General features: G+C 61.6%; 51 protein-coding genes and 2 pseudogenes (1 of these 53 running past the window's edge). 29 read left to right on the forward strand and 24 right to left on the reverse strand.

Translation table 11 applies throughout. From position 1 onward, the window contains the following. The 3 genes and pseudogenes from AC4PS7_RS28630 to AC4PS7_RS28640 all read right to left on the reverse strand — a co-directional run. Positions 1–1312, reverse strand: a pseudogene (locus AC4PS7_RS28630) (type IV secretion protein Rhs); the annotation flags it as partial. A gap of 134 nt (positions 1313–1446) precedes the next feature. Continuing rightward, the gene (locus AC4PS7_RS28635; protein WP_047543911.1) at positions 1447–4530 is read right to left on the reverse strand and encodes an efflux RND transporter permease subunit; all 3084 of its coding nucleotides are present in this window, start codon (positions 4528–4530) and stop codon (positions 1447–1449) included. 2 nt (positions 4531–4532) lie between these two features. After that, positions 4533–5639, reverse strand: coding sequence for an efflux RND transporter periplasmic adaptor subunit (locus tag AC4PS7_RS28640; protein WP_492179872.1), 1107 nt, complete (start codon positions 5637–5639; stop codon positions 4533–4535). A gap of 100 nt (positions 5640–5739) precedes the next feature. On the opposite strand from AC4PS7_RS28640, the gene AC4PS7_RS28645 reads away from it, so the two are divergent. The 3 genes from AC4PS7_RS28645 to AC4PS7_RS28655 all read left to right on the forward strand — a co-directional run bounded on the left by AC4PS7_RS28645 (position 5740) and on the right by AC4PS7_RS28655 (position 9511). After that, positions 5740–6945, forward strand: coding sequence for a multidrug effflux MFS transporter (locus AC4PS7_RS28645; protein WP_492179873.1), 1206 nt, complete (start codon positions 5740–5742; stop codon positions 6943–6945). A gap of 76 nt (positions 6946–7021) precedes the next feature. Continuing rightward, positions 7022–7888 (forward strand): pirin family protein, encoded by an 867-nt coding sequence (locus tag AC4PS7_RS28650; RefSeq protein WP_045791964.1) that lies wholly within the window; start codon positions 7022–7024, stop codon positions 7886–7888. Positions 7889–8065: 177 nt separating this feature from the next. Continuing rightward, a complete protein-coding gene (locus AC4PS7_RS28655; RefSeq protein ID WP_021492314.1) occupies positions 8066–9511 on the forward strand; it encodes a mechanosensitive ion channel family protein in 1446 nt (481 codons plus the stop codon). A gap of 4 nt (positions 9512–9515) precedes the next feature. Here AC4PS7_RS28655 and AC4PS7_RS28660 read toward each other — a convergent pair whose 3' ends face one another. Next, on the reverse strand, positions 9516–9953 hold the full coding sequence (locus AC4PS7_RS28660; RefSeq protein WP_029529115.1) for an Rrf2 family transcriptional regulator: 438 nt from the start codon (positions 9951–9953) through the stop codon (positions 9516–9518). 144 nt (positions 9954–10097) lie between these two features. On the opposite strand from AC4PS7_RS28660, the gene AC4PS7_RS28665 reads away from it, so the two are divergent. After that, complete coding sequence (locus tag AC4PS7_RS28665; protein WP_010209761.1) at positions 10098–10982, forward strand: NAD(P)/FAD-dependent oxidoreductase; 885 nt, start codon at positions 10098–10100, stop codon at positions 10980–10982. A 98-nt stretch (positions 10983–11080) separates the two neighbouring features. Here AC4PS7_RS28665 and AC4PS7_RS28670 read toward each other — a convergent pair whose 3' ends face one another. Then, positions 11081–11659: a TetR/AcrR family transcriptional regulator gene (locus AC4PS7_RS28670; protein WP_042572420.1), complete on the reverse strand. Its 579-nt coding sequence runs from the start codon at positions 11657–11659 to the stop codon at positions 11081–11083. A 54-nt stretch (positions 11660–11713) separates the two neighbouring features. Next, a pseudogene (locus tag AC4PS7_RS28675) lies at positions 11714–11854 on the reverse strand (alpha/beta fold hydrolase); the annotation flags it as partial. A gap of 202 nt (positions 11855–12056) precedes the next feature. On the opposite strand from AC4PS7_RS28675, the gene AC4PS7_RS28680 reads away from it, so the two are divergent. Further along, positions 12057–12644 carry a LysE family translocator gene (locus tag AC4PS7_RS28680; RefSeq protein WP_010209766.1) on the forward strand — a complete coding sequence of 196 codons (588 nt, stop codon included), beginning with the start codon at positions 12057–12059 and terminating at the stop codon, positions 12642–12644. Here AC4PS7_RS28680 and AC4PS7_RS28685 read toward each other — a convergent pair. The 7 genes from AC4PS7_RS28685 to AC4PS7_RS28715 form a co-directional block, all read right to left on the reverse strand. Next, positions 12586–13479 (reverse strand): AraC family transcriptional regulator, encoded by an 894-nt coding sequence (locus tag AC4PS7_RS28685; RefSeq protein ID WP_047543922.1) that lies wholly within the window; start codon positions 13477–13479, stop codon positions 12586–12588. The two genes, AC4PS7_RS28680 and AC4PS7_RS28685, sit on opposite strands and share 59 nt — an antisense overlap. Positions 13480–13542: 63 nt before the next feature. Next, on the reverse strand, positions 13543–16005 hold the full coding sequence (locus AC4PS7_RS28690; protein WP_492179874.1) for a TonB-dependent siderophore receptor: 2463 nt from the start codon (positions 16003–16005) through the stop codon (positions 13543–13545). Positions 16006–16103: 98 nt separating this feature from the next. Beyond that, positions 16104–17054, reverse strand: a complete 951-nt coding sequence (locus AC4PS7_RS28695) for a FecR domain-containing protein (RefSeq protein WP_021492310.1) — start codon at positions 17052–17054, stop codon at positions 16104–16106. After that, positions 17051–17563, reverse strand: a complete 513-nt coding sequence (locus AC4PS7_RS28700; protein ID WP_010209776.1) for a sigma-70 family RNA polymerase sigma factor — start codon at positions 17561–17563, stop codon at positions 17051–17053. Before AC4PS7_RS28700 ends, AC4PS7_RS28695 begins: the two co-directional genes overlap by 4 nt. 252 nt (positions 17564–17815) lie before the next feature. After that, the gene (locus AC4PS7_RS28705) at positions 17816–18241 is read right to left on the reverse strand and encodes a GNAT family N-acetyltransferase (protein WP_042572188.1); all 426 of its coding nucleotides are present in this window, start codon (positions 18239–18241) and stop codon (positions 17816–17818) included. Positions 18242–18243: 2 nt separating this feature from the next. Next, complete coding sequence (locus AC4PS7_RS28710) at positions 18244–18735, reverse strand: GNAT family N-acetyltransferase (protein WP_010209781.1); 492 nt, start codon at positions 18733–18735, stop codon at positions 18244–18246. A gap of 207 nt (positions 18736–18942) precedes the next feature. Next, entirely contained in the window at positions 18943–19545 is a 603-nt protein-coding gene (locus tag AC4PS7_RS28715) for a LuxR C-terminal-related transcriptional regulator (RefSeq protein WP_106120242.1), read from the reverse strand. 116 nt (positions 19546–19661) lie between these two features. Here AC4PS7_RS28715 and AC4PS7_RS28720 point away from each other — a divergent pair, with 116 nt between their 5' ends. Then, entirely contained in the window at positions 19662–21275 is a 1614-nt protein-coding gene (locus tag AC4PS7_RS28720; protein WP_045791967.1) for a hybrid sensor histidine kinase/response regulator, read from the forward strand. Here the strand turns inward: AC4PS7_RS28720 and AC4PS7_RS28725 are convergent. From AC4PS7_RS28725 to AC4PS7_RS28735, 3 genes are all read right to left on the reverse strand, one after another. Beyond that, positions 21265–21600, reverse strand: a complete 336-nt coding sequence (locus AC4PS7_RS28725; RefSeq protein ID WP_010209787.1) for a hypothetical protein — start codon at positions 21598–21600, stop codon at positions 21265–21267. The genes AC4PS7_RS28720 and AC4PS7_RS28725 overlap by 11 nt on opposite strands. Before the next feature lie 387 nt (positions 21601–21987). Further along, a complete protein-coding gene (gene chrA, locus AC4PS7_RS28730; protein WP_460114468.1) occupies positions 21988–23193 on the reverse strand; it encodes a chromate efflux transporter in 1206 nt (401 codons plus the stop codon). A 214-nt stretch (positions 23194–23407) separates the two neighbouring features. Continuing rightward, complete coding sequence (locus tag AC4PS7_RS28735; RefSeq protein WP_492179875.1) at positions 23408–24334, reverse strand: universal stress protein; 927 nt, start codon at positions 24332–24334, stop codon at positions 23408–23410. A gap of 259 nt (positions 24335–24593) precedes the next feature. Here AC4PS7_RS28735 and AC4PS7_RS28740 point away from each other — a divergent pair, with 259 nt between their 5' ends. Together AC4PS7_RS28740 and AC4PS7_RS28745 are read left to right on the forward strand one after the other, a co-directional pair. Then, positions 24594–25667: an NAD(P)-dependent alcohol dehydrogenase gene (locus AC4PS7_RS28740; protein WP_010209790.1), complete on the forward strand. Its 1074-nt coding sequence runs from the start codon at positions 24594–24596 to the stop codon at positions 25665–25667. A 76-nt stretch (positions 25668–25743) separates the two neighbouring features. Further along, positions 25744–26982 (forward strand): MgtC/SapB family protein, encoded by a 1239-nt coding sequence (locus AC4PS7_RS28745; protein WP_198832372.1) that lies wholly within the window; start codon positions 25744–25746, stop codon positions 26980–26982. On the opposite strand, the gene AC4PS7_RS28750 is transcribed toward AC4PS7_RS28745, so the two are convergent. Continuing rightward, positions 26924–27883, reverse strand: a complete 960-nt coding sequence (locus AC4PS7_RS28750) for a GGDEF domain-containing protein (RefSeq protein WP_010209792.1) — start codon at positions 27881–27883, stop codon at positions 26924–26926. The genes AC4PS7_RS28745 and AC4PS7_RS28750 overlap by 59 nt on opposite strands. A gap of 200 nt (positions 27884–28083) precedes the next feature. On the opposite strand from AC4PS7_RS28750, the gene AC4PS7_RS28755 reads away from it, so the two are divergent. Beyond that, positions 28084–28998, forward strand: coding sequence for a universal stress protein (locus AC4PS7_RS28755; RefSeq protein ID WP_045791972.1), 915 nt, complete (start codon positions 28084–28086; stop codon positions 28996–28998). 111 nt (positions 28999–29109) lie between these two features. Here the strand turns inward: AC4PS7_RS28755 and AC4PS7_RS28760 are convergent, their stop codons facing one another. Further along, positions 29110–29673 carry a GNAT family N-acetyltransferase gene (locus tag AC4PS7_RS28760; protein WP_021492304.1) on the reverse strand — a complete coding sequence of 188 codons (564 nt, stop codon included), beginning with the start codon at positions 29671–29673 and terminating at the stop codon, positions 29110–29112. 239 nt (positions 29674–29912) lie between these two features. Further along, complete coding sequence (gene fnr / locus AC4PS7_RS28765; RefSeq protein ID WP_021492303.1) at positions 29913–30659, reverse strand: fumarate/nitrate reduction transcriptional regulator Fnr; 747 nt, start codon at positions 30657–30659, stop codon at positions 29913–29915. Positions 30660–30978: 319 nt separating this feature from the next. On the opposite strand from fnr, the gene AC4PS7_RS28770 reads away from it, so the two are divergent. Then, positions 30979–31881, forward strand: coding sequence for a universal stress protein (locus tag AC4PS7_RS28770; RefSeq protein ID WP_021492302.1), 903 nt, complete (start codon positions 30979–30981; stop codon positions 31879–31881). A 36-nt stretch (positions 31882–31917) separates the two neighbouring features. Here AC4PS7_RS28770 and AC4PS7_RS28775 read toward each other — a convergent pair whose 3' ends face one another. Beyond that, on the reverse strand, positions 31918–32427 hold the full coding sequence (locus tag AC4PS7_RS28775) for an HIT family protein (protein ID WP_010209800.1): 510 nt from the start codon (positions 32425–32427) through the stop codon (positions 31918–31920). A gap of 125 nt (positions 32428–32552) precedes the next feature. Here AC4PS7_RS28775 and AC4PS7_RS28780 point away from each other — a divergent pair, with 125 nt between their 5' ends. Beyond that, positions 32553–32882 (forward strand): DHCW motif cupin fold protein, encoded by a 330-nt coding sequence (locus AC4PS7_RS28780; protein ID WP_021492301.1) that lies wholly within the window; start codon positions 32553–32555, stop codon positions 32880–32882. 71 nt (positions 32883–32953) lie between these two features. On the opposite strand, the gene AC4PS7_RS28785 is transcribed toward AC4PS7_RS28780, so the two are convergent. Both AC4PS7_RS28785 and AC4PS7_RS28790 read right to left on the reverse strand, forming a co-directional pair. After that, positions 32954–33421, reverse strand: a complete 468-nt coding sequence (locus tag AC4PS7_RS28785; protein ID WP_010209803.1) for a copper chaperone PCu(A)C — start codon at positions 33419–33421, stop codon at positions 32954–32956. After that, positions 33421–34029 (reverse strand): SCO family protein, encoded by a 609-nt coding sequence (locus AC4PS7_RS28790; RefSeq protein ID WP_010209804.1) that lies wholly within the window; start codon positions 34027–34029, stop codon positions 33421–33423. Before AC4PS7_RS28790 ends, AC4PS7_RS28785 begins: the two co-directional genes overlap by 1 nt. A 164-nt stretch (positions 34030–34193) precedes the next feature. Here AC4PS7_RS28790 and AC4PS7_RS28795 point away from each other — a divergent pair, with 164 nt between their 5' ends. From AC4PS7_RS28795 to ubiT, 11 genes are all read left to right on the forward strand, one after another. Further along, on the forward strand, positions 34194–34577 hold the full coding sequence (locus AC4PS7_RS28795) for a DUF2946 domain-containing protein (RefSeq protein WP_021492300.1): 384 nt from the start codon (positions 34194–34196) through the stop codon (positions 34575–34577). Positions 34578–34639: 62 nt separating this feature from the next. After that, complete coding sequence (locus AC4PS7_RS28800) at positions 34640–35185, forward strand: putative natural product biosynthesis protein (protein ID WP_021492299.1); 546 nt, start codon at positions 34640–34642, stop codon at positions 35183–35185. A 195-nt stretch (positions 35186–35380) separates the two neighbouring features. Next, the gene (locus AC4PS7_RS28805) at positions 35381–36697 is read left to right on the forward strand and encodes an OprD family porin (RefSeq protein WP_010209807.1); all 1317 of its coding nucleotides are present in this window, start codon (positions 35381–35383) and stop codon (positions 36695–36697) included. Positions 36698–36772: 75 nt separating this feature from the next. Beyond that, entirely contained in the window at positions 36773–37216 is a 444-nt protein-coding gene (locus AC4PS7_RS28810; RefSeq protein ID WP_010209808.1) for a membrane protein, read from the forward strand. Positions 37217–37259: 43 nt separating this feature from the next. Next, on the forward strand, positions 37260–38435 hold the full coding sequence (locus AC4PS7_RS28815) for an NnrS family protein (protein ID WP_492179876.1): 1176 nt from the start codon (positions 37260–37262) through the stop codon (positions 38433–38435). A 170-nt stretch (positions 38436–38605) separates the two neighbouring features. Continuing rightward, positions 38606–39253 (forward strand): pyridoxamine 5'-phosphate oxidase, encoded by a 648-nt coding sequence (pdxH, locus tag AC4PS7_RS28820; protein WP_010209810.1) that lies wholly within the window; start codon positions 38606–38608, stop codon positions 39251–39253. An 83-nt stretch (positions 39254–39336) separates the two neighbouring features. Next, positions 39337–39891, forward strand: coding sequence for a molybdenum cofactor biosynthesis protein B (moaB, locus tag AC4PS7_RS28825; protein WP_021492296.1), 555 nt, complete (start codon positions 39337–39339; stop codon positions 39889–39891). Continuing rightward, positions 39888–41114, forward strand: coding sequence for a molybdopterin molybdotransferase MoeA (locus AC4PS7_RS28830; protein ID WP_021492295.1), 1227 nt, complete (start codon positions 39888–39890; stop codon positions 41112–41114). The genes moaB and AC4PS7_RS28830 overlap by 4 nt, the downstream gene beginning before the upstream one ends. Before the next feature lie 9 nt (positions 41115–41123). Beyond that, positions 41124–42119: a ubiquinone anaerobic biosynthesis protein UbiU gene (ubiU, locus tag AC4PS7_RS28835; protein ID WP_021492294.1), complete on the forward strand. Its 996-nt coding sequence runs from the start codon at positions 41124–41126 to the stop codon at positions 42117–42119. Positions 42120–42129: 10 nt separating this feature from the next. Beyond that, positions 42130–43020, forward strand: a complete 891-nt coding sequence (locus AC4PS7_RS28840) for a U32 family peptidase (protein ID WP_010209815.1) — start codon at positions 42130–42132, stop codon at positions 43018–43020. Next, positions 43014–43475: a ubiquinone anaerobic biosynthesis accessory factor UbiT gene (gene ubiT / locus AC4PS7_RS28845; protein ID WP_010209816.1), complete on the forward strand. Its 462-nt coding sequence runs from the start codon at positions 43014–43016 to the stop codon at positions 43473–43475. Before AC4PS7_RS28840 ends, ubiT begins: the two co-directional genes overlap by 7 nt. A 73-nt stretch (positions 43476–43548) precedes the next feature. Here ubiT and narL read toward each other — a convergent pair whose 3' ends face one another. Both narL and AC4PS7_RS28855 read right to left on the reverse strand, forming a co-directional pair. Then, positions 43549–44196, reverse strand: a complete 648-nt coding sequence (gene narL, locus AC4PS7_RS28850) for a two-component system response regulator NarL (protein WP_010209820.1) — start codon at positions 44194–44196, stop codon at positions 43549–43551. Further along, positions 44193–45995 carry a HAMP domain-containing protein gene (locus AC4PS7_RS28855; RefSeq protein WP_021492292.1) on the reverse strand — a complete coding sequence of 601 codons (1803 nt, stop codon included), beginning with the start codon at positions 45993–45995 and terminating at the stop codon, positions 44193–44195. The genes narL and AC4PS7_RS28855 overlap by 4 nt, the downstream gene beginning before the upstream one ends. A 308-nt stretch (positions 45996–46303) precedes the next feature. On the opposite strand from AC4PS7_RS28855, the gene AC4PS7_RS28860 reads away from it, so the two are divergent. The 7 genes in view from AC4PS7_RS28860 to AC4PS7_RS28890 are tightly spaced (at most 57 nt apart) and all read left to right on the forward strand, a layout consistent with a single transcriptional unit that may run on beyond the window. Further along, positions 46304–47554: an MFS transporter gene (locus tag AC4PS7_RS28860; protein ID WP_492179877.1), complete on the forward strand. Its 1251-nt coding sequence runs from the start codon at positions 46304–46306 to the stop codon at positions 47552–47554. Positions 47555–47556: 2 nt separating this feature from the next. Then, entirely contained in the window at positions 47557–48954 is a 1398-nt protein-coding gene (locus tag AC4PS7_RS28865; protein WP_029529119.1) for a NarK family nitrate/nitrite MFS transporter, read from the forward strand. A 57-nt stretch (positions 48955–49011) separates the two neighbouring features. Then, a complete protein-coding gene (locus AC4PS7_RS28870; protein ID WP_044287319.1) occupies positions 49012–52785 on the forward strand; it encodes a nitrate reductase subunit alpha in 3774 nt (1257 codons plus the stop codon). A gap of 1 nt (position 52786) precedes the next feature. Continuing rightward, positions 52787–54325 carry a nitrate reductase subunit beta gene (gene narH, locus AC4PS7_RS28875; protein ID WP_010209830.1) on the forward strand — a complete coding sequence of 513 codons (1539 nt, stop codon included), beginning with the start codon at positions 52787–52789 and terminating at the stop codon, positions 54323–54325. Between the two features lie 3 nt (positions 54326–54328). Next, entirely contained in the window at positions 54329–55084 is a 756-nt protein-coding gene (gene narJ, locus AC4PS7_RS28880; RefSeq protein ID WP_010209831.1) for a nitrate reductase molybdenum cofactor assembly chaperone, read from the forward strand. Further along, on the forward strand, positions 55077–55757 hold the full coding sequence (gene narI, locus AC4PS7_RS28885; protein ID WP_010209832.1) for a respiratory nitrate reductase subunit gamma: 681 nt from the start codon (positions 55077–55079) through the stop codon (positions 55755–55757). The genes narJ and narI overlap by 8 nt, the downstream gene beginning before the upstream one ends. Before the next feature lie 10 nt (positions 55758–55767). Beyond that, positions 55768–56504, forward strand: the 5' portion of a protein-coding gene (locus AC4PS7_RS28890; RefSeq protein WP_010209833.1) for a peptidylprolyl isomerase. It continues 79 nt past the right edge of the window; only the first 737 of its 816 coding nucleotides appear in the window; the start codon lies at positions 55768–55770; the stop codon falls past the right edge of the window.

A 56504-nucleotide genomic window follows, 5' to 3' on the forward strand; every position in this document is an offset into this window, starting at 1 on the left:
AGAGCCCGTCCAGCGTTCCATCGGTGAGGGTCAGCAGTTCCTCGCCCGTGACCATGGACACCGGGCAACCGTTGGTAGCGGTCTTGTCCGAAGACGCAGCGGCATTCCCAGCCGGGTTTCGAGCGGAAGCAGGCACATCGTCGACAGGCTCCTGCCGCACCAACACCGTCCGTTGCGTGGCCTTGTCCCGAACCAGCGGTACCGGGTTGGCAACCACCTGATCCCCAACCTTCAATGGCACATCCGGAATTACCCTGATCGGCGTCGCCGCGCTGCCCAGCAACAACGGCTTGGCCGCTTCGACATGCGCGTCCAACCGAGGCCCGACGAGCTGATCGGCCAGCCTCTCCAGCCATCTACGCGTGCGGCCGGATTTGATATGCCCCACCACCTGGGGGCCCAGGCGCAGGGTCACACCCATGGCGCCTGCAACCCTCACGAGCAGCAGCCCGATCAATACATCGCCGGTGATTTCCCCCATCACCTCGTTCATTTCTTGCGGCGGCAACATCCGTATCCAACTGGATATCGCCGACACATAGATAAACACCAGCGGTTCATCGCTGAGCACCAACAGTCCGCGGCCAATGGCCTCCTTGCCCAGTTTCAGCAGTTCATCAAGTTCGGTCTGGGTAACGTATTGCAGCCACTTCTCACTGTGGGTCTGGATATCCGCCAGCAGGCCATACAGTTGCGTGAAGTTGTCCCAAAGGCTGTAAAGCGCCTTACCCATTCCCTGAAGAAACGCCTTCTCCAGCATCCTGCGTTGATCAAGAGGGTGAGCGTCTGTGTAATCCTTCCACTGCGCTTCGTAGGTACTTTCCCACGCTTCGCGCAGGCGAACTTCCAGCGCGTCAATCACCGTTTGATAAGACGCATACAGCGCCTTGACGTGGTCTCTTGAGACATTGGGATAGAAGCTGACGCGGTACTGCTGGTCGCGCTCACATTCGTCGACTTCGAGAATGCCGCTCGGGCCGATGGTCTTGTGGATCGGCTCGCCCAGTGGGCCGCCGCTGGGGTCGACGCGCTGAAGCACCACTGGCGTGTTGCCGATGGGTACAGCTCGCGTGCTTTGAAACATGTGCACCAAGGTCAACGTGCCGTTGGCCTGGCAAGTAGCGACGGTGCTGCTCGGAAAAAGGGAGCGGTTGATCGGCGCGACCAGCGCCACCTCATCCCCGACCTTGAAGACCTGTTCAATATCCAGCGCGGAAAAGCTCCAGAAGCTTTCCGCCCAGTCATCAAAGGTGTTCAGGCAATCCCGGAAGTCGCGAAAGACGCCCTCGATATCGACCGTCTTCACATCCATTGGGGTCAGGGCCAGCCTGCCAATGGCCGGGTTCAAGAAACCGCTCCAACAACAAGAAAATCCATCTGCAATCCCTCGCACTGTGTAGTCAGGCGAGGGACTTTGCAGAGGTTCCCGGAGGAGGGGAGTAGAGCTTATCCGGCAGTTATGTGGGAAGTTTCGACAACTCTCGTCTTCTCACGCCCCAGCACCAGGCTGCACAACGCCGGCAGGAACAACAGCGTCAACACCGTGCCCACCAGCACGCCGCCGATCAGTACGTAGGCCAGGGACGACCAGAACACCGACAACGTCAGCGGAATAAACGCCAGCGCCGCCGCCAACGCGGTCAGGATCACCGGCCGCGCACGCCGTACGGTGGCCTCGATGATTGCCGCGTGAATCGGCATGCCGTGGTCCTGGTTCTGGCGGATCTGGTCGGTAAAGATCAGTGTGTTGCGCATCAGGATCCCACCAATCCCGATCAGGCCCAGGATCGCGTTGAAGCCGAATGGCTGGTTGAACAGCAGCAACGTAGGCACTGCACCGATCAAGCCCAGCGGCGCAGTGGCGAAGACCATGAACATCACCCCGAACGAACGCACCTGGAACATGATCACCGTGAGGGTCAGCAGGATCATGATCGGGAACAGCGCGGCCAGGGCAACGTTAGCCTTGGCGCTTTCCTCAACCGGGCCGCCAATATCGATCTGGTAGCCGGCGGGCAGTTTGGCGATCAGCGGCTGCAGGTCTTTGTACACGGCCATTTCCACGTCGGGCGGTTGCACGCCGTCGATGATATCGGCGCGCACTTCCACGGTGGTCGCGCGATTGCGGCGCTTGAGGATCGGTTCTTCCATCACCGCCTGGAAATGTCCGACCTGGGCCAGCGGCACAGAGGTGCCGGCGCTGTTGGTGAGGGTCATGTTGTTGAGGTTGCCGAGGTCCTCGCGCTGGCCGCCCTGGGCGCGGGCGACCACGGAGACGGTGCGGTTGCCTTCGCGCACTTCAGTGATCGGGTTGCCGCTGAGCAGGGCATTGAGCTGGGATTTCACCTCGTTGGGGGTAAAGCCCAGCAGGCGCAGACGGTCTTGGTCCAGCACCAGCCGATAACCGCTGGTGCGCTCGCCCCAATCGAGGAAGGCATCCTTGGTCAGTGTGTTGGCGGCGACGACTTTGCGCACGTCTTCGGACACGCCACGCAGCACATCCAGATTGGGTCCAGAGACCCGGAACACCACCGGGAACGGCACGGGCGGGCCAAACAGCAATTGGGTTACGCGCACCCGCGCCGAGGCAAACTCACCCGCGGCAATCCGTTCCCGCATGCGCAGTTTCAACGCGTCGCGAGCATGAGAGTCGGGGGTTTGCACGATCAGCTTGGCAAACGCCGGGTCCGGCAGTTCCGGGTTCAACGACAGGAAAAAGCGTGGTGCGCCGCCCCCCACATAGGTGTCGACCAGAGTGGTTTGCGGCTCTTGCAGCAGGGCTTTTTCCAGCCGCGCGGCCACCGCTTCGGTGCTTTTGAAGGCGCTGCCGGGCGGCATGTACACCTCCAGAATCAGCTCGGAACGGTCGGAGTTGGGGAAGAACTGCTTCTTCACCACGCCCATGCCCGCCACGCACAGCACAAACGCGCCGACGACCAGCCCCGTCACCAGCCAGCGGCGCCGCACGCAGGCTTGCACCAGGCTGCGCAGTTTCTGGTAGTAACGCCCGGCGTAAATCGCATCATGGCCGCCGGGCACCGGTTTGATCTGCGGCAACAGCTTTACGCCCAGGTACGGCGTGAAGACCACGGCCACCAACCACGACGAAATCAGTGCAAAGCCGACGATCCAGAAAATATTGCCGGCATATTCCCCGGCCCCGGAACGCGCAAACCCCACCGGCAGGAAACCAATGATGGTCACCAGCGTACCGGTCAGCATCGGCGCCGCTGTGGAGCTCCAGGCAAAGGTGGCGGCATGGATCCGGTCGAAGCCTTCCTCAAGCTTCACCACCATCATCTCGATGGCGATGATGGCGTCATCCACCAGCAAGCCTAGGGAGATGATCAGCGCGCCGAGGGTAATGCGGTCGAATTCGCGCCCGGTCAGCAGCATGATCACAAACACCACTGACAAGGTCAGCGGCACAGCCGCCGCCACCACCAACCCGACGCGGAAGCCCAGGGCCAACAGGCTGATCACCATGACCACGGCCAGGGCGACGAAGAATTTCAGCATGAATTCGTTCACCGCCAGGCGGATATTTTTTGCCTGGTCGGAGACCTTGGCGAAGTTCACGCCCAGGGGCAGGTCGGCCTGAATCTTCGCTTCCTGGGCCTTGAGGCTCTTGTCCAGTTCCAGGCCGTTCCAGTGTTTCTCCATGATCACACCCAGCATCAACGCCGGGTCGCCCTGGTGGCGGATGCGGTAACTGGGCGGGTCTTCATAGCCACGGCTGACGGTTGCCACATCGGCGATGCGCAGCACGCGGCCGTTGACTTCCAGCGGTACGTTTTCAATCAGTGACAGGCTGTCGAACGCGCCGTCGATGCGGATATAGGCGCGAGCCCCGGCGGTCTCGACGAAGCCCGATGGCGCCACGGCATTCTGTGCGGCGAGGGCGGCAAAGATCTGGTCCGGCTTGATGCCCAGGGTCGCCAGGCGTTCATAGGAGAACTCGACAAACACGCGCTGTGCCTGTTCGCCGAGGATGTTGACCTTCTTCACGCCCGGCAGGTTGAGGAGACCCTGGCGCAGTTCTTCGGCCATCTGCACCTGTTGCCGATGGGGCAGATGTTCGGCCTCCAAAGCGTACAGCGCGAAGTACACATCGGAATATTCATCGTTGAAGAAGGGCCCGATCACGCCCTGGGGCAGCTTCGCGGCTTCGTCGCTGAGCTTTTTGCGGGTCTGGTAGAACAGGTCCTGGATTTCGCTGGGGCGTGTGGACTCCTTGTAGGTCATGCGCATCGATACGAAACCCGGTTGGGCGATGGTCTCGACGCGGTCGTAGTAGTCTAGCTCTTGCAGGCGCTTTTCCAGGCGATCGGCCACCTGTTCCTGCATTTCCTGGGCGGTGGCGCCAGGCCAGGCAGCGGTGATGGTCATTACCTTGACGGTGAAGGACGGGTCTTCGGCGCGCCCCAGTTTGCCAAACGAAAAGATCCCGGCGGCGAGGATCGCAATGATCAGGAACAACGTGACCGCACGATGCTTGACCGCCAGTTCGGAAAGGTTGATACCGCGCATGCTCAGTTGTCCTGTTTGCGGTTGAGGGCCAGCACCTGGGCGGGCAGCAGGCGCACGGGATCACCGCTGTGCAGCAGGTGTGCGCCGAGGGCAACGATGACTTGGCCGGGGCTTACGCCGCTGTCGAGCAGGGCGTCTTCCTGGCCAAGACTGGCGACTTTCACTGGCGCGAAACTGACCTTGTCATCTGCGCCGATCAGCCAGACGCCAGTGCCTTGGCCTGCATCCAGCAGGGCGCCGATGGGCACCCGGGTTTGCTGCACCTGGCCATTGCCTTGCAGGCGTACGGTGATGGTGGATCCGAGGGCAAAGCGGTCGACTGCGCCGTGCAGGACGTAGCGGGCGCGGTAGGTGCGGGTGGTCGGGTCGGCGCTGGCGGACAGTTCGCGCAGGGTGGCAGTCACCGCCTGGTCCGGGGCCCCAAAGGGGAAGGCCAAGGCTTTCTGCGCGGCCTGGTCGCGCTGGTTTTCCGGCAGGTTGACGATGGCTTCGCGCGCGCCGTCATGGGCCAGGCGTGCGACGATCTGCCCCTCGGCGACCACCTGGCCACGGTCCACTCGCACGTCGGTAATGATGCCGTCGCCATCAGCCTTGAGCACGGAGTAGGTACGGCGGTTTTCAATCTGGCTGGCGTCGGATTGTGCCGAAGCCAGCTCGGCTTCGGCCACGCGCAGGAGGGTCGCCGACTGGTCGAAGATCTGCCGCGACACGGCGCCGGTGCTGGCCAGGCGCTGGTAGCGGTTTTCGTCGTCACGGCGCTGGCGCAGTTGTGCCTGGGCGGCATGCACGCGGTTCTTGGCCGAGCGCAGGGCCAGTTCGAAGTCGCCGATGTCCAGTACCAGCAGCGTGTCGCCACGGGACACGTGCTGGCCGGGGTCGACCTTACGCTCGATGACCTTGCCGCTGACCCGGAAGCCCAGGTCGCTTTCGGTGCGTGCCGCAACCACGCCGGTATAGGCGCTTTGCTGGGTGCCGGCGGCTTCGACTTTGGCCGCGAGGACCGGGCGCGGCAGTGGGGTTTCAGCGGCGGTGTCGGCCTTGCTGTTGCAGCCATTAAGGATGATCAACAGGGCCAGGGGCGTGAGAAGACGCAAGGGAAGAGGGTGCATGGCGGGCTCCGGGGTAACCGTTGGGCAAAAAATTATGGACATAATTTTTTACGCATATTATGGTCGAAATATAAATTAATCCAGCCCCCGGATGCTCCTCATGACAAACGCCCCGGCGCCATCGCGAAGCTTGTTGTTTTTATTGGTGGCCCTGACGGCGCTGGGTGAGGTGTCGACCCAATTGATCATTCCCGGCCTTGGCGCCATCGAGCAGGCACTGGCCGCTCCAGCGGGCTCGTCATTGATGGCGCTGTCGGCGTTTGTCGCCGCATTCGGCCTCGGGCAATTGCTGTTTGGCCCGCTGTCGGACCGCATCGGCCGTCGGCCGGTACTGATCGGCGGTCTGGTGCTGTATGGGCTGGCGACCTTATCGATGCTGTTGGTCGATGACATCGAGCACTTCATCGCCGCCCGCGTGCTGCAAGGCCTGGGCGCGTGCGCCGCGTTGGTACTGGCGCGCACGGTGGTGCGCGATGTATGGAAGGCAGAAGCAGGGCCGGCCCTGGCATTGACCATGATCGGCATGCTCTACGCCATCGTGGTGGCGCCGATGGTCGGTGGCCTGCTGATCAAATGGCTCGGCTGGCGTGCGCCGATCATGCTGGCACTGGCGATTGGTAGCGTGGTGCTGTTACTGGTCCTGCTGTTCTTTCGCGAGAGCAATCACTACCTGGACCCCAAGGCCGGCCACTGGCGCTCCCTGGGCGGGCAATACCTGGATCTGCTCAGGGGGCGCCAGTACCGTGCGTTCGCCGTGGCGCTGGCGTGCACCTATGGCGCCATGTTTGCGGTGATCGCGGGCTCGTCGGCGGTGTTTATCAACTTGCTGGGCTTCAGCAGCCTTGAGTACGGCATCAATTTCGGCCTGATTGTGTCGATGCTGATCGTTGGTTCCACCTACACCCGGCGCAACATCATGCGCCTGGGCCCCCAGCGGATTGTGACAATGGGCGTGGCGATGGTGGCCGCTGGCGGGGTCTCGGCCGTGGTCATTTATGCGCTGTTCGGCCTGTCGGTGCTGGGTCTGGATATTCCGATTGCGCTGGTGACCCTCGGCGGCGGCCTGGTCTTGCCAGGTTCGGTGACGGGCGGGGTAATGCCCAACGCCCACCGCGCGGGCCTGGCAGCCGGGCTGATGGGGTTTGCGCAAATGTTCGGCGCCACCTGCAGCGGCGTGCTGTTGAGCCTGCTACGCGATGGCAGCGCCACGCCGATGATCGTCATCCAGGCGTGCTTTGCGGCGACGGCCTTTGTGGCGTTTCACCTGTTGCGTCAGCGTCAGGCCAACGGATTGTCCTATACATAGGACAGTTACGGCCGTATCTGCCAGCTAGTGCTCAACGGCCCGACGTCTTATGGTGGACTCACTTTGGAGGATCACCATGAAAAAACTCATCGGCATCTACACCAGTCCCCGCGCCCACTGGGTGGGCGACGGCTTCCCGGTGCGCACACTATTTTCCTACGACACCATGGGCAAGCACATCAGCCCATTCCTGCTGCTGGACCACGCCGGCCCGGCCGACTTTACTCCGACCGAGCAACGACGCGGCGTCGGCCAGCATCCTCATCGCGGCTTTGAAACCGTGACCATCGTCTACGACGGCGAAGTCGAACACCGCGATTCCACCGGTGCTGGCGGCAAGATCGGCCCTGGCGACGTGCAATGGATGACCGCCGCCAAAGGTATCCTCCACGAGGAATTCCACTCCGCCGCCTTCGCCCGCAGCGGCGGGAAGCTGGAGATGGTGCAACTGTGGGTCAACCTGCCGGCCAAGGACAAAATGGCCGACGCCGGTTACCAGACCCTTGTCGACGGCGATATTCCGGTACTGCCGTTGGCCAACGACGCCGGGCAACTGCGCCTGATTGCCGGAGAGTTTGCTGGCACCCAGGGCCCCGCCCGTACGTTTACGCCTATCGACGTGTGGGACCTGCGCCTCAACGCCGGCAAGCCAGTCACTCTGGAACTGCACGCAGGGCGCAACACCGCGTTGGTCATCCTGCGCGGAACAGTGCTGGTCAATGGCGAGGAAGTCGCGCGCCAAGGGCAATTGGCGTTGTTCGAGCGCGATGGCAGTCAACTCACACTGGAGTCCAATGACGACGCCAAGGTGTTGCTGCTCAGCGGGGAGCCCATCGACGAACCCATCGTCGGGCATGGACCGTTTGTGATGAATACCGAGCAGGAGATTCATCAAGCGTTTGCTGATTTTCAATCGGGCAAGTTTGGGCAAATGCAAATATAACGGCCCCGTGTAATCCAGTGTGGGAGCGGGCTTGCTCGCGAATGCGGTGCATCAGTCACAGAAACATTGACTGGCCGACCGTATTCGCGAGCAAGCCCGCTCCCACATTTCGTTTGTGCTATACCCGATAACTCCATTTCATGCGATCTTCTGCGCATTCGCCCTGGAGTCGCCTGGATGCCCTCATTTATCGCTGATCACCCGATGCTGTGCGCCCTGGCGCTGATCTTTATCGACATCGCCGTGTGGCGTCTTATTTCCGTCAACCTCGCCAACTGGAAGCTGGCGGCGCGGTTGGCGATTTTTGCCGTGTACAGCGCCGTGTTGTTCAATGACGGCATGAACCCCATGCAAGTGGCGCCTTATGCGGACAACACCGCCTTGCACCTCTCGGCCACTGCCTTGCAGATCGGTTGGTGGCTGTTTGCGGCGCGCACGCTGACGGTGTTGCTGGGTGCGGTGATGATGCAGCGGGTCGGCCACACCGGGCGCCTGTTGCAAGACCTGGTGGGGGCTGTGATCTTCCTGATCGCGATCATCGCCGCCATGGCGTACGTGCTCGATTTGCCGGTCAAAGGTGTGCTCGCCACTTCCGGTGCGGTGGCGATCATTGTCGGTCTGGCATTGCAGAGCACGTTGAGCGACGTGTTTTCCGGGATTGTCCTCAATACCACCAAGCCGTATCAGATCGATGACTGGATCTCCATCGATGGCACCGAAGGCCGAGTGACTGACATCGACTGGCGCGCCACGCGCCTGCAAACCTCTCAGGGCAGTCTGGCGGTAATCCCCAATTCCCTGGCGGCCAAGGCCAAGATCATCAACTTCTCGCGCCCGGCGGACATGTTCGGCCTGTCGGTCAGCCTGCAGGTCAGCCCCCATGCGCGCCCGCAAACCGTGATCGAGGCGCTGGAGCGGGCGATGCAAGGGTGTCGGCCGCTGCTGGGCAATCCGGCGCCGAGCGTGGCGTTCAAGGCCTCGGCCAGTGGCGGCGTCGAGTATGAAATCAGCGGGTTTGTACCCGCCATGAGCCTCAAGCGTGAGGTGCGCAACCAGCTTTACGACCTGGCCTTCAGGCACCTGCAAGCGGCCGGGGTGGGATTGCTGTCGGCCACCGAAAGCAGCACACCGCCGGCCATGTCCGCGGCGCGCGCATTGCTCGAACGCTCGTCGATTTTCTCCACCCTGCGCCAGGAAGAGAAAGACACCTTCAGCCAGAACATGACCCTGAACGCCTACCGCGCCGGCGAGATGATCCTGCCGGCGGGGGAGGTCAGTGACCATTTGTTTATTGTCGAGTCCGGCGTGGTCTCGGTGATGCTGACCAAGGGTGGGCACAAGGTCGAAGCAGGACGAATGGGGCCGGGCGAGGTGATTGGCGAGGCAGGGATCCTGTCGGACCAGGCGGCGCTGGCGGACTTCTCGGCCAAGACGTTCTGCACCTTGTATCGCATTGAGAAGGAATACCTGAAACCCTGCCTGGATGCGCGTCATGACATCAGCGAGGCCATGAAGACCCTGCTGGATTTCCGCCTGCACGCCGCGCAGGCCTTGACCCAGGAAGCGCCGGTGGTGCCGGTCAAGAAGGGGTTCCTGCAATGGTTGCGCAATCGCGGATTGTAGTTGATCAAGGCGCCATGGCAATGCGGTAACGCTGGTCAAAATCCTCGGCCAACTGCGCCAGCGTCACGTCGCCCAGCCGTGCCAGCAACAGCGCCTGGGCCTGATCGAAGGCATCCGTCAGCGCTGCGTTCACCGCTTGTTCGACCAGGCACTCCGGGTGGTCGGTGGACAGGCCGATGGCGAATATCGACGGCGTGCCCAGGGCGCTATGAATGTCCAGCAAGGTGATTTCATTCAAGGGTTTACCCAGGCACCAGCCACCCTGGTGACCTTTTTCCGAGCGTACATAGCCCTTTTCCTTCAGCAGCCCGAGGGTGCGCCGCACCACCACCGGGTTGGTGCCCAGCATCTGCGCGATGGTCTCCGAGGTGGCGCGCTCCTCATGTCGGCCCATATGGATCAGCACGTGGAGCATGCGCGAAAGTCGGGTGTCGTTTCTCATCGATAGGCCTCAGGTTGATTCGGACGAAAGTATCGTTCGTAACCTAAAAAGTTGCGAGACTATTGACGCGGTATTTTTATGTAACTTATGGTGTGTCGTGAAAGCGTTCGGATAACCGGATGCACATGACCGGGGGTCACCTTCATGCTGTACGACGTCATTATCGTGGGCGGCAGTTATGCCGGCCTGTCAGCGGGCCTGCAATTGGCAAGGGCACGGCGCCAAGTGTTGGTGATCGATGCGGGGCAACGGCGCAACCGCTTTGCGGCGACTTCCCACGGTTTTCTCGGCCAGGACGGTCAGGCCCCGGAAGCCATCGCTTCGCAGGGGCGCGGCCAATTGATGGCATATCCGACGGTCACTTGGGTCCAGGACCGCGTGATTCAGGCGAGTGGAGAGTCGCAAGGCTTCGCCATTGGCACTGAATGCAACGGCACGTTTCACGCCAAGCGCCTGATCCTCGCCACCGGGGTAGTGGACGAGTTGCCCGCCATCGAAGGCCTCGAATCACGGTGGGGCAAGCACGTGTTCCATTGCCCTTACTGCCACGGCTACGAGCTGGACGAAGGCCACATAGGCGTCTTGGCCACCTCAGCCTTGGCCATGCACCACGCACTGATGCTGCCGGATTGGGGCACCACCACCTTATTCACCAACGGCGTATTCATCCCGGATGCCGAGCAACAGGCACACTTGGATCGACGCGGGGTCAGCGTGGAATGCGGCGCGGTACGGCGCATCTGTGGCGAGCGCGCCGACCTGGAGCTGGACGATGGGCGGCTGTTCAGCCTCGATGGGATCTTCACGATGTCCCGCACCCGAATCAGCCCTTTGGCCGCGCAACTGGGCTGTGAGCTGGCGGACGGCCCAACCGGTCCCTACCTGCACACCAATGACATGCGCCAGACGTCCCAGCCTGGCGTGTTCGCCTGCGGCGATGCGTCCCTCGCCGCCGGTTCGGTCGCGCTGGCCGTGGCGGAGGGCGTGCGCGCCGGCGTGGGCGCGCATTTTTCCTTGATCAACGGTTGAGGTGCACCGGGCTGTCGGTGGACAGCGAGGCCTTTACCGCCAGGGCATGATCGGTGATCAGCACTTCTTCGCGGCCTTCGCTCAGGGCTTGAAGCGCTTCAGCCATCCACCAACTGCTGGAACAGCGGCGTCAGCAGGTCGATCAGCACCTGTGGATCGGCCTTGGCCAGCGCCGACAACTCCAGCATCTGGCGCATGACCTGGAAACCCGACACCAGGGCTATCACCAACGCGGCACGCTCTTCGTGGTGGGCGCCCTTGAGTGCAGCGGCCATGGTTGCCTGATGACCTTTTTCCACTTGCTCGCGACCGATGATGGCTGCGCGTTTGCTGGACGCCGCATGCAACATGATCAGGAAACCTTCCAAGGGCTTATTGCCGGCTTCGGTGAGGCTGACCAGTGCGGTGGCGATGGTACGGCCGAGGTTTTCCGAGCTGAGGTTGCCTGGCGTCAGGATGATCCGGCTGGCCAGGGTCTCGGCGATCACTTCGGCAAACAGCTCTTCCTTGGACCCGAAGTAGCGGTTGACCAGCATCTCGGTGAGCCCCGCGCCAGCGGCGATCTCGCGCACCCCGGCGCCGTCATAGCCCGATTGGGCAAAGGCCTTGCGCGCGGACAACAGGATGGCTTCGCGGGTGACGGCGGCATCGCGCCGTCGTGGAATCGGGTTGGGCATTGGTGTCCTGTTAGGGCGGGTATCGGTGGGTGCGCAGGTGATGCGCGCCGACAGGATGCTCTGCAATTGCGCGTCGGTCCAGTTCGGTTGGCTGGCCCACATATGGCTGATCTGCTCGACACACGCGTCGTACTCTTTAGGCGTCGGCGAGCTCTTGGCGTACTCCTTGCCAGCGCGTTCGATAAAGGCGGCGAAGTTTCTCAGCGTTCAGCGGCTTGAACCGCAGAAAAAGACAGCATCAGGCAGGCAGAAGTTACGCCGCCTTTAGGGCCGACGATGGAATAAGCCTGCACACGCATACACGATCATTCGGCGAGGGTGATTTTGTTCAATACCCCGGCCGACTCGCCGTTTACCGTGGCCTCACCATCACGGGTTCGAATAAAAAGGAACTGCAATGAGCTTGATCATTTCCATGGCTGCCTTCGCCCTGGCCACGTCCATCACGCCAGGCCCGGTCAATGTGGTTGCGCTGAGTTCGGGGGCGCGCTTCGGCTTTGTCGCCAGCCAGAAGCATGTGTTTGGTGCTGCTGTGGGCTTCACGTTGCTGTTGGTGTTGATTGGCCTGGGCTTGCATGAGGTGCTGGTACGCTGGCCGATATTGACCCAGTTGATCCAGTGGGGCGGGGTGGCGTTCCTGCTGTACATGGCCTGGAAACTGGCGGCGGACGATGGCCGTCTCGACGCCGAAGGTAACGCCACCGCGCCATCGATGCTGTACGGGGCGATCATGCAATGGCTCAACCCCAAGGCCTGGCTGGCCTGCGTGGCGGGGATGGGCTTGTTTGTCGCGGATGGCGATGCCGCACAGGTCTGGCTGTTTGCGGCGCTCTACCTGGTGATCTGCTACCTGTCCGTGGCGTGCTGGGCCTACGCCGGGACGTTCCTGCGCCGCTACCTCGGCAACCCTCGGGGTGTTCGCGTGTTCAACCGCTCAATGGCTGCGTTGCTGGTGGCCAGTGTGGGTTATTTATTGATGGCTTGAGCCGGTCGCGGTACTGCCCCGGCGTGGCGGCGAAATGCTGTTTGAACGTGCGCTGGAAATGCGCTTGGTCGGCAAACCCCGCGGCCAGCGCGACATCGGCGATCAGCTCACCCTGGCGCAATTGCGCGCGGGCAAACTGGATACGCTGGTTGACCAGGAATGCGTGGGGCGTCAGCCCGTAATACTGCTTGAATGCACGGATCAGGTAGGACGGCGACAGCTCGGCCGCCACGCAGATATCTTCCAATCTGAGTGCGTCGGTGCAGTGTTCGCGGATGTAGTCGGCGGCGCGTTCCAGCTTGTGGTTGACCTCGCGCACCGGCGTGTCGGAGGGGTTGAGGCGCTGTTGCACTTCAGTGAAGTAACTCACCAGCGCGCTCTGTTTTTGCAGGTGTTCGGCCTGTTCATCCACCAGTATCCCGTACAACTCCAACAGGCCTTCGTAAAGCACCGTGTCCCGGGTGTAGGGCGTGTTGAAGGGCCGATAACCCTGCTCCGTGCTGAAGCCCAGTTGGTGCTGCAAGTCCGTCAGCCAGGGCGTGTCGATGTACACCATCTGGTAGGACCACGGCTCATTGGCGATGGGGTTGCAGGCGTGTACGTCGCCGGGGTTCATCAACACCACCGTGCCGGCGCTGATCTCAAAGGTCTCGGCGCCGTAGTGGTAATAGCTGCGCCCCGTGGTGACCACGCCGATGGAGAAATGCTCGTGCGCGTGACGGCTATAGGTGACCTTGCGCCCATCGGCAATGGTGCGTGCTTCGACGAAGGGCAGGCGCTCGTCGCGCCAGAAGCGCGGCGAGCGTGAAAGGTGAGCGAGGCTGTTCGGCGACATGGCGGCGGGTCCCTCCCTTGAGCGAGTGAAGGGATCATTGCACAGACCGCCACCGTCGTCAGCTCAGAAGTCCCATTTGGTCGCCAGTTGCAGGCTGCGCGGTTCGCCGTAGAAACCGGTGCCGAAGTTGCCCAGGCCGGTGTAGTACTTTTTATCGAACAGGTTCTTCACGTTCAGCGTGGTGCTCAGGTGCTCGTTGAAGCGGTAGCGCGCCATCAGGTCTACCAGGTAGTAGCTGTCCTGGGTGATGCGCGCGTACTGGCCGAAATTGACCGTGTCATTCGGGTTAGGCTGGAACACGTTGCCGAAGAACTCGCTCTGCCAATTCACGCCGCCGCCCACGGTGACATTCTCCAGCGCGCCGGGCAGGCGGTAGGTGCTGAACAGACGCACCACCTGCTGTGGCGTGGTGGTTTGCAGCACCGAGCTGTACACGTAGCCGTTGTTGGCATCGCGGGTGTGCTGGTAGGTGTAGCCCGCGGAGACGTTCCAACCGTCCAGCACCTCGCCCGACAGTTCCGCCTCGAAGCCTTTGGTGGTCGCACCGGCAATCGGGCGATACACCGAGTCGGTCTCGAAGCCCGAGACGTACTCGGCGACATTGTCCTGCTCGATGCGGAACGCCGCAAAGCTGGCGTTCAGGCGGCCCTCGTAAAACGCGGCCTTGATCCCGGCCTCATAGGTATCGCCTTCGATGGGGTCAAGCAGCTTGCGGTCGGCGTCCTTGCTGTTCTGCGGGCGATAGATCTGGGTGTAGCTGGTGTACACCGACCAGGTGTCGTTGAGGTCGTAGACGATCCCGGCATACGGCGTGACCACGCCGCTCTGGTGGTAGCGGGTGCGGTTGTCGGCTTTGGTCGGGTCGTAAAAGTCCGTGTTGTCGGTGCCGCTGAAATTGCTCACGCGGGTGCCAAGGATTACCGAGAGGTCATCAGTGGGTTTCAGGCGTGTGGCCAGGTAGGCACCGGTCTGGCGTTGCACGATATCGTTCTGGCCGCTGCGCGGGATGTCCGGTTTAGCGTATTCGCCGTGCCAATCGAAGATGCTGCCGCCCACGGGCGGGTAGACCGAACCGTACACCGGCACATCTTGTTTCGAGCGGGTGGTCATGAAGCCCATGATCAACTCGTGTTCACGACCGAGCAGGCTGAACGGCCCGCTGAGGTTCACGTCCAGGGTGCTTTGCACCTGGTCGCCCTTGTACTTGCCCATGAACATGTACATGTTCTCGCCGCTGACCGGGTCCGGGTTGCCGCCGCTAGCGGAGGCGAGCAGGGTGTCGTGCTGGCTGCGCTTGCGGTCGAGGCTGACTTTGAGCGACCAGTCATTCGCCAGCTTCTGCTGCACCGAGGCGAAGAGTGTCTGGTTGTTGAAGTCGCGACGGCTCCAGTCGGCGGCCGGGTTGAACGAGCGCGAGAAGTTCGTGCGCGAGCCGTCGCTGAAGTACATCGGGAAACCGGTCCAACTGGCACCGCGGGAGCGGGTGTCTTGTTGATCGATGCCGAAGGTCAACAGGGTGTCGGGCGTGAGGTCGGCTTCAAGGATGCCGTAGGCGATGTCCTTGGTGTTCTGGTAGTGGTCCAGGTACGACTGGCGATCCTGGTACACGCCGACAAAACGCCCGCGCACGTTGCCGGACTCGGTCAGTGGGCCGGAGATGTCGCCTTCGGTGCGGTAGTTGTCCCAGGAACCGAAGGTCTGGGTTACCGAGGCCTGGAAGGCAGCCGTGGGCTTTTTGCGGATCAAGTTGACCGTGGCCGAAGGGTCGCCGGCGCCGCTCAGCAGGCCGGCCGACCCCTTGATGATTTCCAGGTGGTCGTACACCGCCATGTCGGTGCTGGTGGTGCCGTAGTCATATACGCCGTCATAGGTGGAGTTGACACCGTCGTACTGGAAGTTGGTGATCGGCAGGCCACGGCTGGAGAACTCCCAGCGCTCGCTGTCGTAGTTCTGCACGCTCACGCCGGGGGCGCGGCGCAGGGTGTCGGCGATGCTGTTGGTGCCCTGGTCGTCCATCTGCTGGCGGGTGATCACCGTCACCGATTGCGGGGTTTCACGCATCGACAGCGGCAGGCCGGTGGCCGAAGCCATGGAGCCGGTGGTGTAGGAACGGGTGTCTTCGGTGGTGGCGCCCAGGTCCTGGCCGGAAACCGTGGTGGCACCCAGCTCCAGCGCGCCGGTGTTGGCGGGAATCGGGTCCAGCACGTAACCGTTGTTGCCTTGGGGCAGGGCCTGCAGACCGCTGCCCTGCAACAGGCGCTGCAAGCCGGCCGCCGGGGTGTAGTTGCCGTTCAGGCCGGGGCTGGTCTTGCCGGCGGCGAGGCTGTTGTGGCCGGCGATGAAAATGCCCGACTGCTCGGCGAAGTTGTTCAACACACTGACCAGGGAGCCGGCGGCGATGCGGTAGGGACGCGCGGCCTCCTGGCTCGAAGGCGAGTCGGCGGCGTGCACCATCGGCGCGCCAAGGCAGAACAACGAAGTGGCCAGCGCCAATGGGCACAGCGCGAAGCGAGCAGGTTGCGACATGGATGTTTCCCTTTGGATCAAATCGATCGGCGAATTGAAAGCGTCTGCAGGGTTAACCGAACGAGTGTTGAAAAAGGGAACTGGCGGTTGAAGATTTTTTACAGCGGCCCGACCGATACCCACCACGGCAACGGCCGGTCGACCCGAATCGGCAGCGCCGCCTGCAACAGGTGCAGGGCATGATCGCTGTCCTTGAGCGGGAACGAGCCCATCACCGGCAACTGCGCCACCGCCGGATCACATCCCAGATGGCCGGGGCGATAACGGTTAAGCTCGGTGATCAACTGCCCAAGCGGCAAGTTGTCCGCCAGCAGCACGCCACGGCTCCAGGCCTCCCGCGCTTGCGAGGCAGTCGCGGTGGGCTTGAAGCCATCGCGGGTAAAGGAGGCTTGCTGGCCCGCTTCGATGATGCGCACATGCCGGTCTTGGGTGGTGATCTGCACGCGGCCTTCGAAGACATTGAGCTGGGTGTGATCGTCGCCTTGCAGCACACTGAAACGGGTGCCCAGCGCCTGCATGCGCCCGTGTTCGGTATCGACCAGAAACGGCCGCCGGGCGTCCTTGGCCGTGTCGATCAATACCTCGCCAAAGCGCAGAAGCAGCAAGCGTTGCGCCGCATCAAAACGCACATCCAGCGCACTCAACGCGTTCAGCCACACATGGCTGCCATCGGCCAGCAGGGTATCGCGGGTCTCGCCGCTGGTGGTTGCATAGTCTGCGCTCCAGCCGCCCACCAGTCTGGGCAGGGCGGTGTTGCGCCAACTGCCCCAGGCCAGCGCCGAGCCGCCGCACAGCACCAGCAGGGTCTTGAGTGTCTGGCGCCGCGAACTGCGCAAGGCGCGGCTGGCTCCCTGGGCTTGTTCCTGCAGCGGGGCAAAACGCTGGCTCACCCGCTGCACGTACTGCCAGGCCGCCAAGTGTTCAGGGTTTTGCGCGACCCAGGCCTGCCAGCGCAGTTGCTCCAAGGCGCTGCCGTGGTCCTGCAGGCGCACATACCATTGCGCGGCCTGCTCAAGGCTGGCATGGCTGAGCTTGCCGGAGGCGTTCATTGCACGAGCATCCCGTCGAGTTCGGCTTCCAGGATTGCGCAATGCAGCAGGGCCTGGGCCATGTACTTCTTGACCATGCGCTCGCCCACGCCAAGCTGCTCGGCGATCTGCTTGTAGGGCAGGCCGTGTAACTGGGCGAGCAGGAAGGCTTCGCTGACTTTCTTCGGCAGTCGCGCGAGCATGGCGTCCACCTCAACCAGTGTCTCGACGATGATCGCCCGTTGCTCCGGCGACGGTTGCAGCGCTTCCGGCCGTTCGGCCAGCGTTTGCAGCCACGTGCGTTCGAGCTGGCGCCGGCGCCAATGGTCGATGCACAGTCCACGGGCGATGGTGGCCAGGTAGGAGCGTTGGCGGACGGGGTCGGTCTCGGCCGGTGGGCGGCTGAGAATCCGGATAAACGTGTCGTGAGCCAGGTCGGCGGCATCCCAGCGGTCGTTCAGGCGCCGGCGCAGCAGGCCGAGCAGCCAACCGTGATGGGTGCCGTAGAGGTGGGTAAAAGAAGTCGACACACTGCCCGTCCAGCTCAAAAAAGCATGCAAATAAGAATTGGTCGCGATTAAAGCAAAGCGTCGGGCTGCGTGCAAATGATTAAAACCGCTCAGCCAGGCCAACGATGCCCTTTGAAGGCGCGAGCTTGCTCGCGAAGAACGTGAGAGATGACGCAGCGCTATCGGGCTGCCCGGGGTGGCCTATTGGTTATTCGCGAGCAAGCGCGCTTACCAAAAACCAATCCGCGCTGCTATTGCCGCTGCAAGCGGCAGTCACAGCGGTTTAGACAGAAACACCCGGCTGCTGCCTTCAGGTGCGCAGGGCACTTCACCGAATTTCACCCACCCGTGCTTCTCGTAGAACCCCGGCGCCTGGAAGCTCAGGGTGTAGAGCACCGCATTGCGACAACCCCGCCGACGGGCTTCGTCTTCGAAGGCTTGCAACAGTTGGCTGCCCAGGCCCGACCCCCGCAGGTGTTCGGGCAGGTGGAAGAGGTCGAGAAAGGCCATGCCTAGCGTGGTTTTACCGGTGATGCCGCCGACGATCTGCTGGGTGGCAGGGTCTTTGATCAGCACCGTCAGCGGCTGGCGATCGTTGTAGCCCGTGATGCTTTCGTTGAACGCCGCCAGGCCGCTGCCGAGGAGGCGCTCGGCTTCGGGGTTGGGCTGGTCGCTGATTTCAATCAACGGTATGTCCATCGTCAGAGCGCCCTGACCATTTCATGCCACGCCATTCCTCCGTGATCCGATGGCGAAGGGCGCACATAGTCATAACCCATGCGCTCGTACAACGGCACGTGCTGTTCTTTGCACATCAAGTGAATCGTCTGTTTGCCCATCCCGCGCATACGCTGCACGAACTCAGTCATCAACGCCTTGGAATAACCCTTGCCCTGATGCGCCGGGTCGACCACCACCGACATGATCACGACGTTTGGCGCCTCGGCGCAGTGGCCTACCAACTCCTTGAACGCCTCGTCCGACATCACCACCTCATGGGCGCACCCACAGTTGATGAAACCCACCACTTCGCCCTCGGCTTCCAGGATCAAGAAACCTTGCGGGTATTGCGCAATACGCGTGGCGATCTTCTCCAGCGTCGCGGCTTCGTCGCCTTCGTAGGCGCTGATTTCGATGTCAAAGCAACGCGCGGCATCGGCGGGGAGGGCGGTGCGGAAGGTGAGGGCGGGCATGGTATTTCCTGAGGCATTGAGCGAAAGGGCCCATCATAGAGAAACATCCTGTGCCTGGCACTGAAACGCTATCTCCCAATACTCGATAAGCTGAAGGCGATACCCTGCTGGCCGGTTTCGGCGCAAATCCTTCGGGTGTGCCAGCGCTCGGCAATACGGCCGCGCTCCAGTACCGCTGCGCAGGGTGAGGCGTGCTTCCCGCTCCCCCTAGAACTCCCCGGAATACTTCACCGCTGCCGCCGCCCGCGACGGCACATCCAGCGTGCGCAACAACGACGACACATGGATGCGCACCGTAAACGGCGAGATTTCCAGGGCCTTGGCGATTTCTTTGTTGGTCTTGCCCTGCGCGATCAGGCGCAGCACGTCCTGCTGACGGGCAGTGAGGGCGTAGGTGTCCAGTGGCAGCAAACCGGAAGGGGCAAACTTGACCAGCACTTCGCCTTCGCGGATGGCCAGCAGCGCCTGGCCGATCTCGTCGGGGGCGATGTTCTTGCCGATGAAGCCGTCCGCGCCCAGGGCCATCACCTGATCGATCAATGCCGGGTCATCCACCATCGACACCACGATCAGTGTAGTGCGCCGCAGTTGCTGGCGCAGTTCGACCAGTTGGCTCATGCAGGTCAGGCCGGGAAAGCGCAGATCGAGGATCAGCGTATCGACCTCGCCGCCTTCATGGATCAGTGCGAGCACCCCTTCAAGGTCCCCGGCTTCCTGCACCACGGCGTCTGGCAACAAGCGCTGCACCGTGCGCAGCATGGCTTCACGAAACATCGGATGGTCATCGGCGATGATGATGCGACTGCTCATGTGGGTACTCCTTCCTGGGGCAAGGGTGTGCAATTGCATGCTACCTTACCACCGCGCCCAGGGCCTGCCTGTGGTGTGTGAAGGAATTGATCACTGCCGCACAAGGACGTAACCCCATGAGTCTTGAGACCAACTCCGAACTCGACCAAGCCAACCTGCGCATCGTGGTGGCCAGCATTGCGATTGTCTACATCGGTGCATTGGGCTTCCTGCCCGGACAGTCGGTGGACACCTACCTGCCGGTGATCCTGTATATCTTTCTGTTCCTGCTGGCCTCCATCGTGTTGCGCCAGGTGATCGCCCGATGGCCCGGACATTACCCGGCGCGGCGGATCTTCGGCATGCTTCACGACTACACCGGCACCTCGTTCGGCATGGTGGTCGGTGGTGAGGCGGCATTGCCGCTGTATGCGGTGATGGTGTGGGTCAACCTCGGCAACGGCATGCGTTACGGCTCGCGTTACCTGGCGATTGCCACGGCGTTGGCGCTGCTGGCGCTGCTGGTTGTGTATCGATTGACGCCGGTGTGGCAGGCACAACCCTTCATGGTGCTGATGCTCATGATCACCAGCACGGTAATCCCGGTGTATGCGCACATTCTGCTGGAGCGCACGCGCAAGGCGTCGGAGCAAGCCATCGCCGCCAACCTGGAGAAATCCCGTTTTCTCGCTCAGGCCAGCCACGACCTGCGCCAACCCATCCATTCCATCGGCCTGTTCACTGCCTGCCTGCGCGAAGCCCGGCTGGGCGACGAAGAACGGAGGCTGGTGGACAATATCGACCGCTCCCTGCTCAACGTGTCGCAACTGTTCCGTTCGATTCTCGACCTCTACACCCTCGACAACGGCCGCCTGATGCCCAAATACCAGGCGGTGCACCTGGGCGAGTTCCTCGCCGACCTGGTACGCCAGAACGCCGAAGCTGCGCGCTGGGCCGGCGTGGAGCTGCGCCTGCGGCCGTGCGCGCACTGGGTGCTGGTCGACCCGGCGCTGCTGGCGACCATGGTGCAGAACGTGCTGTCCAATTGCTTCAAATATGGCGCGCATCGTCCGGTGCTGATCGGCGTGCGCGTTCGCGACGGCGGCTTGGCGGTGGAGATTCATGACCGGGGGCGGGGAATTGCCGAGGAGCATCTGTCAAAGGTCTTCGAGGAGTTTTATCGGGTACGCCACCTGCGTGACAAAGACGTCGAAGGCGTGGGCCTCGGGCTGTCCATCGTCAAGCGCCTGGGGCAATTGATGGGCGTGCAAGTGAGCCTGCGCTCACGGGTTGGCCATGGCACCTCCGTGTGCCTGTATGGCCTCACTTTGGCCACTGCACCGCGGACTACGGCACCGCGTGACGACACGCGCCAGGCCGGGTTGCTCACGGGTTTGAAGGTGTGCCTGGTGGAGGATGACCACAACGTGCTGCTCGCCACCCAGGCGCTGCTGGAGCGCTGGGGGTGCGAGGTGCAGGCGGAGTCGTCTGGGCGTGACCTGGTCAGCGACTGCGACATCATCGTCGCCGACTATGACCTGGGTAATCATGCCACCGGTATCGAATGCATCGACGCCCTGCGCGCGCAACGTGGCTGGGCGGTCCCGGCGCTGATCCTCACCGGGCACGATGTGGAGAAAATCCAGGCCGCGTTGCACGACCGTCAGATCGCCATTCTCTCCAAACCTGTACGCCCCGCTGAACTGCGTGGCAGCCTGCGGGACCTGAGCCAGGAGTCCGTTACTGGGTGAAGCCCTGCAGTGGGTTGCCGCGTGCGCCTTTGGGCTGGCAGTAGGCGGCAGGCTTCATCAGGCCAAAGCTTGCGACCGCAAACGCGCCGCCGCTGGCACCGCTGGGCACCGAGCAGTTGTACTCGCCAGACGCCGCGGTGGCCACGTAGTAGGTGGTCATCGAGTCGCTGCGTACGTTGGAGATACGCTTGACCGGCTCGCCCAGGTTGGTTTCCGACAGGGTCTTGAGGTGGTCTTCTGTAGGCTTGATGTTGCTGCAGCCGGCCACGCCGATGATCAGGGCACCCAACAGGGTCAGGCGAGTAACAGAGGATTGCAGTTTCATGGTGATTCTTCCTTGGGGTTGTTATGGTTTTTCCAGCGCACAACACGCCCACGCGCAAGAAATGCACGGTGCCGGAGGAGCGTTGGAAGTGTCGGGGAATATAGCGCCGCAGGGGGGAAGGGTCGATTAGCACAGGTGTGCTAATGGCACGATGATTTCATGGAAATCGCGTGAAAGGCTGAAGATAAAACCTGCCACTCCAAAGGATGCCCAGGTAGCGTTCGCTACCCGCTTGCAAGCCATTCGCACTTTCGGCAGGCGCTTCCTGACATGGATCTCACGTAGCAGCCGTAAGAAAGCGTTTTCACCGTTAAATGATAAAGCCGTCCCGGATGGCTTTCTGTTCAACAGAATCGGCCAATAGCGCAGTTCAGCATGAGTTTTTGCTTATAAAGCGATACTCAACAGCCCACCCATGACGCCGCTGCCGAGTACCACCAGCCACGGCGCAACTTTCCAGAACATCAACGCAACCAGCGCCACAAGGGCCAGGGCAAAGTCCTGCGGGGCGTGAATCGCACTCGTCCATACCGGCTGATAAAGGGCGGCGAGCAACACACCAACCACCGCCGCATTGATGCCCATCAGCGCCGCTTGCGTGCGGATGTTGTGCCGCAGATGCTCCCAGAACGGCAAGGCGCCCAAGATCAACAGGAAAGAAGGCGCAAATATCGCCAGCAGGCAAACCAGGCCCCCAAGCCAACCGTTGGGCGCTTGGTTCATCGACGCGCCGAGAAATGCAGCGAAGGTGAATAGCGGCCCAGGGATGGCTTGCGCGGCGCCATAGCCCGCCAGGAATGCATCGTTGCCGACCCAGCCGGTAGGTACGACTTCAGCCTGCAACAGCGGCAGCACCACATGTCCGCCACCGAAGACCAGCGAGCCAGCGCGGTAGAACGCATCCACCCTCGACAACATTTGACTTGGAAACCACGTTGCCAGGAGCGGCAGCCCGAGCAACAGAGCACAGAACAGAACCAGCCAAAACATGCCGGCACGACGGCGGATGCGAATGGGCAGCGGATCACGGGCTTCGCTCGGCTCGGGCTTGAAGAGGCACAAGCCAATGATCGCACCCATCGCTATGACCCCGACTTGCCCCAACGCGGAGGGTACGAGCAGCACGAAGCAGGTTGCTGCTGTCATGATGGATCTACGCGGCGTATCGGGACACAGATTGCGCGCCATCCCCCATACCGCCTGCGCGACCACCGCCACGGCTACCACCTTTAACCCGTGCAATACGCCAACGGGTATGACATCGCCATAACGGGCTATGCCCAACGCAAAGAGGATCAGGGCAATCGCGGAAGGTAAAGTGAACCCCATCCACGCCGCCAGCGCGCCACCGTAGCCTGAGCGAGAAAGCCCAAGCGCGATGCCGACCTGACTGCTTGCAGGCCCTGGTAGAAACTGGCAAAGGGCGACCAGATCCGCATAACTGCGCTCGCTGAGCCACTGTCGACGCACCACGAACTCGTCTCGGAAGTAGCCCAGGTGGGCGATTGGGCCACCGAAAGAGGTCAGGCCCAGGCGCAGGAAAATTAGGAAAACTGTCCAGTGGCGGCGGTCAGTCTGGCGGGTGTCGGTCATGTTGATTGATTCATCATCGGCCTATTCAACAGACATTAATCGAAAATTGTTAACGAAAGACAATACTCAAGCTGCGCGCATCACAGGATGCAGAGGCCTGCTGAATCTTCACCGAGCGGATTGAGCCCGAACGTGGCACGAGTGATGCGACGGATGAATTCGCTAACAGAGCAGCAAAGGCCAACGACAGACCGAAAGACCACTCCATTCATTTTCAGTCGGCGACGTCTTCCGGCGAAACCACCCAAACACTGCAAGGCATTTTGTATAACAGGTGTTCCACGGTGCTGCCGATCAACTGACCGATCCCTCGATGGACGACGCGTCCCATGACAATAACGTCAATGTCATAAGCATCCGCATAGCTGGAAAGCACCTTGGCCGGGTTACCCATGATCATGTGCTGGTTTTCCGCCGGGATGTTATTGCGCTTGGCCAGCTCATGGAAAGCATCGCTTTGTGCATCGAACAGCGCCTTGGCGGCGCTTGGAGAGAAGAGCGCGGAGGCATTGTTGAAACCGAACTCGGCGGCGCTGATCGAGGACAGGTCGTGGGCGTAAATAACGTCCAGCTCAGCATTACAGTTGCTCGCCAGTTTTGCCGCTTCGTGCAGAATTCTGTCGTTAAGGCCTTCGTAGTGGTCATTGCGATGGAACGGGTCGACCGCAGCAACGATTCGCCGTGGAAGGGCGTGGTGCAAATGACTGACAAAGTGCAGGGGCACCGGGCATTCGCGTAGCAGATGAATATCCAACGGAGTGAACATCAGGCGTGACAGGACTGACTCGTGCTCCAGAGCTTTCACCAGTGCTGTCATGGGTTGTTCCCGGAGGTGGATGAGAATCTCTTGCAGGGGGCTTTGCACCCACACCACTTCAGTGGTCACGTGCACGCCGAGCTTGCGCAAGGGGCGGGCCTGATCCTCTAGCCATTGGTGGTGGCGCTCGACATATCCCAAGCGCATCTGTTCCAGAGCTTGCTCATTGACCAGGCCAGCAGTCGCCAGCCCCTCCAGATAGTCGAATGCCACGATGTGCAAGGCGGCGTCCGACGCCTTGGCCAGAGCGGCAGCGCGCTCGAAGGCCGGGCTGCTTTTCATGAGGGGCGAGACAACGAGCATGAAACGTGATTGCGCAGACATGGCAAATCTCCCATTGGTAATCGCTCAAACGCTCGCCAGTCGAACGTCCGGGCAGTGAGCCTTGCGCCTAGGGTGGCGCTGGCTACGCCAACGGGCTTGATTTTTGTCAAAGAGACGAGTGAGAGCGCCGGTCAAACGATCTGCGGCAGGCGCTTTGATTCTCTGATTGTTGACCATTATCAATCTGCGGTTGGTCGCCCTGGCGCAGTCTCGGGTGAGTGCAGCACTCACGAACTCGATCTGCGTAGGAGAACCGAGGATGGCCACCATGAAAGCCGCAATATTCGTTGAGAAGAACCGCATCGTGCTCGAGGACAAACCGATCCCCGAGGTCGGCCCGCTGGATGCTTTGATTCGCATCACCACCACGACCATCTGCGGCACCGATGTGCATATCCTTCGCGGCGAGTACCCGGTGGCCAAAGGCTTGACCATCGGTCACGAGCCAGTGGGCATCATCGAACGGCTGGGTTCGCAGGTGCGCGGTTTCGTCGAGGGACAACGGGTCATCGCTGGGGCAATTACCCCAAGTGGCCAGAGTTATGCCTGCCTGTGCGGCTGCGCCTCACAGGATGGCCCCGACACCCGGCACGGATTTCGCGCCACGGGTGGCTGGAAATTCGGCAATATCATCGACGGCTGCCAAGCCGAATACGTGCTGGTACCAGATGCACTCGCCAATTTGTGCCCAATCCCCGATGGTTTGAGCGATGAACAGGTGCTGATGTGCCCGGACATCATGTCCACCGGGTTCTCTGGGGCGGAGCGCGGTGAGATCAATATCGGTGACACAGTCGCCGTATTTGCCCTCGGGCCGATCGGTCTGTGTGCCGTGGCCGGTGCACGACTTAAAGGGGCCACCACCATCATCGGCGTCGATGCCGTGGCGCAGCGCATGAGCGTCGCCCGTCAGTTGGGCGCGACCCACGTGGTGAATTTCAAGGAGGCAAATGTGGTCGAGCAAATCATGGCCCTGACCGATGGCCGGGGAGTCGATGTCTCGATCGAGGCTCTGGGCACCCAAGGTACGTTTGAGTCGGCATTGCGCGTGCTGCGCCCCGGCGGCCGGTTATCCAGCCTGGGGGTGTACTCCAGCGACTTGCGCATCCCGCTCGATGCCTTTGCCGCCGGCCTCGGTGATTACAGCATCGTGACGACGCTGTGCCCCGGTGGCAAAGAGCGGATGCGCCGGTTGATGGCAGTGGTGCAAAGCGGTGCCGTCGATTTGTCGCCGCTGGTGACTCACCATTTCAAGCTCGATGACATCGAGGCGGCCTATGAGCTGTTTGCCAATCAGCGTGACGGTGTGATGAAAGTGGCGATAACGCCTTGAGAACGTCTTTCGCAGGTGTTCATGAACTTCGAGATCACGCACTCACAACCCGCTCATTACTGGGATCAGGGCCACCATGATTGAAACCATTGGCATGGCGGGGGCGGCCGCCGCGCTGGGGATCGGCATGTTGATCGGTCTGGAGCGCGAGCGCCACAAAGGGACCGGAGATACCCGCGACTCCGCCGGATTGCGGACGTTCGCGATCACCGCGCTGCTGGGATATGCGGCGATGCAGGTGGGAGGGGCGTTGCTGGTCGGGATGGTCGCGATCAGTCTAACCGCGCTGGCGACTGTCGCCTATTGGCGAAGTCTGAGTGACGACCCCGGCGTGACCAGCGAAGTGGCTTTGCTCACCGTGCTGATCTTGGGCGCGCTGTGCAGTACCGCTCCCGAACTGGCCGTCGCTATGGGTGTGGTGGCGGCGGGGCTGCTGACGTATCGGGAGACACTGCATCATTTCGCCAAAAGCCAGTTGACCGAGCCTGAGATGCGCGATGGACTCGTCTTGCTGATTACGGCGCTGGTGGTGCTGCCATTGCTGCCGGATCGTTATATCGGCCCTTATGCAGCCCTCAATTTGCGCACCGTCTGCAGCTTGACTGTTTTGTTGATGCTGGTGGGCGCCGCGGGGCATATTGCGGTGCGTACGCTGGGAACTCGCTACGGCTACGCTATCAGTGCGATCGCCTCCGGATTCGCCTCCAGTACCGTGACCATCGCCTCGATGGGACATCGCGTCGCCACGGAGCCTGGCAATATCCGCGCCCTGAGTGCTGCGGCGATATTGTCCAATTTGGCCACCGTGATTCAGGTCGGGCTGATTTTTGGCCTGGTTGATCCCGCACTGTTGCGCAGCATGTGGGGGCCATTGGCCTGCGGATTTGCTGTCACGGGGTTATATGGCGCATGCCTGATGTTTCCCGTCCAGGCCGGGGGCGCCAACGGGCCGATCAAGGTGGGGGGCGCATTCGATCTCAAGCTTGCCTTGATTGTGACGTTGACCATGACCGGTATCACCCTGGTTTCATCAGCCATGCTGAGCCACTTCGGTCAGGTCGGGATAATGTTGACTGCGACCTTGACCGGTTTTGCCGACGCGCATTCCTCCACAGCGTCCATCGCCTCCCTCGCCAAGGCCGGCTTGTTGCCGTTCGATGCCATCGTCGGCCCTGCGCTGGTTGCTGTCAGCAGCAACTCTTTGAGCAAGTGCCTGATGGCCTGGGTCAGCGGTGGCAGACGATTTGCCGCCTATGTTATCCCGGGCCAGGTGTTGCTGACGCTGGCCATGTGGGCGGGCACCTTGCTGCATTGAGTTCGGCCGGTATGTCCAGAACGCTGAAACGGCAACCGTTGCCACCGTTTCTCTTGGCCTGGTACATCGCGCTGTCGGCTTGGGCGAGCAGATCATCCACACTGCTTCCATCGCCGTGAAACAGGCTGATACCGATGCTTATAGCGGTTTCGATCCGATGATTGTCCACCATGAAAGGCTGATGGATAGCGGCGACCAATTTGTTCGCCAAGGGCTCAAGTTGGTCAATCTGGTCCACGCCGGAGATCAAGATCGCGAACTCGTCACCGCTCAGGCGGGCGACCACGTCGGAGCGGCGCACTGACTGGCCCAGGCGTTCAGCCACCGCGACCAACAGCCTGTCCCCGCAAGCGTGGCCGAGGGTGTCGTTGATGGATTTGAAGTGATCCAGATCGATAAACATCAGCGCCAATGGCTGCTTGTATTTGATCGCGCCATTGATTGCCTGGTTGAGCAGGTTCAGGAACAGCAAGCGGTTGGGCAACCCCGTCAGAGCGTCGTGGAATGCCAGTTGCTGCATGGCGGCGCGCTCTTCGTCTATGAGACTGAAGTTGTGCAGGATGGCGATGAAGTGCGTCACCACACCGTCCTGGTCGAGCACCGGCGTGATGATCTGATTGACGGTGCAGGTGCCTCCGTCCTTGCGCCTCTCGACCATTTCGCCTTGCCAGCTCAGCCCCGCCATAATCGTCATCCACAAATTGCGATAGAACGTAGTGCTTTGTCTACCTGAAGACAGCAGATGCGGGGTCTTGCCCACCAGCTCTTGCTTGGAATAGCCGCTCATCAGGCAGAATGCTTTGTTGAGCCACACGATGCTGCCACTGCGTTCGGTGATTAGTACCGGGTTTGTTGCGGCGTCCAATGCCCTTACCAACACTTGCTGGTCATTTTCGATCATTGCCTATTCTCTCTGCAGACACAGGACGCTTTGGTTCAGGCTATGAGGGTGCGAGGGGGTACTTGTTGATCAATATCAACTTTATTCGGGGCGATGTTCACCCTTACGACTGGCATACCTGACAAATATCAAACAGCTGAAGTCTGTAACGCTCAACCTTGAGCAATAGCCATCCAGATGGCCCCGTCCCGAGGTGCCCCATGTCACAGATCCAGCGTTTATTATTGATTGCCCCTCCAGCCATGATCCGCACTCCAGCCTTTGAGCGTGCCACGGCTCTGGCTCGGGCGATGCAACTGCCGTTGCACATCGTCGCGTTTGATTATCTGCAGGCACTAGCGGTGGCAGGCCTATTTGCCCCCGAACAGATGGGTGTAGCGCGGGAAGGGTATTTGCAAACTCATCGACAGTGGCTTTCGGAACAGGCCGAGCTGATGAGCAAGCATGGCGTTGCAGTCTCCAGTGAGGTGGTGTGGGTACAGCATCCTTATGAAGAAATCCTGCATTTCGTCAGCGAGCTGCCGTTGGCACTGATCATCAAGGATGCTCACGAAGAGTCGGCGTTGAAACGGATATTTTTCACCCCGCTGGACTGGCAGTTGCTGCGTGATTGTCCAGTGCCGGTGCATCTAGTGATCAATGACCTGCATGCTCGACCTCGCCAGATCCTGGCTATTGTCGATGTCCTGCGCAGTGAAGAGCAGGATCAGGTATTCAACGATCAGATTATCGATGCCGCCGTGAAGCTGGCCGAGCAATGTGGTGCCACATTGGAGTTGGTGCATGTCTATGACTGGATGGCGGTGTATGCGACGGACATGGGCGTTGGTGCGTTACCGCTGGCCACGGGTCTCTATGAGGCGTTGGGCAGCGCAGAGCGTGAGGCGTTTGCGGCGCTAGCCGAGCGCCATCATGTGGCACCGCAGAACCGTCACTTTATCGAAGGTGCGGCGGTTCCAGGCATTTGTGAGTTCGCGACTAAACACGCTACGGACGTGATCGTCATGGGGACGGTGCAGCACCATGGCTTGAGTAAACTGTTAGGCACAACCGCCGAACAGCTCTTGCATAGGGCGCCTTGCAGCGTATGGGCGATCAAACCGTCGCGCGACTGATACGTGGCCCAGCCGGCAGGGCAGGCCGGCACTCCACGCCTACGGCGTGTCCCCTACCTTTAATGACGCGGCGCCCTTGAGCAAAGGCGCGCGTTATCGCGGGGCAACTGTTTACAGGTGAAGACGATGGATAACCTGAGATGAGTTGTCGGGGTCGCTAGACGTGTCGAACCCCAAGCTTCTTGCCAGGTCACGCATCGGCGTATTGCTTGCCGCGTCAATCGAGTACATCTGGGTGAAAGCGTTGCGACGCGCCGCCTTGATCAAATGCGTCATCAGATGCGTGCCCAAACCCAGATGCTTCCACTCATCAGCAACGGTGACTGCGCATTCACATACATGTTCTCCGGTGGCGGCATACCGACTGATACCGATCTCGGTAAGCTTGCCGTTATCGTGAGTCAGTGCGATGTAGGCCATGCGCTGGTCGTTGTCAGTGTCCATTAACTGATCCAGCATCGCTTTGCTCGGCTCATTGATCTGGGCAAGAAATCGCATATGCCGCGACTCGGGAGACAGGCGCTTGATAAACGCATACTCACGCTCACGGTCTTCATCCGTGAGCGGCCGTATCAGCACGTGCCGGCCGTCTTTAAGGGGTTCGATCCAATGGTGGCCGGCCACTTTGGCGTAGACATCAACGGCGCGTTCATTGTGTTCTTTGACGGTTTGCATGAAAAACCTCCATCCAGTTCAGATCGGCGCGCCGTGATTACCGCGCGGGTCATACCTTTCTACGTCGATGGGGCGGCCTGATTCTGATCTGGATCAGAAACCCGTGAGGCCGGTGCTCAATCGTGAGGTACTTATTCAAACTGTCGTCGTGATGACAGTCGGGGGAATGCGCCTGATTGCAACGTTTTCCACGGCGCTGGCTGCCGCGCGTACGCGATGGGGCGCCAAGTGTGCGGGCGTTAGAGGACGGTCGGACGATTGCAGCCTGATACCAGTTGTTTAAGGCCCTCCATGTCCTGAATCTTGACGTTCCGGCCGGCAATATCCACCAGGTTCAGGTCTCGCAGGTGCGCGATACCCCGGCAGATGGTCTCCAGGCGTAGTCCTAAGTAGGAACCGATTTCCTCTCGGCGCATTTTCAGAACAAAGTCCTTGGGGGAATAACCGCGAATGCTCAAACGTTGTGAAAGGTTGAGCAGGAAGGCCGCTAGGCGCTCGTCCGAGTTCATGTTGCCCATGAGCATCAGCATTGTCTGGTCACGCACGATTTCCCGGCTCAACAGGCGGTTGAGGTTGTGTTGCAGCGACGGCAGGCTCTGCGAGAGTTTTTCCAGTTGCGCAAAGTGGATGGGGCACACTTCGCTGTCTTCCAGGGCAAACGCGCTGCACGCATGTATGTCGGCACTGATAGCGTCCAGGCCCAGCATCTCGCCAGGTATCTGAAAGCCGGTGACCTGCTCACGACCGTCGACTGACACCATGCTGGTCTTGAATGAACCAACTCGCACGGCGTAAAGCGAGCGCAAGGGGTCGCCGGTGCGGTACAACGCCGTACCTTTTTTGATCTTGAAGCGCTGGACGATCAGTTTGTCCAAGCGCTTCACTTCATCGCCCGATAGCCCTATTGGCAGACAAAGCTCTAGAACACTGCACTGTGAGCAGGCTGATTTGAGGCTCTGGACTTGTAACGGACGGGTTCCAGTCATCGGGTCTCGCTCCGCCAGGTATCTCCTGAGCATAGCGGGGGGGCGTGTGGGTCCGCACTTAATTTGCCCTTTTTCAGGTTAAAGGTGACGAGTGGAGAAGAACGCTATTCGAACGAACAGTCCTGCCGTTCCATGCTGCCCAAATTGATGGGTGCATCTGAACCGGCAGCGCGCCTTGCTGGCGGCCCGTTATTTACTTGATAAAGATCAGAGTCTGCCGTGGGCCGAATCCGATACTGCAGTCACAGCGCCGCCTGCAGTCCGAACAGGATGTCGGGTTTGCAGTTGGGTACAACGCTGTTGTCAGGAGATCGCGGTGATGCAGAAACTTAAACGTATTTTATTGATCGTACCGACCGAAATGACCCGTACTCCAGCATTCGACCGCGCGCAGGCGCTGGCCTGCGCCACCGGAGCGTCGTTGCACATGGTTGCGTTCGATTACGTCCAGGCCTTGGCGGTAGCAGGCTTGTTCGACCATGAAGCCATGACGCGTGCCCGAGAGGGTTATTTGCAAGTGCATCGGCATTGGTTGGAGCAGCAGGCGCGCCTTGCGGGAGGACAGGTGACCAGTGAGGTCGTCTGGGCTAAAGCAAGCCCTGGCCATGTACTCGATTATGTGAACGACTTCCATGCAGATCTCGTGGTCAAGGATATTCACCACGTGCCTGCACTGGGGCGGGCCTTTCACCAGCCACTGGACTGGCGGTTACTGCGCGAGTGTGAAGCGCACTTTCATCTGGTGACCGAAGCCAGGCACCCCAACCCTCTGAAAATACTCGTTGCCATCGACCTGTCCCACCTTGAAGAGTTGACTCAAGGTGTCAATGAGCAAGTGCTTGAACTGGCGTCGACACTGGCAGCCTCCTGCGGTGCCAGGTTGCACCTGCTCAGTATCAGCAACTGGTCGGTTGTGGGAGACACATCGACGAGTGTGTCCACGCTGAGTCTGAATGAAAGCCTTAGGGACGCGGTCAATGACGCGCAGGAGGAGGCGTTCGAGGTGCTTGCGTCACGCTACGGGATTGACGGCCACCGCCGTCACCTGCTGACGGGCATCCCCCACGCGGTCATTGAGCGGTTCGCCCAGCAGAATGAATTCGATATCGTGGTGCTAGGCGCCAGCCATGCTCGTGGCGGCGACATGTTCATCGGCAGCACAGCCGAGCGCTTACTCAATCACCCGCCGTGCAGCCTGTTGGTTGTGCAACCGTTAGCCTGAGCATGCACGTGCGTCAAATTTCGTTGCATCGACGCTTTATCGCCGTTCTCTGCCGCTCATGTCTCGACTAAAAGCGGCGCGCAATCGCGCTATCACGTGCTGGACTGACTCTCCTTGAACCTGCGGTGGTGTCGCGCTTTCTCCAAACTCACGCCATACAAACAGCGTCAATTCGGCCCCGTCGGTCAATGTCTGCGTCAGTTGCTGTGTGCCAAAACCTTGCAGCAACCGATAACGCTCATCTTGCCAGAACGCGTCCTCCACCCAGTCGTACACCGGAATGAAATGAAAGTGCAGCGCAAATCCCGGCATGTGCCCATAACGGCTGATATACAGCCATTTCGGTTTGAGCTGCGCCTCCATCACTCGCTGGGTTTTTGCCAGCAGCCCACCCAACTCGGCCAGCGCCGCTTCCGGCATGTCGGCCAGGGAGTGAATCGGCGCCTTGGCGCCTAGCATCAGGTAGCCGGGCAAGGCTGAAGCCAGGTGATGGTTGAGCAGCCAGTGTTCGGTTTCGTGAAGGACGTAGGCGGGGTCGATCTGCATAAGCGAATCCCTGTTAGCGATGCGGGCAGGATACCTGTATCCCAGAAAAGTGGTGGATCTGTGCCTATCGCCCGCGGGTCCAGATGGATAGCCTCAAGCCCCGCTAATCAACCACCGAGCCCACCATGGACCTCACTGCCGTCCCCTTTGGCACCACTGACTGGACCACGGTCGAATCCGTGACTTACCCAGGCATTACCGGCAACGCTTTATGGCGCACCTGCCACTTCGGAACCACCCGCGTGCGCATGGTTGAGTACACCCCCGGCTACTTGGCTGATCACTGGTGCTGGAGAGGGCATATTCTCTTGTGCCTGGAAGGCGAGTTGCATACGGAACTGGAAGACGGCCGCCAGTTCACCCTGACGGCCGGAATGAGTTACCAGGTGGGCAATGACATGGAGGGCCATCGCTCGTCGACGAGCGTAGGGGCGAAGCTGTTTATTGTGGATTGAGGCGGTATATCGGGTTGTTCAGCCAGTTGCGGATGCAAGCGCAGGCCGCTCACCACAGAGCTCCCATGCCCTCAATGCATCTTGCTGTGGTCCATCCCATCCACGCCACGGGCCGGGGCCTTCACTTCAATCGCCTGCTTCTCACCCTTGGCGTTTTGCACGGTGAGGGTCAGCGGCACCTGGTCGCCTTCCTTGATCTGGCCGGTCAGGCCCATCAGCATCACGTGGTAGCCGTTGGGGTCGAGGGTCACGGCCTTGCCGGCGGGCAGGGCCACCGAGTCCACCGGGCCCATGCGCATCACGTCGTCCTTCATGCTCATCTCATGGATCTGCACGTCCTTGGCCACCGGCGAGGCCACGCTCAGCAGTTGGCTGTCGCTGTCGGCGGTGACGGTCATGAACGCGCCGCTGGACGGCTGGCCCGGCACCGTGGCGCGTACCCACGCGTCGGTTACTTGCACCTGGGCACTGGCGTGGGCGGCAAGGCCCAGCAGGGTCAGGCCGATAAGGGTACGTTTGAGGTGTTGAACGGCAGTCATTAGCAGACCTCCATGACGGTGAGCAGGTCTTCTGCGCACTCTTTAGCGGTAAGGGATGCCTGCAGGCCCAGGCGCAGGTTGCCACGGGTGTCGAACACGAAGCTGGTGGCGGTGTGGGACAGGGTGTAGGTGTCGCCGGCAGGGATCTTTTCATAAAAGATCCCGAATTCCTTGGCGGCCACGGCGATTTCTTCCGGGGTGCCGTACAGCGCTTCGAAGCTGGGGTCGAAGGCTTTGACGTACTTGTTGAGGATCTCGGGGGTGTCGCGTTCCGGGTCCAGGGTGATGAACACCACCTGCATGATTTCGCCGTCGCGACCCATCAGTTTCTTGGCCTGGGCGGCGCGCGCCAGGGTGGTCGGGCACACGGCCGGGCATTGGGTGAAACCGAAGAACACCACCGGCATCAGGCCACGGTACGAGCTCAAGGTGACGGTCTCGCCGTCGGTGTTCTTGAGCTTGAAGGTACGGCCCATGATCTTGTCGCTCAGGTCCTTGCCGTACTTGAAGTTCAGCTTGGGGCTGTAGTCACAGCCGCCCAGCAGGCTGCCCAGGCCCAGCAGGCCCATTCCGGTCAGCACTTTGCGGCGGGTGAATAAGGTACTCATCAACTGTGCATCCTGTGAAACGCCTGCATTGCTCTGGATCAATACGTCAGGCTTTGAGGGCGTCCAGTCTACCAACCCTGGGAAGTGCACGTAATCTGCGACGTTCTGCCACAGGGGCAGGCGGCACTTCATCCTTTGGCGGCTCTGGTGGTAGAGTCGCCGCCATGAAATTGAGCCACCCCGACCGTTCCCTGATTGCCTGGGCCCTGTACTTCTGCGTGCTGATGAACCTGTTCGTCTGCGGTTTGGGGCATGGTCAGATGATGGGCCAGACACTGAATGGCATCGGTGGGGCGTTTTGTTCGGTGGACGGCAAGCAGGCGCCACTTTCCGACAAAGGGTTGGGCAGCCCGTCTTCCAGCAACATCTCGAACTACTTTGCCTGCCCGGTCTGCAACGCCTTGACGGTTGCCCTGGTGTTTTTGGTCGGTCTGGCTTGGTTGCTGGGGCTGGGGCAAACTCCACGGCCCGCCCATGAACGTCGCAACAAGGCGCCGCCGCGTTATTCCTGGCCTTCGGCCAACCCCCGCGCTTCCCCTGCATTCTGACGTTTGCCTTGGGCTTCCTGAGACCAGGAGGCATTCCATCGTCATGACTGTGAGTGCGTTTCATGAACCACCTGTTGCCCGCAGGCGCCAGCCGCCTGGTCAGCAAGGCGTCCCGCCGCCTGCACGCGGTACCGACGCCGCCTGAATACCCGAGCAATTCCCGCAACTTCGTGCACCTGGATGCACGGTTATTGCCGTATTGGCACACCCTGTTCGATATCTGCCCGGCGCTGCTCAAGCTGGATCCGCCCGAAGGGTTGAACCTGTTCCGCAGCTTCATGACCTGGGCCTACCGCAACCGGCCGCCGCAGGACTGGACCTATCACCTGAATGTCTGCCGCTGGCTGCTGGGCTCGCCGTATCGGTCGCAGATCGACGACGAGCCGATCGAGGCATTCATGGCGGCGGCCGCCGCGTGTTGGGTCAATACGGACGAAAGCCAGGCACAGGGCGTGGCGCTGGCCTGGCAGTCGTCGAGGGTTGTCGATTGGAAAGACGCCCGGAGTGTCGGGGTCGAACAGCAGGCGCTGCCGCCGCCACCCTGGGATTTCGCCTGGTGTCCGTTGAAGGCGCCGGGTGGGTTCAGTGGGTGGTTGGCGGTGCCTTGACATGCGGCTGAATACCTTGAAGTGACACGTGGATTGTTACGCAAACTGAAAAAGTGAATAGCGGTTTTGACGGCTTTTTCCCGTGGGACCAAGCCTATACCGTGCGCGCTCCCGTCGAATGTCACACGTTAGAGGCCTGCAACAAGAACAGGCTGAACGCCGACGGTGTCGCCTCAATCACTTCTCGGAGCCTTCATGAACCACAAGACTTGCCTGGCGCTCGCCGTCTCCCTCGGCGCTGCGCAGCAGGCGGCTGCGTCGGGTTTTATCGACGACAGCAAAGCCAGTCTCGACCTGCGCAACTTCTACTACAACCAGGACACCCGCAACGCCAAGGCCGCCTCGGACAAGGAGTGGGGCCAGGCCTTCATGTTCAATTACCAGTCCGGTTTCACCGAGGGCACGGTCGGCCTGGGCCTGGATCTGCAAGAGTGGTACGGCCTGCGCCTGGACGCCTCGGGCCGGGCCGGCAAGGCCGGTGCAGACAACACCCCCGGCAGCGTTTTCCCGCTGGACGACGGCAAGGCCGTCCATGATTTCAGCAAGACCGGCGTCACCGGCAAACTGCGTATCGCCCAGACGCAACTCAAAGCCGGCAACCTGATGCCCAAGCTGCCGGTGCTGACCACTGAGGACGGTCGCCTGTTGCCCCAGACCTTTCGGGGCTATCAGGTGGAGTCCAAGGACTTCAGGGACGTCAATCTGATCGCGGGCAAGATCGAGCAGGTGATGGACCGGAACTCCAGTAACGGCCAAGGCTTGTCGATTGCTGGGGCCAATGACCCGGTCAAGGGTAAGGCCAGCAACCAGTTCTACTACGGCGGTGTGGATTACGCCGTGAGCAAACGGCTGCAGGTGCAGTACTACTACGCCAGCCTGGAGAACTTTTACCAGCAGCATTTCCTCGGCTTGGTGCATAACTGGCAACTGCCGGTGGGCCAACTCAAGAGCGACCTGCGGTATTTCTACAGCACCGCCGACGGCAAGAATGGCAGCGTTGCCGGGCGCGGCGAAGGTTATGTCAGCTCGGGCTACTACGGGCCTGGCGTCAACGCCGGCAAAGTCGACAACCGCTTGTGGAGCGCCATGTTCACCTATGCCTTGAGCGGGCATTCGCTGAGCTTGGGCTACCAGAAAACCACCGGGCAAAGTGACTTCCCGCACATCAACCAGGGCCAGGGCCGCTCGCTCTACCTGATCACCAATTCCCAGTCGCTCAAGTTCGTGAATGCCGGTGAGCAAGCCACGGTTGGCAGCTATGCCTATGACTTTGCCGGCCTGGGCGTGCCGGGGTTGCGCTCCAGCGTGACGTATATCCACGGCAGCCACATCCGCACTGTCGGCCGCGACAACAGTGAGTGGGAGCGTGACCTGCGCCTGGATTACGTGATCCCCACCGGCACCTTGAAAGGCCTGGGCTTTACCTGGCGCAGCGCGGTGCTGCGCGGCAACGACACGGCGGACAAGGACGAGACGCGGCTGATTGTCAGCTACAGCATCCCGTTGATGTGATGGGTTGACCGGAATCAAGGTGTGCACGCTGGCAGGTCGTCACACTGGTGTTCCGGTACCCCCCGCGAGGCCATCATGCCTTACCTACTGTTTCTGCTGGCGCACCTCTTCGCTGCGTTGATTTTTATCGGCACAGTGTTTTTCGAAGTGCTGATCCTGGCACGCCTGCACCACCAATTGCCTGCGCGGGTGATGGTGCTGGTGGAGCAAGGCGTCGGTCAACGCGCCAGGGTGATGATGCCCTGGGTATTACTGGTGCTGTTCGGCGCGGGGCTGGGCATGGTCTGGCTGCGTTACTTGCCAGTGCTGACCGCGCCTTTCGCTTCGTCCTTCGGGACTTTGCTGACCGTTAAGTTGACCCTCGCCGCCAGTGTGCTGCTGCACTTTCTGCTGACAATGCTGCGTATGCGCCTGGGGCGTGTAGGGCCGCGCTATCTGCGGTTTGTGCACTTGAGTTTGTTTGCGCATATGGTTGCGATTGTGGTGTTGGCCAAGGGCATGTTTTACCTCACTTGGTAAAACCCTCGATAGATAGACCGATAATGAGTTGAGGAGCCGTGGCATGCACGTACTGGATCGGCGCAAGGCAATGTCGATTACCCCGTTGTTGCGCCTGGCCTTCCGGCCATTTTTTCTCGGCGCGTGCCTGTTGGCGGCGCTGGTGGTGCCGTTGTGGCTGTTGGCCCTGGGCGGGCTGACTGGCGAGTGGCAACCGGCCGGCGGCTGGCTGGCCTGGCATCGGCATGAGTTGCTGTTCGGCTTTGGCCTGGCGATCATCGCCGGTTTTTTGCTGACGGCGGTGCAGACCTGGACCGGGCGCGCCGGCCTCAGCGGGACGCCCTTGGCGGTGTTGGCGGCACTGTGGCTGGCGGCTCGCGTGGGCTGGTTGCTGAATGTTCCGATGCCGTTGCTGGCCGTGCTGGAGTTGAGCTTCCCATTGGCAGTTGCCGGGGTGATGGGGTGGACGCTGTGGAAGGTCCGGCAGACGCGCAATTACCCGATTGTGCTGGTGTTGGTGTTGCTGGCCTTGGCTGACGGGCTATCGCTGTCCGACCCAGCGTTGCAGCGCCAGTCGGTTCTGACCGGCTTATGGCTCGTCGCGGCGATGATGGGCCTGATCGGTGGCCGTGTGATTCCGTTTTTTACCCAGCGTGGCCTGGGCCGGGCCGAAGCCGTCAAGCCCTGGCCGTGGTTGGACCACCTGTTGCTGAGCGGGTCGATTCTGGTGGCGCTGTTGTATGCCAACGGATGGGCCTTGATGCCTAATCTCTGGGTTGGCGTGCTATTCGCCGCGTTGGGCCTGGGCCATCTGCTGCGCTGGCTGCGCTGGCAGGATCGCGGCCTGTGGCGAGTACCGCTGCTGTGGTCTCTGCACCTGGCCTATGCCTGGCTCGCGCTGGCGTGCCTGGGCATGGCGCTGTGGCATTTCGGTGCCGCCTTCAATCCAAGCCTGGCGGTGCACGCGCTGACCATTGGTGCGATGGCTGGGTTGATCCTGGCGATGATCACACGGGTCAGCCTGGGCCATACCGGTCGACCGTTGCAGCCGCCACCCGGCATGACGCTGGCTTTCGCGTTGCTGAACCTGGCGTGTGTATGCCGCGTGTGGTTGGTGCTGGTTTGGCCCTTGGCAGCCCTGTGGTTGGCAGGACTTTGCTGGTCCATTGGGGTGGGCCTGTACGTGTGGCGCTATGGACCGATGCTGTGGCAGGCGCGGGTCGATGGGCATCCGGGCTAGGAGAGGTCAATGTCTTCTGTGTTGTGGATGGTTCATCGGTTGACGGTCCTCGCCAAGTCGTTGTGGTGAACCGCGATGCGGCGTCATGCCGCGGCGGAGTGTTGACCGCGGTCAAGGGATAGCGGCGCGGCAGTTCCCACACTGTGGCGAACTTTCTGGAGGACCGCGCCATGCCCCTGTCCCTTGCGCAATTGCGCCGCAACTACACCCTTTACGGTCTTCGCGACGATTGTGCGCAGGCCGACCCGTTGGCATTGTTTGGCCAGTGGCTGGACCAGGCACGCAAGACCGAAGTGCCCCCGGCGGAAGCCAACAGCATGGCCCTGGCCACGGTGGACAGCCACGGGCATGCCCATTGCCGCATCCTGTTGCTCAAGGGGTTCAGCGTCGACGGGTTTTTCTTTTTTGGTAATTACCAGAGTGCCAAGGGCCAGGAGTTGGCGGACAACCCCCATGCCGCCATGACGTTTTTCTGGCCGGGCCTGGAGCGTCAGGTCCGTATCGAAGGCCCGGTGGTGAAGGCCGCTGCGCAACTGTCGGACGACTACTTCGAGGCGCGTCCGACCGCCAGCCAACTGGGCAGCTGGGCCTCACCCCAGAGCCAGCCCCTGGCCCATCGCAGCGAGTTGGAAGGACGCCTGCGTGAGGTCACCGAGCGCTTCGCCGGGCGCCAGCCGCCTCGGCCCGAACATTGGGGTGGTTTCTGCCTGCAACCCCGGCGCATCGAGTTCTGGCAGGGCCGTCCCAACCGTCTGCATGACCGCCTCGACTACCGCCTGTTGGACGGCGAGTGGCAGCGCACGCGCCTGGCTCCCTGACGGCATACCTCCTTCGAGGAATAGGCCCTGCGCTCATTGCGGCGCAGGCTGGATGCATCTTTTCAATACCTGGAGCCTGGACCATGGCCCATCTGACCCAACGCAGTTTTGTCTCCCTGCATATCGCGGTGCTGACCATCAGCGATACCCGCACCTACGACACCGACACCTCCGGGCAAACCCTGGTGGACCGCCTGAAAGACGCTGGACATAGGCTGATCGACCGTAGCATCGTGATGGATGACATCTACCAGATCCGCGCACGGGTCTCCCAGTGGATCGCTGACCCTCACGTACAAGTTGTACTGATGACCGGCGGCACTGGCTTTACCGCCCGTGACAACACCCCTCAGGCCGTGCTGCCGTTGCTGGACAAACAGGTGGACGGGTTTGGCGAGTTGTTCCGGCAGGTGTCTTTGGCGCAAATCGGCATGTCCACCTTGCAGTCCCGCGCCCTGGCAGGGGTCAGCAATGGCGTGCTGGTGTGCTGCATGCCCGGTTCGCCGGGCGCCTGTCGGACTGCCTGGGACCAGATCCTGGTCGGCCAACTGGACAGCCGCACCGGCCCGTGTAACTTCGCGCCGCATCTCAAGCCGCAACTCGATCAACCGCTTCAAGCCTGTGTGGTACGGTCATGAGCCTGTGCGACAGCGGCGACCTGCTGCCGGTGGAGGAGGCCATCGACCGGTTGCTGGCTCAGGCACCGCCGCCACCGCCCACTGAGGTGATTGCGTTGACCGAGGCCCTCGGGCGTGTCACTGCCGAAGAGGTGTTTTCACCGATCGACCTGCCCGGTTGGAGCAACAGCGCCATGGACGGCTATGCGCTGCGCGCGTTCGATGTGCCGGAGCAGGGCGGTCATTTGCAAGTGGTTGGACGGATCGCCGCGGGGCATAGCAGTGACGTGCCGTTGCAGCCGGGGCAAACCGTGCGGATCTTTACCGGTGCGCCGCTGCCCCCAGGTGCCGACAGCGTGGTGCCCCAGGAGCGCTGCCGCGTTTACGGTCAGCGCATCTGGTGTCCGCCGGTGCGCCTGGGCGAACACGTACGCAGGCGCGGCGAAGAGTTGCAACGCGGGCAGCGTGTGATGAGTGCCGGTAAACGCCTGCGTGCCCAGGAAATCGGCTTGCTGGCGGCCGCGGGCATACCGCGGGTCAAGGTCTTCCGGCCACTGCGCGTGTGCCTGCTCAGCAGCGGTGATGAACTGCGCGAGCCGGGTGAGTCCCTGGCGCCAGGGCAGATCTACAACAGCAATCGCTATCTGGTCGCGGCGCTGCTGCGCGGCTGGGGCGTCACGGTTCACGATTACGGTGTGATGGCAGACGCTCTCGCGGCCAGTCGTGATGCGCTGCTGCTGGCCTCTTCCGAATGCGATTTGCTGCTGACGACTGGCGGTGTGTCGGTGGGCGAAGAGGACCACCTCAAGCAAGCGATCCAAGCGCTGGGCAAGATCGAGTTCTGGCGCTTGGCAATCCAGCCCGGCAAGCCGCTGGCGTTCGGTCAGGTGGCGGGTAAACCCTGGATTGGCCTGCCGGGTAACCCGACGGCTGCGCTGGTGACCACGCTGATCGTAGTGCGCCCATTCCTTTTGCGTGCTCAAGGCGCGGAGCGAGTGTTGCCAGTGCCCATCAGCGTGCCCGCCGCGTTTGAATGGGTGAAACCCAACAAGCGCCGCCAATACCTGCGCGCACGGCTGAGCCCCGGCAGCGACGGGCAATTGCGCGCCGTCCTGCACCCCCAGCAAAGCTCGGCGATGCTCGTCGCCGCCTGCTGGGCCGATGGTCTAGTGATCATCGAGCGCGAGCAGCAAGTATCCAAGGGAGCGGCAGTGTCTTTCCTGCCCTTCACCGGTTTTGAATAAGGAGCGGTCATGCAACTGGTTTGTCCGGCGGGTAACCTGCCTGCGCTGAAAGCCGCCGTGCGCCAAGGCGCCGATGCGGTGTACGTAGGGTTTCGCGATGACACCAATGCTCGGCACTTTGCGGGGCTGAACATGGACGACAAGCAGTTCGATGCCGCTGTCGCCCATATCCGCCAGCACCAGCGCAAGCTCTATGTGGCGGTCAACACCTACCCGCAACCGAAGATCTGGCCGCGCTGGCAACGCGCAGTGGACCGTGCCGCCGATCATGGCGTCGACGCCTTGATCGCGGGCGACCCTGGCGTACTGGGCTATGCCGCGCGACGCCATCCGCACATGGCGTTGCACCTCTCGGTGCAAGGCTCGGCCACCCATGCGGCAGCATTGAAGTTCTACGTCGAACACTACGGCATCCGCCGTGCCGTGCTGCCACGGGTGCTGTCCCTGGCCCAGGTCAAACAGGTGGCGGCCAGCGGCACCGTGCCCATTGAGGTGTTCGGTTTTGGCAGCCTGTGCATCATGGCTGAGGGGCGTTGCCATTTGTCGTCGTATATCACCGGCGAGTCGCCCAACCTCTGTGGCGTGTGCTCGCCGGCCAAGGCCGTGCGCTGGAGCGACGACGCCGACGGCCTCAGCGCACGGCTCAGCGACGTGCTGATCGACCGCTATACCCCGGACGAACCTGCTGGCTACCCGACCTTGTGCAAGGGCCGTTTCCTGGTGGGCGGCAAGCGTTTCCACGCGCTGGAAGAACCCACCAGCCTCGACACCCTCGACCTGCTGCCCGAACTCAGCGCCATCGGCGTGGAAGCGGTAAAGATCGAAGGCCGGCAGCGCAGCCCGGCCTATGTGGAGCAAGTCACCCGTGTGTGGCGTGCGGCCCTCGACGCCCACCGCGCCAACCCCGCGAGCTTTGTGGTCAAGGCCCCATGGCGCCAGGTGCTCGCCGGGCTTTCCGAAGGCAGCCAGACCACCTTGGGTGCTTACCATCGTGCGTGGCAGTGAGGAGACACAGATGAAACTCAGCCTGGGACCGGTGCTGTTTTATTGGGACAAAGATCACCTGGGGCGCTTCTATGCCGACATGGCCGGCTTGCCCCTGGATGTGATTTACCTGGGGGAAACGGTGTGTTCCAAACGCCGCGCGTTCAACCTGGATCAATGGCTGGGCCTGGGCCGCGAATTGCAAGCGTGCAGCTCGGCGCAGATCGTATTGTCGAGCCTCACCTTGATCGAAGCCGCCTCCGAACTGTCCAGCCTGCGACGGCTGTGTGACAACGGCGATTTTTTGGTGGAGGCAAACGACATGGGCGCCGTGCAGTTACTGATCGAGCGCAAATTGCCCTTTGTCGGTGGCCCGGCACTCAATCTCTACAACGGCCACGCGTTGGTGCAGTTGCTCGATGCGGGAATGCAGCGTTGGGTGCCGCCAGTGGAGTGCTCCCACGATCTGATCGCCGATGTGCTGGAGCAAGTGCGTGAACTGGGGAGGCCATTGCCCGAAGTGGAGATCTTCGCCTACGGGCATCTGCCCCTGGCGTACTCGGCGCGTTGTTTCACTGCGCGGGCGGAGAACCGGCCGAAGGATGATTGCCAGTTCTGCTGTATCAACTATCTGGATGGCATGGCGTTGACCAGTCAGGAAGGGCAGGCGTTGTTTACCTTGAATGGGATTCAGACGATGTCTGCCGATGTGACCAACTTGCTGGCTGACTATCCCGGTTTGGTTTCGTGTGGTGCCGATTTACTGCGCCTGAGCCCGCGGGCTGAAGGGATGGCTGATGTGGTGCGTGCCTTTGATCAAGTGCGCCAGGGAGCCCTGCCGCCGTTGTTTGTGGACGGGTGCAATGGTTATTGGCATGGGCAGGCAGGAATGTTGCGGGTTGAGGAGGTGGTGGGGTGTTGAGTCGCAAGCAGTGGGTGCTCAAGGGCGTGGATCGGGTGTTGCCGTTGATTCGGCGGGTGCCGTTTGCCGCGCAGCGGTTGGTGTTGGAGCAGGGGCTTAATCGGTGTTTGGCGGAGCCTTTGCGCGATGGAGGTTTCGATCTGCTGCGTGGGCGTTGGATGTGCCTGCGTGTTGCGGATTTGGGGGTGTGTTGGTATCTGACGTTGGGACGGGAGGGGTTGCGGGTGGCTTCGAAGGCTGCTGCCGAGGTGACGATCAGTGGGAATTGGCGGGAGTTTTTGTTGTTGGCCAGTCGGCAGGAGGACCCGGATACGTTGTTTTTTCGGCGGCGATTGGTGATTGAAGGGGATACGGAATTGGGGTTGGGGTTGAAGAATCTGATTGATAGTCTGGATTCGGATGTGTTGCCGGGGTGGTTGTGGTGGGGGTTGGAGAGGGCTGGGTTGGCTGTTTGACTGTGGGCATATCCGTTGCTGCGGAACCCATACCCGCGATCACCCCAATAACGGATATGCCCACAAGCCCCTGTCACCCCGCCTGCCTCAGATGCTCCATCGCCCAAACCGCCGCCTCCACCCGCGACCTCAACCCCAGCTTATGCAGCACATTCTTCACATGCACCTTCACCGTCCCCTCGGTAATCCCCAGCTTATGCCCGATCACCTTATTGCTGTACCCCCCGGCAATGGTCCTCAACACCTGCCGCTCCCGCTCAGTCAGCTCCACCGCCGCATGCGGCTGCGGCGAACGCAATGCCTGGGCCAGTACGCGGGTCAAGCCAGGGCTGATCACCAAGGCTCCCTGCAAGGCATCACGGATGAACTCCACCACCAACTCCGGTTCCATGTCCTTGAGCAGATAACCATTGGCATCCAGTCGTAGCGCATCACGAATATCGTCCTCCGCGTCGGACACGGTAAACAGCAGCACCTTCCCCGCATAGTTCATGGCCCGCAGGCGACGCAGTGTCTCCAGGCCGTTCATGTGCGGCATGTTGTTGTCCAGTAACACCAGGTCCGGTTGCAACGTAGCGATCTGATCAAGGGCCTCCTGGCCGTTACCGGCCTCACCAACCACGTGCAAATCGTCCTCCAGTTCAAGCATCTGACGCATGCCGTGACGCATCATCGGGTGGTCGTCGACCAACAGGATTCGGTGGCGAATAGCGGTGTTCATGAGGCGGTGCCTTGTAGAGAGTGGCCAAGAAATTCCGGCTGGAAACGCAATTGCACCCGCGTGCCCTGGGGCTCACGCGGGCTGATGTCGAGATGGCCGTGCAGGCTGCGTGCGCGCTCGTCCATGATGGTCAGGCCGTGGTGTTCGCGTTGGTCGACGTCGCCGCCGAAGCCACGCCCATCGTCTTCGATGCAAAGGCTCACGGTCTCACCAACCTGGCGCAGTTGCAGCCAGGCATTTTGCGCATGAGCGTGGCGCAGGCAATTGGACAGGGCTTCGCGGGTGATCTGCAGCACGTGGATCTGTTCACTGGCCGACAGCTGGAATGCCAAGGCGTCCACGTGCAGGTGTACCTGGAACTCGCCACGGCGGGAGAACTCTTCGGCGGTCTCCCGCAGCTCCTGCACCAACCCGGCGTCATGGATCTGCAAGCGGAAGGTGGTGAGCAGTTCGCGCAGTTGGCGGTAGGCGTTATTGAGGCCGTCACGCAATTCACTGGTGACGCAGGCCAGGGTTTCCACGGGCTCGCCACGGCGGATCAGGGTCTGCATGCGGCTCACTTGTAGCTTCATGTAGGACAGTGCCTGGGCCAGGGAGTCGTGCAGTTCGCGGGCGATGATGGTGCGCTCCTCCAGCAGTAACAGGCGGTGGTCCTGTTCCCGCTGGCGCTTGAGAGACAGCGAGGTGCCGATCAGGTTGGCCAGGGCCTGGATCAGTTGTTTTTCCCAATCCTGCGGGGGGTGGCCGTCGAGGAAGTGCGCCTTGAGTTCGCCCAGTTCTGCGCCCTGGTTGCTGATGCTGAATACCTCTGGCGGCGCCGCGTGGTGGCGTTCGCACGTCGCGCAGTCGCCGATCGCGCAGACGTTGCGGCTGTGCTCGCCATGCAGCGCCAGCATCTGCTGCGCCGGTGCGAGGAAGTGACCTTGCAGGCACAGCGACAGGCGCAAGCCCGGCAGGCGTTTCTGGAAGCGCCGGATCAGTTCATCCAGGCCTTCGGCATTGGCCAGGCGCGTGGCCAGGCTGCGGCTGCTCTGGTAAAGCAATTCCAGGGCGGCATTGGCTTGTTGCAGGTTGAGAGTTTTGAGCTGCACCTGGGCTTCCAGAGTGCGGTGGGAGGCCTCGATGGTCTCGGCCATGGCGTTGAAGCTCAGGGCCAGTTGGCCCAGTTCGTCCTCGGAACGGTGGTTGACGCGGGTCTGGTAGTTGCCATCGCGAAAGCGCCGAGTGGCGTGCACCAGTTCCTGCAAGGGCGTGACCACGCCGTACTGCAACTCGTAGAGGCCGATCAGCAGGATGATCAAGGTGCTGAACAACGCCAGTCCCTGGATCGCTTGTTGCCAGCTTTGCTTGTGCTCGCTCTGTTGCTGCAACAGGCTGACGAACTGGTTCAGTTGCTCGACGAACGCCGGCGCGCTGGCCTGGAACAGCACCGCATCGCCGCGCATCACCGCCGGGCGCAGCTCGTCGTTCCAGCGCCGCTGGATCTGCTGGTAGCTCTGTAGCAGGGCGCTGTGGGGGCCGTCTTCGAGCACCGCCTTGAGCGACTGGCTGTCGAGGCGCCGTTGCAGGCTCTGGCTGACCTCGGCGACCTCATCCGGGCGTGCACCGGCCGCCAGTTTCCAGCTGAGGTGATAGGTCTCCATGCGCACCGAGCCCGCGGTGTTGATCGCGGCGGCGTCGCCCTGGCTGAACCAGGCGATCAGCCCGGCGCTGAGGGAACTGGCCAGGGCCAGGATCGCAATCAGGATCACCGCCAGACCGGCGCGGGCGGGCAGGGAGCTGCGCAGCCAGTCAAACATGACGGCACAGTTGAAGGGGGCAGCAGAGCAGCATGGTCGCACCTGGAGCGGGAAAGGGGGGGAGATGGCCTTCCCTGGCGCACTACCTCTAAAGAATTGCCGGCGAACCCTCCCACGGACAAAAGCCGGCACAAGAGAACAATCCATTGATAAATAAAGGCTTTCTCTTGTCTTGCGGGCTACCTCCTTGGAGGTAGACGGGGCCAGCATAGCGCCATACCCAACCGGCCCTCGTTGATCTGGGTCAAGTTCTGCGAGGGGGTCGCCCCTAACCTGCGCTCATGGAATCACTTTCTGGAGCGCATACCGTGACTCAACCCCGTATGAGACAAGGCCTGGTGCTGGGCATGAGCACCCTGGCCTTCACCGTCTGCTTTATGGTGTGGATGATGTTCGCCGTGCTCGGCGTGCCCATCAAGGACCTGCTGCAACTCAACGAAACCCAGTTCGGCCTGTTGGCCGCCACCCCGGTATTGACCGGTTCCCTGGTGCGCCTGCCCCTGGGGTTGCTGACCGACCGTTTCGGCGGGCGCATCGTGTTCTTTGTGTTGATGCTCGCCTGTGTACTGCCGCTGTACCTGATCACCTACGCCACGGCGTATTGGCAGTTCCTGGTGCTGGGCCTGTTTGTCGGTTTGGCCGGCGGCTCGTTTTCAGTGGGCATCGCCTATGTCGCCAAGTGGTTCGATAAAGAGAACCAAGGGTTTGCCATGGGCGTGTTCGGCGCGGGTAATGCCGGCGCTGCCGTCACCAAATTTCTGGCCCCGGCGCTGATCGCCCTCGGCACCTGGCACCTGGTGCCCAAGGTGTTCAGCGCGATCCTGTTTGTCACCGCGCTGTTGTTCTGGTTCCTCACCCGCGAAAACAAGGCCCACCGCAGTGCTGGCGGCGTCACCCTGCGTCAGCAACTGCTGTGCCTCAAAGACCCGGCTGTGTGGCGCTACTGCCAGTACTACTCGATTGTGTTCGGCGGCTACGTGGCCCTGGCGTTGTGGATGACCAAGTACTACGTGCAGGAATACGGCTTCAGCCTGCAAAGCGCCGCACTGCTGGCCGCGTGTTTTTCCTTGCCTGGCGGTGTGTTGCGGGCGGTGGGCGGCTGGATGTCCGACCGCTGGGGCGCACACAGCGTGACCTGGTGGGTGCTGTGGGTGAGCTGGATCTGCCTTTTCCTGCTCAGCTATCCGCAGACGCAGTTGCAAGTGATGACCGTCAACGGGCCCGTCTATTTCCATCTCGGCCTCAACGCCACCCTGTTCACCGTGCTGCTGTTCGTGATGGGCATCGCCTTCGCGTTCGGCAAGGCCTCGGTGTTCAAGTACATCGCCAATGACTACCCGCAGAACATGGGCGCGGTGTCCGGCATCGTCGGCCTGGCCGGCGGCCTGGGCGGCTTTGTACTGCCGATTCTATTCGGCGCCCTGGTGGACCTCACCGGTGTGCGCTCCTCCTGCTTCATGTTGATGTACGGCGTGGTCTGGGTCTCCCTGACCTGGATGTACATCAGCGAGATCCGTAAACAGCCGTTGCTCGGCAAACAAGCGCTCCAAGGAGAATGATCATGTCTATCGCGCAAAAGCCCGAATCGGGGCCGGTGATCCACGACTGGCGCCCTGAAGACCCGGCGTTCTGGGGCGCCAGCGGCAAGAAGACCGCCACCCGCAACTTGTGGATTTCGATCCCTGCGCTTTTGCTGGCCTTTGCGGTGTGGATGGTGTGGAGCACGGTGATTGTGCGCCTCAACGCCATTGGCTTCAGCTTCACCACTGACCAGTTGTTCTGGCTCGCGGCGCTGCCGGGTTTGTCCGGCGCGACGTTGCGGGTGTTCTACTCGTTCATGGTGCCGATCTTCGGCGGGCGCCGCTGGACCGCCCTGAGCACCGCGTCGCTCTTGCTGCCGTCACTGTGGATGGGCTTTGCGGTGCAGGATCCGAGCACGCCTTACAGCGTCTTCGTGTTGATCGCCTTACTCTGCGGTTTTGGCGGCGGCAACTTTGCCTCCAGCATGTCCAACATCAGCTTCTTCTACCCTAAGGCCCAGCAGGGCACCGCCCTGGGGTTGAACGCCGGCCTGGGCAACCTGGGCGTTTCGGTGATGCAGTTCTGCGTGCCGTTGGTGATCACCTTTGGGGTATTCGGGCTGATCGGCGGGCAACCGCAAACCCTGGCGGACGGTAGCCAACTGTGGCTGCAGAACGCCGGCTTCATCTGGGTGCCATTCATCATCCTCGTCACCGTGGCGGCGTGGTTCGGCATGAATGACCTATCCAGCGCCCGCGCGTCGTTCAGCGACCAGGCGGTGATCTTCAAGCGCAAGCACAACTGGCTGATGTGCTGGTTGTACCTGGCGACTTTCGGTTCGTTCATCGGCTTCTCGGCGGCGTTTCCGCTGCTGATCAAGACCTCGTTTCCGGACGTGGTAGCGCTGAAGTTCGCCTTCCTCGGCCCACTGGTTGGCGCACTGGTGCGGCCACTGGGCGGCTGGCTGGCCGACAAGCTGGGCGGCGCGCGAGTGACTCTGTGGAACTTCGTGCTGATGATCGTGATGGTGTTCGGCGTGCTGCACTTTTTGCCGCAGAACCAGCAGGGCGGCAACTTCTACGGTTTTCTCGGCCTGTTCATGCTGCTGTTCATCACCACCGGCATCGGCAACGGCTCCACCTTCCGCATGATCCCGGTGATCTTCCGCACCCTCCACGAAAAAGCCAGTGTCGGCAAACCCGCCGCCGTGCGTGAACAGGCCTTGAAGGACGCCAGCAAGGAATCCGCCGCCGTGCTCGGGTTCAGCTCGGCCATGGGCGCGTTCGGCGCGTTCTTCATTCCCAAATCCTTCGGCAGTTCCATGGCCGCCACCGGCAGCCCGGCCATGGCCTTCTACCTGTTTGTCGGTTTCTACCTGAGCTGCATCGTCGTGACCTGGTGGTGGTACGCCCGCAAAGGCTGCGCCACACCCTGCTAGTCCGACCCGAACTCGCGGGGCAACGCACCCCACGGCACGCCTGATGAGGAAAGCATCATGAGTCACCTACTGGATCAACTGCGGTTCTTCAACCGCAAGCAAAACGAGTTCTCCGAGGGCCACGGCGAGACCCGCAAAGAGTCCCGCGATTGGGAGAACGTCTACCGTTCGCGCTGGCAGTACGACAAGATCGTGCGCTCCACCCACGGGGTGAACTGCACCGGTTCCTGTTCGTGGAAGATCTACGTGAAAAACGGCCTGATTACCTGGGAAACCCAGCAGACCGACTACCCGCGTACCCGCAACGACTTGCCCAACCACGAACCCCGAGGCTGCCCGCGTGGCGCCAGCTACAGCTGGTACATCTACAGCGCCAACCGGCTCAAGTACCCGAAAATTCGCAAGCCACTGCTCAAACTGTGGCGTGAAGCGCGCCTGACCCTGACCCCGGTAGACGCCTGGGCGAGCATTGTCGAGGACAAGGCCAAGGCCGAGTCCTACAAGAGCAAGCGTGGCATGGGGGGATTCATCCGCTCCAACTGGGAGGAAGTGAACGAGATCATTGCTGCTTCCAACGTCTACACCATCAAGCAGTACGGCCCGGACCGCATCGTCGGCTTCTCGCCGATCCCGGCCATGTCCATGGTCAGCTATGCCGCCGGCTCGCGTTACCTGTCACTGCTCGGCGGGGTGTGTCTGAGCTTCTATGACTGGTACTGCGACCTGCCACCGGCTTCGCCGATGGTGTGGGGCGAGCAGACCGACGTGCCGGAATCGGCCGACTGGTACAACTCCAACTATATCATCGCCTGGGGTTCCAACGTCCCGCAGACCCGTACACCGGACGCGCACTTTTTCACCGAGGTGCGCTACAAGGGCACCAAGACCGTGGCCATCACCCCCGATTATTCGGAAGTGGCCAAGCTCACTGATCTGTGGCTCAACCCCAAGCAGGGTACCGACGCCGCGTTGGCCCAGGCCTTCAATCACGTGATCTTCAAGGAGTTTCACCTCGACCACCCAAGCGCCTATTTCACCGACTACGCCAAGCGCTTCACCGACTTGCCGGTGCTGGTGATGCTCAAGCCCGTGACCGGTTTTGCACCGGGCGCCGGGTTCCAGCCTGACCGCTTCCTGCGTGCCTCGGACCTTGTGGGCAACCTTGGCCAGGACAATAACCCGGAATGGAAAACCATTGCCCTTGACGAAAGCGGCGAGCTGGTCTCGCCCCAAGGTTCCATCGGCTATCGCTGGGGCGAGAAGGGCAAGTGGAACATCCTCGCCAAGGAAGGCGGGGAAGGTCGCGCCATCGACCTCAAACTGAGCCTGATGGGGGCGGACGTAGCGGAGGTGGGCTTCCCGTACTTTGCCGGCGAGTCCCACGAGCACTTCCAGCACGTGGCGGGCGATGCCGTGCAGTTTCGCCGCGTGCCGGTGCACAGCGTGACGTTGGCCGATGGCAGCGTGGCCAAGGTCGCCACGGTGTTCGACCTGTCGGCCGCCAACCTGGCCATCGACCGTGGCCTGGGCGGCAGCAACGTTGCCAAGGACTACGACGACGCCAGTGTGCCCGGCACCCCGGCGTGGCAGGAAGCGATCACCGGCGTCAGCCGCGAGAAAGCCATCCAGATCGCCCGTGAGTTCGCCGACAACGCCGACAAGACTAAGGGCCGCTCGATGATCATCGTCGGTGCGGCGATGAACCACTGGTACCACATGGACATGAACTACCGCGGGCTGATCAACATGCTCATGCTCTGCGGTTGCGTCGGCCAGACCGGCGGCGGCTGGGCCCACTACGTCGGCCAGGAAAAACTGCGCCCGCAATGCGGCTGGCTGCCCCTGGCGTTCGGCCTGGACTGGAGCCGCCCACCCCGGCAGATGAATGGCACCAGCTTCTTCTACGGCCATAGCTCGCAGTGGCGCCACGAAAAAATGAACATGCACGATGTGCTCTCGCCCATGGCGGACAAGTCGCAGTTCCCCACCCACGCGCTGGACTACAACATCCGCGCCGAGCGCGCCGGCTGGCTGCCGAGCGCGCCGCAACTCAACACCAACCCGTTGCACATCTGCCGTGAGGCGGCTGCTGTTGGCATGGATCCCAAAGACTATGTGGTCAAGGCCTGGCAGGACGGCACCCTACGCTTTGCCTGCGAGCAACCGGACAGCCCGGCGAACTTCCCGCGCAACATGTTTATCTGGCGTTCCAACCTGCTCGGTTCGTCGGGCAAGGGCCATGAGTACATGCTCAAGTACCTGCTGGGCACCAAGAACGGCGTGATGAACGAAGACATCGGTTTTGGCGGCGAAAGCAAGCCCACCGAAGCCGAGTGGGTTGACGATGGTGCCATCGGCAAACTCGATCTGGTGACCACGTTGGACTTCCGCATGTCGTCCACCTGTGTGTATTCCGACATCGTCTTGCCGACCGCCACCTGGTACGAAAAAGACGACATGAACACCTCGGACATGCACCCGTTCATCCACCCGTTGTCGGCAGCTATCGACCCGGCGTGGGAGTCGCGGTCCGATTGGGACATCTACAAGGGCATCGCCAAGGCGTTCTCGGCCATGGCGGTCGGCCACCTGGGTGTCGAGAAGGACCTGGTCACCGTGCCGCTGATGCATGACAGCGTCGGCGAGTTGGCCCAGCCTTTCGGCGGCACTGATTGGAAAAGTGCCGGTGTGGCACCGGTGCCGGGCAAGAACGCGCCGAACATGGCGGTGGTGGAGCGCGACTACCCGAATATCTACAAGAAATTCACCTCCCTTGGCCCGCTGCTGGAAAAACTCGGCAATGGCGGCAAGGGCATCAACTGGAATACCGATGAGGAAGTGAAATTCCTCGGTGAACTGAACCATCACGAAGGCGACGCGGGCATCAGCCTGGGGCGGCCGAAAATCGACACGGCCATCGACGCCGCCGAAGTGATCCTGTCCCTGGCCCCGGAAACCAACGGCCACGTGGCTGTCAAGGCCTGGGCTGCGCTGTCGGAGTTCACCGGCATCGACCACAGCCACCTGGCATTGCCCAAGGCTCACGAGGCGATCCGCTTCCGCGACATCCAGGCGCAGCCACGCAAGATCATTTCCAGCCCCACCTGGTCGGGCCTGGAAGACGATCACGTGAGCTACAACGCCGGCTACACCAACGTCCATGAAAACATCCCATGGCGCACCCTCACCGGGCGCCAGCAGTTCTACCAGGATCACCCGTGGATGCAGGCATTCGGCGAGCAGTTGATGAGCTATCGACCACCGGTCAACACCCGCACCATCGAAGGGGTGAAGGGCAAGCGCAGTAATGGCGAGACCGAGATCGTACTGAACTGGATCACCCCGCACCAGAAATGGGGGATCCACAGCACCTACAGCGACAACCTGCTGATGCTCACCCTGAGCCGTGGGGGGCCGATCGTGTGGCTCTCGGAAATCGACGCCCAGCGCGCCGGTATCGAGGACAACGATTGGATTGAGTGCTTCAACGTCAACGGCGCGCTCACCGCCCGTGCGGTGGTGAGCCAGCGGGTCAAGGAGGGCATGGTGATGATGTATCACGCCCAGGAACGCATCGTGAACGTGCCGGGTTCGGAGACCACCAAAACCCGCGGCGGCCACCACAACTCGGTGACCCGCGTGGTGCTCAAACCGACCCATATGATCGGCGGTTATGCCCAGCAGGCCTACGGCTTCAACTACTACGGCACGGTCGGCTGCAATCGCGATGAGTTCGTCGTGGTGCGCAAGATGGCCAAGGTCGATTGGCTCGATGGCTCCGACGGCGATGATCTGCCACGCCCATTGCCGACCGATATCGAGGAGAACTGAGATGAAAATTCGCTCACAGATCGGCATGGTGCTGAACCTGGACAAATGCATCGGCTGCCACACTTGCTCGATCACCTGCAAGAACGTGTGGACCAGCCGCGAAGGCATGGAATACGCCTGGTTCAATAACGTCGAATCCAAGCCCGGCATCGGCTACCCCAAAGAATGGGAGAACCAGGACAAGTGGAAGGGCGGCTGGATCCGTAACGCCAATGGCACGATCAACCCGCGTATCGGCGGCAAATTCCGCGTGCTGGCAAACATCTTCGCCAACCCCGACTTGCCTAGCCTGGACGACTACTACGAGCCGTTCGACTTCGACTACCAGCACCTGCACACCGCGCCCCTGGGCGAACACCAGCCCACCGCGCGCCCGCGTTCGGTGGTGTCGGGCAAGCGCATGCAGAAAATCGAGTGGGGGCCCAACTGGGAGGAGATCCTCGGCACTGAGTTTGCCAAGCGCCGCAAGGACAAGAACTTCGACCAGATCCAGGCCGATATCTACGGCGAGTACGAAAACACCTTCATGATGTACCTGCCGCGCCTGTGCGAGCACTGCCTCAACCCGGCATGCGCAGCGTCATGCCCCAGCGGTGCGATCTACAAGCGTGAAGAAGACGGCATTGTGCTGATCGACCAGGAAAAATGTCGCGGCTGGCGCATGTGCATCAGCGGTTGCCCGTACAAGAAAATCTACTTCAACTGGAAGAGCGGCAAGTCCGAAAAGTGCATCTTCTGCTACCCGCGCATCGAAGCCGGCATGCCCACGGTGTGCGCCGAAACCTGTGTCGGCCGTATCCGCTATCTCGGTGTTCTGCTGTACGACGCCGACCGCATCAGCGAAGTCGCCAGCACCGCCAACGAGCACGACTTGTACGAGAAACAGCTGGAGATCTTCCTCGACCCGAATGACCCGGCTGTGATCCGTCAGGCCCTGGCCGATGGCGTGCCGCAGTCGGTGATCGACTCGGCGCAGCGCTCGCCCGTCTACAAAATGGCGGTGGACTGGAAGCTCGCGCTGCCGCTGCACCCGGAATACCGCACCTTGCCGATGGTCTGGTACGTGCCGCCGCTGTCGCCGATCCAGAACGCCGCCGCTGCCGGCACCGTGGGCATGAATGGGGTGATCCCGGATGTGGACAGCCTGCGCATTCCTTTGCGTTACCTGGCCAACATGCTCACGGCGGGCGATGAAAAGCCGGTCAAGCGTGCCCTCAAGCGCCTGCTGGCAATGCGCGCCTTCAAGCGTTCCCAGCAGGTGGACGGCGTCCAGGACCTGCAAGTCCTTGAAGACGTGGGCTTGAGCGTGCCGCAAGTGGAAGAGATGTATCGCTACCTGGCCATCGCTAATTACGAGGACCGCTTTGTAGTGCCAAGCGCCCACCGCGAGGACGCCATGAGCGATGCCTTCGCTGAGCGTTCGGGCTGTGGTTTCAGCTTTGGCAGCGGCTGCAGCGGCAGTTCCGACACCAATATGTTCGGCGCGAAGAAGGCCAACCGCCGCGACGTGTTGAAAACCGTACAGATCTGGGAGGACTGAACCATGCGCATTCTTAAAGTGATCTCGCTGCTGCTGGACTATCCCACGGAACACCTGGTGAGCGGCCGCGATGAGCTGGAGCAGGCGATTATCGAGTCACGGGAAATCAGTCCCAAACAACGCGGCGCCTTGTTCGAACTGCTGGAGCTGATCTGCGCTAACGACCTGATGGATGGCCAGGAACACTACGGCGCGTTGTTCGGGCGCGGGCGTTCGCTGTCGTTGTTGCTGTTCGAGCATGTGCACGGCGAATCCCGCGACCGTGGTCAGGCGATGGTCGACATGATGGCCCAGTACGAGGCGGCTGGTTTTGCCATCGGCGTCAAGGAGCTGCCCGACTTCATCCCGCTGTACCTGGAGTTCCTCTCCACCCGCGAGGACATCGAGGCCCGCGAGGGCCTGGCGGATGTGGCGCACTTGCTGGCGTTGCTCGCGGCGCGCCTCGAAGAACGTGAAAGCGCCTATGCCAGTTGCTTCCGGGCACTGCTGCAAATCGCCGGCGCCGAGCCGCACCAGGCGGTGGCCGAAGTGCGCGCCCAGGTCGCTGCCGAGCCGCGTGACGACTCCCTCGAAGCCCTTGACAAGGTGTGGGAAGAAGAGGCCGTGGACTTCATGCAGGCCGAACAGCAGGACCGTTGCAGTGCGCTGCCGAGCGCTCCGGGCAAGGCGCGGGAAGAAAGCGCCGTGCCGTTGCACTGGGTGGATTTTCAGCAGGAAGGGCGGGCCGTGCTGCCTGCCGGGGAGGTGGGTAATGTCTAAGTGGAATTTGCTGGTATTCGGGGTGTACCCCTATGTGGCCCTGGCGATCTGCCTGTTGGGCAGTTGGGCGCGGTTCGACCTGTCGCAGTACACCTGGAAGGCCGGCTCCAGCCAGATGCTGAACAACCGTGGCATGCGCGTGGCGAGCAACTTCTTCCATATCGGCGTGCTGTTTGTGCTGGCCGGGCACTTTGTCGGCTTGCTGACGCCCGCGTCGGTGTACCACCACGTGATCAGCACGGAAAACAAGCAACTGCTGGCAATGGTCTCCGGCGGTTTTTTCGGCCTGCTGTGCCTGGTGGGGTTGCTGATGCTGATCAAGCGTCGTCTGAGTGACCCGCGTGTGCGGGCTACGTCGAGCGCGTCCGACATTCTGATCCTGCTGGTACTGCTCGCGCAGTTGCTGCTGGGCTTGCTGACCATTGTGGCCTCCACCGGGCATATGGACGGCTCGGTGATGGTGATGCTCGCCGATTGGGCGCAGAACGTGGTGTTGCTGCGGCCAGTGCAGGCGGCGGAGTCGATTGCACCGGTGTCGCTGATCTACAAGGCCCACGTGGCGCTGGGTCTGACCCTGTTCGTGCTGTTCCCGTTTACCCGCCTGGTGCACATGGTCAGCGCGCCGGTCTGGTACCTGGGCCGTCGTTATCAAATCGTGCGGCAGAAGTCGTGAGGAACACATGATGACCCAGCCTGAATTGATTGCCAGCAGTGAACAGGAATGGCCCATCGTCAGCGTCAACGGCGTGTCGATCACGCCCGAGGCGATGGCCCTGGAGCTGCAATACCATCCTGCCGAAAGCCGCGAAGCCGCGGTGTACCTGGCCGCTCGCGCGCTGGTGATTCGCGAGCTGCTGCAACAGCGCATCACCGAGTTGGGCCTGGCGGTGGACATCGCCCCCGGCGAGAACGAAGAAGAAGCCGCCACGCGCTTGTTGCTGGAGCGCGAGATCACCGTGCCGCAGTGCGACGAGGCGACCTGCCGGCATTATTTTGAAAGCAATCGAGGGCGCTTCCACAGCGCACCGTTGCTGGCGGTGCGGCACATCTTGCTCGAATGCGCGCCGGACGATGCCGAGGCACGGCAGATGGCCCATGTGCAGGCAGAAATCCTGCAGCTGAGCCTGGCGCAGACACCCGCCAGCTTCGCCGAACTGGCGCTCAAGTATTCGGCGTGCCCGTCCAAGGCCCAGGGTGGCTCATTGGGCCAGATCAGCAAGGGCCAGACCGTGCCGGAGCTGGAGCGCCAGTTGTTTACCCTGGCGCCCGGCCTGGCCGATAAGCCCTTGGAAAGCCGTTACGGCTGGCATGTGATCAGCGTCGACCAGCGCATCGAAGGCCAGCCGTTGCCTTACGAAGCAGTGGCGGGCGCCATTCGCACCCAGTTGCAGCAGGGGGTGTGGCAGAAGGCGCTGGTGCA

It is taken from the genome of Pseudomonas sp. DW-iso3 (assembly GCF_058725305.1).

Excerpts from the sequence above, each read along its gene's own strand:
- fnr (WP_021492303.1), bottom strand. The coding sequence starts at position 30,659 with ATGACTGGAACCCGTCCGTTACAAGTCCAGAGCCTCAAATCAGCCTGC.
- narL (WP_010209820.1), bottom strand. The coding sequence starts at position 44,196 with ATGAACACCGCTATTCGCCACCGAATCCTGTTGGTCGACGACCACCCG.
- AC4PS7_RS28715 (WP_106120242.1), bottom strand. The coding sequence starts at position 19,545 with ATGAGCAGTCGCATCATCATCGCCGATGACCATCCGATGTTTCGTGAA.
- narH (WP_010209830.1), top strand. The coding sequence starts at position 52,787 with ATGAAAATTCGCTCACAGATCGGCATGGTGCTGAACCTGGACAAATGC.
- AC4PS7_RS28865 (WP_029529119.1), top strand. The coding sequence starts at position 47,557 with ATGTCTATCGCGCAAAAGCCCGAATCGGGGCCGGTGATCCACGACTGG.
- AC4PS7_RS28690 (WP_492179874.1), bottom strand. The coding sequence starts at position 16,005 with ATGTCGCAACCTGCTCGCTTCGCGCTGTGCCCATTGGCGCTGGCCACT.
- AC4PS7_RS28635 (WP_047543911.1), bottom strand. The coding sequence starts at position 4,530 with ATGCGCGGTATCAACCTTTCCGAACTGGCGGTCAAGCATCGTGCGGTC.
- narJ (WP_010209831.1), top strand. The coding sequence starts at position 54,329 with ATGCGCATTCTTAAAGTGATCTCGCTGCTGCTGGACTATCCCACGGAA.
- AC4PS7_RS28775 (WP_010209800.1), bottom strand. The coding sequence starts at position 32,427 with ATGCAGATCGACCCCGCCTACGTCCTTCACGAAACCGAACACTGGCTG.
- AC4PS7_RS28755 (WP_045791972.1), top strand. The coding sequence starts at position 28,084 with ATGTCACAGATCCAGCGTTTATTATTGATTGCCCCTCCAGCCATGATC.
- AC4PS7_RS28725 (WP_010209787.1), bottom strand. The coding sequence starts at position 21,600 with ATGAAACTGCAATCCTCTGTTACTCGCCTGACCCTGTTGGGTGCCCTG.
- AC4PS7_RS28645 (WP_492179873.1), top strand. The coding sequence starts at position 5,740 with ATGACAAACGCCCCGGCGCCATCGCGAAGCTTGTTGTTTTTATTGGTG.
- AC4PS7_RS28710 (WP_010209781.1), bottom strand. The coding sequence starts at position 18,735 with ATGCCCGCCCTCACCTTCCGCACCGCCCTCCCCGCCGATGCCGCGCGT.
- AC4PS7_RS28830 (WP_021492295.1), top strand. The coding sequence starts at position 39,888 with ATGAGCCTGTGCGACAGCGGCGACCTGCTGCCGGTGGAGGAGGCCATC.
- AC4PS7_RS28760 (WP_021492304.1), bottom strand. The coding sequence starts at position 29,673 with ATGCAAACCGTCAAAGAACACAATGAACGCGCCGTTGATGTCTACGCC.
- AC4PS7_RS28660 (WP_029529115.1), bottom strand. The coding sequence starts at position 9,953 with ATGAGAAACGACACCCGACTTTCGCGCATGCTCCACGTGCTGATCCAT.
- AC4PS7_RS28650 (WP_045791964.1), top strand. The coding sequence starts at position 7,022 with ATGAAAAAACTCATCGGCATCTACACCAGTCCCCGCGCCCACTGGGTG.
- AC4PS7_RS28735 (WP_492179875.1), bottom strand. The coding sequence starts at position 24,334 with ATGTCTGCGCAATCACGTTTCATGCTCGTTGTCTCGCCCCTCATGAAA.
- AC4PS7_RS28770 (WP_021492302.1), top strand. The coding sequence starts at position 30,979 with ATGCAGAAACTTAAACGTATTTTATTGATCGTACCGACCGAAATGACC.
- AC4PS7_RS28810 (WP_010209808.1), top strand. The coding sequence starts at position 36,773 with ATGCCTTACCTACTGTTTCTGCTGGCGCACCTCTTCGCTGCGTTGATT.
- chrA (WP_460114468.1), bottom strand. The coding sequence starts at position 23,193 with ATGACCGACACCCGCCAGACTGACCGCCGCCACTGGACAGTTTTCCTA.
- AC4PS7_RS28670 (WP_042572420.1), bottom strand. The coding sequence starts at position 11,659 with ATGCCCAACCCGATTCCACGACGGCGCGATGCCGCCGTCACCCGCGAA.
- pdxH (WP_010209810.1), top strand. The coding sequence starts at position 38,606 with ATGCCCCTGTCCCTTGCGCAATTGCGCCGCAACTACACCCTTTACGGT.
- AC4PS7_RS28785 (WP_010209803.1), bottom strand. The coding sequence starts at position 33,421 with ATGACTGCCGTTCAACACCTCAAACGTACCCTTATCGGCCTGACCCTG.
- AC4PS7_RS28815 (WP_492179876.1), top strand. The coding sequence starts at position 37,260 with ATGCACGTACTGGATCGGCGCAAGGCAATGTCGATTACCCCGTTGTTG.
- AC4PS7_RS28720 (WP_045791967.1), top strand. The coding sequence starts at position 19,662 with ATGAGTCTTGAGACCAACTCCGAACTCGACCAAGCCAACCTGCGCATC.
- AC4PS7_RS28855 (WP_021492292.1), bottom strand. The coding sequence starts at position 45,995 with ATGTTTGACTGGCTGCGCAGCTCCCTGCCCGCCCGCGCCGGTCTGGCG.
- AC4PS7_RS28745 (WP_198832372.1), top strand. The coding sequence starts at position 25,744 with ATGATTGAAACCATTGGCATGGCGGGGGCGGCCGCCGCGCTGGGGATC.
- AC4PS7_RS28685 (WP_047543922.1), bottom strand. The coding sequence starts at position 13,479 with ATGTCGCCGAACAGCCTCGCTCACCTTTCACGCTCGCCGCGCTTCTGG.
- AC4PS7_RS28870 (WP_044287319.1), top strand. The coding sequence starts at position 49,012 with ATGAGTCACCTACTGGATCAACTGCGGTTCTTCAACCGCAAGCAAAAC.
- AC4PS7_RS28705 (WP_042572188.1), bottom strand. The coding sequence starts at position 18,241 with ATGGACATACCGTTGATTGAAATCAGCGACCAGCCCAACCCCGAAGCC.
- AC4PS7_RS28805 (WP_010209807.1), top strand. The coding sequence starts at position 35,381 with ATGAACCACAAGACTTGCCTGGCGCTCGCCGTCTCCCTCGGCGCTGCG.
- AC4PS7_RS28680 (WP_010209766.1), top strand. The coding sequence starts at position 12,057 with ATGAGCTTGATCATTTCCATGGCTGCCTTCGCCCTGGCCACGTCCATC.
- AC4PS7_RS28655 (WP_021492314.1), top strand. The coding sequence starts at position 8,066 with ATGCCCTCATTTATCGCTGATCACCCGATGCTGTGCGCCCTGGCGCTG.
- AC4PS7_RS28840 (WP_010209815.1), top strand. The coding sequence starts at position 42,130 with ATGAAACTCAGCCTGGGACCGGTGCTGTTTTATTGGGACAAAGATCAC.
- moaB (WP_021492296.1), top strand. The coding sequence starts at position 39,337 with ATGGCCCATCTGACCCAACGCAGTTTTGTCTCCCTGCATATCGCGGTG.
- AC4PS7_RS28790 (WP_010209804.1), bottom strand. The coding sequence starts at position 34,029 with ATGAGTACCTTATTCACCCGCCGCAAAGTGCTGACCGGAATGGGCCTG.
- AC4PS7_RS28695 (WP_021492310.1), bottom strand. The coding sequence starts at position 17,054 with ATGAACGCCTCCGGCAAGCTCAGCCATGCCAGCCTTGAGCAGGCCGCG.
- ubiU (WP_021492294.1), top strand. The coding sequence starts at position 41,124 with ATGCAACTGGTTTGTCCGGCGGGTAACCTGCCTGCGCTGAAAGCCGCC.
- AC4PS7_RS28740 (WP_010209790.1), top strand. The coding sequence starts at position 24,594 with ATGGCCACCATGAAAGCCGCAATATTCGTTGAGAAGAACCGCATCGTG.
- AC4PS7_RS28750 (WP_010209792.1), bottom strand. The coding sequence starts at position 27,883 with ATGATCGAAAATGACCAGCAAGTGTTGGTAAGGGCATTGGACGCCGCA.
- AC4PS7_RS28800 (WP_021492299.1), top strand. The coding sequence starts at position 34,640 with ATGAACCACCTGTTGCCCGCAGGCGCCAGCCGCCTGGTCAGCAAGGCG.
- narI (WP_010209832.1), top strand. The coding sequence starts at position 55,077 with ATGTCTAAGTGGAATTTGCTGGTATTCGGGGTGTACCCCTATGTGGCC.
- AC4PS7_RS28665 (WP_010209761.1), top strand. The coding sequence starts at position 10,098 with ATGCTGTACGACGTCATTATCGTGGGCGGCAGTTATGCCGGCCTGTCA.
- AC4PS7_RS28640 (WP_492179872.1), bottom strand. The coding sequence starts at position 5,639 with ATGCACCCTCTTCCCTTGCGTCTTCTCACGCCCCTGGCCCTGTTGATC.
- AC4PS7_RS28795 (WP_021492300.1), top strand. The coding sequence starts at position 34,194 with ATGAAATTGAGCCACCCCGACCGTTCCCTGATTGCCTGGGCCCTGTAC.
- AC4PS7_RS28780 (WP_021492301.1), top strand. The coding sequence starts at position 32,553 with ATGGACCTCACTGCCGTCCCCTTTGGCACCACTGACTGGACCACGGTC.